The 56,648-nt window shown below is 60.9% G+C and carries 51 protein-coding genes and 1 other RNA gene (2 of these 52 cut by a window edge); 32 read left to right on the top strand and 20 right to left on the bottom strand.

What is annotated here, in order from left to right; all coding sequences use genetic code 11:
- Positions 1-300 carry the 3' portion of a hypothetical protein gene (locus AC0R79_RS10495; RefSeq protein ID WP_007956348.1) on the top strand. It extends 90 nt beyond the left edge of the window, so the window shows 300 of its 390 coding nt (coding positions 91-390); its start codon lies off the left edge, out of view; its stop codon occupies positions 298-300.
- Positions 301-310: 10 nt separating this feature from the next.
- Positions 311-1,210: an alpha/beta fold hydrolase gene (locus AC0R79_RS10490; protein WP_474734327.1), complete on the top strand. Its 900-nt coding sequence runs from the start codon at positions 311-313 to the stop codon at positions 1,208-1,210.
- Here the strand turns inward: AC0R79_RS10490 and AC0R79_RS10485 are convergent.
- Positions 1,179-2,162: a GlxA family transcriptional regulator gene (locus AC0R79_RS10485; RefSeq protein WP_474734326.1), complete on the bottom strand. Its 984-nt coding sequence runs from the start codon at positions 2,160-2,162 to the stop codon at positions 1,179-1,181. The two genes, AC0R79_RS10490 and AC0R79_RS10485, sit on opposite strands and share 32 nt — an antisense overlap.
- A 90-nt stretch (positions 2,163-2,252) precedes the next feature.
- Between AC0R79_RS10485 and inhA the strand changes: the two genes are divergently transcribed.
- The 3 genes from inhA to AC0R79_RS10470 all read left to right on the top strand — a co-directional run bounded on the left by inhA (position 2,253) and on the right by AC0R79_RS10470 (position 5,634).
- Positions 2,253-2,939 carry an isonitrile hydratase gene (inhA, locus tag AC0R79_RS10480; RefSeq protein WP_474734324.1) on the top strand — a complete coding sequence of 229 codons (687 nt, stop codon included), beginning with the start codon at positions 2,253-2,255 and terminating at the stop codon, positions 2,937-2,939.
- A gap of 235 nt (positions 2,940-3,174) precedes the next feature.
- Positions 3,175-3,966 carry a lysostaphin resistance A-like protein gene (locus AC0R79_RS10475; protein ID WP_474734323.1) on the top strand — a complete coding sequence of 264 codons (792 nt, stop codon included), beginning with the start codon at positions 3,175-3,177 and terminating at the stop codon, positions 3,964-3,966.
- 102 nt (positions 3,967-4,068) lie between these two features.
- On the top strand, positions 4,069-5,634 hold the full coding sequence (locus AC0R79_RS10470; RefSeq protein WP_007956336.1) for a methyl-accepting chemotaxis protein: 1,566 nt from the start codon (positions 4,069-4,071) through the stop codon (positions 5,632-5,634).
- Between the two features lie 524 nt (positions 5,635-6,158).
- Here the strand turns inward: AC0R79_RS10470 and AC0R79_RS10465 are convergent.
- The gene (locus tag AC0R79_RS10465; RefSeq protein WP_474734321.1) at positions 6,159-6,518 is read right to left on the bottom strand and encodes a DUF6124 family protein; all 360 of its coding nucleotides are present in this window, start codon (positions 6,516-6,518) and stop codon (positions 6,159-6,161) included.
- Between the two features lie 88 nt (positions 6,519-6,606).
- Positions 6,607-6,972, bottom strand: coding sequence for a DUF6124 family protein (locus AC0R79_RS10460; protein WP_474734320.1), 366 nt, complete (start codon positions 6,970-6,972; stop codon positions 6,607-6,609).
- 1,112 nt (positions 6,973-8,084) lie between these two features.
- On the opposite strand from AC0R79_RS10460, the gene AC0R79_RS10455 reads away from it, so the two are divergent.
- The gene (locus tag AC0R79_RS10455) at positions 8,085-8,555 is read left to right on the top strand and encodes a hypothetical protein (protein ID WP_474734319.1); all 471 of its coding nucleotides are present in this window, start codon (positions 8,085-8,087) and stop codon (positions 8,553-8,555) included.
- Between the two features lie 41 nt (positions 8,556-8,596).
- Here the strand turns inward: AC0R79_RS10455 and AC0R79_RS10450 are convergent, their stop codons facing one another.
- On the bottom strand, positions 8,597-9,274 hold the full coding sequence (locus tag AC0R79_RS10450) for an alpha/beta family hydrolase (RefSeq protein WP_474734318.1): 678 nt from the start codon (positions 9,272-9,274) through the stop codon (positions 8,597-8,599).
- 95 nt (positions 9,275-9,369) lie between these two features.
- Between AC0R79_RS10450 and ccoN (AC0R79_RS10445) the strand changes: the two genes are divergently transcribed.
- The 10 genes from ccoN (AC0R79_RS10445) to AC0R79_RS10400 all read left to right on the top strand — a co-directional run bounded on the left by ccoN (AC0R79_RS10445) (position 9,370) and on the right by AC0R79_RS10400 (position 17,102).
- Positions 9,370-10,794 carry a cytochrome-c oxidase, cbb3-type subunit I gene (ccoN, locus tag AC0R79_RS10445; RefSeq protein ID WP_085609009.1) on the top strand — a complete coding sequence of 475 codons (1,425 nt, stop codon included), beginning with the start codon at positions 9,370-9,372 and terminating at the stop codon, positions 10,792-10,794.
- A gap of 10 nt (positions 10,795-10,804) precedes the next feature.
- Positions 10,805-11,413: a cytochrome-c oxidase, cbb3-type subunit II gene (gene ccoO, locus AC0R79_RS10440; RefSeq protein ID WP_433899328.1), complete on the top strand. Its 609-nt coding sequence runs from the start codon at positions 10,805-10,807 to the stop codon at positions 11,411-11,413.
- Positions 11,414-11,416: 3 nt separating this feature from the next.
- A complete protein-coding gene (locus AC0R79_RS10435) occupies positions 11,417-11,614 on the top strand; it encodes a cbb3-type cytochrome oxidase subunit 3 (RefSeq protein ID WP_102717705.1) in 198 nt (65 codons plus the stop codon).
- Positions 11,611-12,564 carry a cytochrome-c oxidase, cbb3-type subunit III gene (gene ccoP, locus AC0R79_RS10430; protein ID WP_007960353.1) on the top strand — a complete coding sequence of 318 codons (954 nt, stop codon included), beginning with the start codon at positions 11,611-11,613 and terminating at the stop codon, positions 12,562-12,564. The genes AC0R79_RS10435 and ccoP (AC0R79_RS10430) overlap by 4 nt, the downstream gene beginning before the upstream one ends.
- Positions 12,565-13,045: 481 nt before the next feature.
- Entirely contained in the window at positions 13,046-14,488 is a 1,443-nt protein-coding gene (gene ccoN / locus AC0R79_RS10425) for a cytochrome-c oxidase, cbb3-type subunit I (protein WP_007960352.1), read from the top strand.
- Complete coding sequence (gene ccoO / locus AC0R79_RS10420) at positions 14,488-15,096, top strand: cytochrome-c oxidase, cbb3-type subunit II (protein ID WP_007905434.1); 609 nt, start codon at positions 14,488-14,490, stop codon at positions 15,094-15,096. Before ccoN (AC0R79_RS10425) ends, ccoO (AC0R79_RS10420) begins: the two co-directional genes overlap by 1 nt.
- A gap of 5 nt (positions 15,097-15,101) precedes the next feature.
- Positions 15,102-15,287 (top strand): CcoQ/FixQ family Cbb3-type cytochrome c oxidase assembly chaperone, encoded by a 186-nt coding sequence (locus AC0R79_RS10415; RefSeq protein WP_003175465.1) that lies wholly within the window; start codon positions 15,102-15,104, stop codon positions 15,285-15,287.
- Complete coding sequence (gene ccoP / locus AC0R79_RS10410; RefSeq protein ID WP_102717707.1) at positions 15,284-16,267, top strand: cytochrome-c oxidase, cbb3-type subunit III; 984 nt, start codon at positions 15,284-15,286, stop codon at positions 16,265-16,267. Before AC0R79_RS10415 ends, ccoP (AC0R79_RS10410) begins: the two co-directional genes overlap by 4 nt.
- A gap of 172 nt (positions 16,268-16,439) precedes the next feature.
- Positions 16,440-16,694: a type II toxin-antitoxin system Phd/YefM family antitoxin gene (locus AC0R79_RS10405; protein WP_039770179.1), complete on the top strand. Its 255-nt coding sequence runs from the start codon at positions 16,440-16,442 to the stop codon at positions 16,692-16,694.
- Positions 16,695-17,102: a type II toxin-antitoxin system VapC family toxin gene (locus AC0R79_RS10400; protein WP_085609013.1), complete on the top strand. Its 408-nt coding sequence runs from the start codon at positions 16,695-16,697 to the stop codon at positions 17,100-17,102.
- Positions 17,103-17,178: 76 nt separating this feature from the next.
- Here the strand turns inward: AC0R79_RS10400 and AC0R79_RS10395 are convergent, their stop codons facing one another.
- Positions 17,179-18,183 (bottom strand): metallophosphoesterase family protein, encoded by a 1,005-nt coding sequence (locus AC0R79_RS10395; RefSeq protein ID WP_474734315.1) that lies wholly within the window; start codon positions 18,181-18,183, stop codon positions 17,179-17,181.
- Between the two features lie 369 nt (positions 18,184-18,552).
- Here AC0R79_RS10395 and AC0R79_RS10390 point away from each other — a divergent pair, with 369 nt between their 5' ends.
- The 7 genes from AC0R79_RS10390 (at position 18,553) to hemN (ending at position 25,932) form a co-directional block, all read left to right on the top strand.
- Positions 18,553-18,741: a hypothetical protein gene (locus tag AC0R79_RS10390; RefSeq protein ID WP_085609015.1), complete on the top strand. Its 189-nt coding sequence runs from the start codon at positions 18,553-18,555 to the stop codon at positions 18,739-18,741.
- A 264-nt stretch (positions 18,742-19,005) separates the two neighbouring features.
- Positions 19,006-20,421: a cytochrome c oxidase accessory protein CcoG gene (ccoG, locus tag AC0R79_RS10385; RefSeq protein ID WP_007951662.1), complete on the top strand. Its 1,416-nt coding sequence runs from the start codon at positions 19,006-19,008 to the stop codon at positions 20,419-20,421.
- Positions 20,422-20,432: 11 nt separating this feature from the next.
- Entirely contained in the window at positions 20,433-20,972 is a 540-nt protein-coding gene (locus AC0R79_RS10380; RefSeq protein WP_007951661.1) for a FixH family protein, read from the top strand.
- Between the two features lie 133 nt (positions 20,973-21,105).
- On the top strand, positions 21,106-23,556 hold the full coding sequence (locus AC0R79_RS10375; protein WP_474734313.1) for a heavy metal translocating P-type ATPase: 2,451 nt from the start codon (positions 21,106-21,108) through the stop codon (positions 23,554-23,556).
- A 22-nt stretch (positions 23,557-23,578) separates the two neighbouring features.
- Entirely contained in the window at positions 23,579-23,791 is a 213-nt protein-coding gene (ccoS, locus tag AC0R79_RS10370; protein ID WP_007951659.1) for a cbb3-type cytochrome oxidase assembly protein CcoS, read from the top strand.
- On the top strand, positions 23,784-24,467 hold the full coding sequence (locus AC0R79_RS10365) for a sulfite exporter TauE/SafE family protein (protein ID WP_474734311.1): 684 nt from the start codon (positions 23,784-23,786) through the stop codon (positions 24,465-24,467). Before ccoS ends, AC0R79_RS10365 begins: the two co-directional genes overlap by 8 nt.
- An 82-nt stretch (positions 24,468-24,549) precedes the next feature.
- Positions 24,550-25,932 (top strand): oxygen-independent coproporphyrinogen III oxidase, encoded by a 1,383-nt coding sequence (hemN, locus tag AC0R79_RS10360; RefSeq protein ID WP_375746318.1) that lies wholly within the window; start codon positions 24,550-24,552, stop codon positions 25,930-25,932.
- Here the strand turns inward: hemN and AC0R79_RS10355 are convergent.
- Complete coding sequence (locus tag AC0R79_RS10355) at positions 25,929-26,411, bottom strand: hypothetical protein (protein WP_375746316.1); 483 nt, start codon at positions 26,409-26,411, stop codon at positions 25,929-25,931. The genes hemN and AC0R79_RS10355 overlap by 4 nt on opposite strands.
- A 155-nt stretch (positions 26,412-26,566) precedes the next feature.
- Here AC0R79_RS10355 and fnr point away from each other — a divergent pair, with 155 nt between their 5' ends.
- Entirely contained in the window at positions 26,567-27,301 is a 735-nt protein-coding gene (gene fnr / locus AC0R79_RS10350; protein WP_007951654.1) for a fumarate/nitrate reduction transcriptional regulator Fnr, read from the top strand.
- Between the two features lie 78 nt (positions 27,302-27,379).
- Positions 27,380-27,928 (top strand): adenine phosphoribosyltransferase, encoded by a 549-nt coding sequence (locus AC0R79_RS10345; protein ID WP_003223345.1) that lies wholly within the window; start codon positions 27,380-27,382, stop codon positions 27,926-27,928.
- Between the two features lie 147 nt (positions 27,929-28,075).
- Here the strand turns inward: AC0R79_RS10345 and AC0R79_RS10340 are convergent, their stop codons facing one another.
- From AC0R79_RS10340 to dnaX, 5 genes are all read right to left on the bottom strand, one after another.
- A complete protein-coding gene (locus AC0R79_RS10340) occupies positions 28,076-29,224 on the bottom strand; it encodes an acyl-CoA dehydrogenase family protein (RefSeq protein ID WP_375746314.1) in 1,149 nt (382 codons plus the stop codon).
- 71 nt (positions 29,225-29,295) lie between these two features.
- Complete coding sequence (recR, locus tag AC0R79_RS10335; protein ID WP_007951652.1) at positions 29,296-29,898, bottom strand: recombination mediator RecR; 603 nt, start codon at positions 29,896-29,898, stop codon at positions 29,296-29,298.
- Between the two features lie 66 nt (positions 29,899-29,964).
- Positions 29,965-30,999, bottom strand: a complete 1,035-nt coding sequence (locus tag AC0R79_RS10330; RefSeq protein WP_474734309.1) for an NADP-dependent oxidoreductase — start codon at positions 30,997-30,999, stop codon at positions 29,965-29,967.
- Positions 31,000-31,147: 148 nt separating this feature from the next.
- Positions 31,148-31,486: a YbaB/EbfC family nucleoid-associated protein gene (locus tag AC0R79_RS10325; RefSeq protein ID WP_007951650.1), complete on the bottom strand. Its 339-nt coding sequence runs from the start codon at positions 31,484-31,486 to the stop codon at positions 31,148-31,150.
- Between the two features lie 67 nt (positions 31,487-31,553).
- Positions 31,554-33,638 carry a DNA polymerase III subunit gamma/tau gene (gene dnaX, locus AC0R79_RS10320; RefSeq protein ID WP_127797422.1) on the bottom strand — a complete coding sequence of 695 codons (2,085 nt, stop codon included), beginning with the start codon at positions 33,636-33,638 and terminating at the stop codon, positions 31,554-31,556.
- Positions 33,639-33,783: 145 nt separating this feature from the next.
- Here dnaX and AC0R79_RS10315 point away from each other — a divergent pair, with 145 nt between their 5' ends.
- Positions 33,784-34,533 (top strand): substrate-binding periplasmic protein, encoded by a 750-nt coding sequence (locus AC0R79_RS10315; protein ID WP_474734307.1) that lies wholly within the window; start codon positions 33,784-33,786, stop codon positions 34,531-34,533.
- A gap of 9 nt (positions 34,534-34,542) precedes the next feature.
- Here the strand turns inward: AC0R79_RS10315 and AC0R79_RS10310 are convergent, their stop codons facing one another.
- The 7 genes from AC0R79_RS10310 to AC0R79_RS10280 form a co-directional block, all read right to left on the bottom strand.
- Complete coding sequence (locus tag AC0R79_RS10310) at positions 34,543-36,498, bottom strand: hypothetical protein (protein ID WP_474734306.1); 1,956 nt, start codon at positions 36,496-36,498, stop codon at positions 34,543-34,545.
- A 230-nt stretch (positions 36,499-36,728) separates the two neighbouring features.
- An RNA gene (ffs, locus tag AC0R79_RS10305) (signal recognition particle sRNA small type) lies at positions 36,729-36,825 on the bottom strand.
- A gap of 111 nt (positions 36,826-36,936) precedes the next feature.
- Complete coding sequence (locus AC0R79_RS10300; RefSeq protein WP_474734305.1) at positions 36,937-38,103, bottom strand: zinc-binding metallopeptidase family protein; 1,167 nt, start codon at positions 38,101-38,103, stop codon at positions 36,937-36,939.
- 165 nt (positions 38,104-38,268) lie between these two features.
- Complete coding sequence (ligA, locus tag AC0R79_RS10295) at positions 38,269-40,626, bottom strand: NAD-dependent DNA ligase LigA (protein WP_474734304.1); 2,358 nt, start codon at positions 40,624-40,626, stop codon at positions 38,269-38,271.
- Between the two features lie 87 nt (positions 40,627-40,713).
- Entirely contained in the window at positions 40,714-41,580 is an 867-nt protein-coding gene (gene zipA / locus AC0R79_RS10290; protein WP_474734302.1) for a cell division protein ZipA, read from the bottom strand.
- A gap of 258 nt (positions 41,581-41,838) precedes the next feature.
- Entirely contained in the window at positions 41,839-45,327 is a 3,489-nt protein-coding gene (gene smc / locus AC0R79_RS10285; protein WP_375746293.1) for a chromosome segregation protein SMC, read from the bottom strand.
- Positions 45,328-45,329: 2 nt separating this feature from the next.
- Complete coding sequence (locus tag AC0R79_RS10280) at positions 45,330-45,989, bottom strand: GntR family transcriptional regulator (protein WP_007952019.1); 660 nt, start codon at positions 45,987-45,989, stop codon at positions 45,330-45,332.
- A gap of 266 nt (positions 45,990-46,255) precedes the next feature.
- Here AC0R79_RS10280 and xdhA point away from each other — a divergent pair, with 266 nt between their 5' ends.
- The 4 genes from xdhA (at position 46,256) to guaD (ending at position 52,419) form a co-directional block, all read left to right on the top strand.
- Entirely contained in the window at positions 46,256-47,710 is a 1,455-nt protein-coding gene (xdhA, locus tag AC0R79_RS10275) for a xanthine dehydrogenase small subunit (protein ID WP_007952021.1), read from the top strand.
- Positions 47,703-50,102 carry a xanthine dehydrogenase molybdopterin binding subunit gene (gene xdhB / locus AC0R79_RS10270; protein WP_474734300.1) on the top strand — a complete coding sequence of 800 codons (2,400 nt, stop codon included), beginning with the start codon at positions 47,703-47,705 and terminating at the stop codon, positions 50,100-50,102. Before xdhA ends, xdhB begins: the two co-directional genes overlap by 8 nt.
- Positions 50,103-50,243: 141 nt before the next feature.
- Positions 50,244-51,101: a xanthine dehydrogenase accessory protein XdhC gene (gene xdhC / locus AC0R79_RS10265; RefSeq protein WP_258713142.1), complete on the top strand. Its 858-nt coding sequence runs from the start codon at positions 50,244-50,246 to the stop codon at positions 51,099-51,101.
- Between the two features lie 13 nt (positions 51,102-51,114).
- Positions 51,115-52,419, top strand: coding sequence for a guanine deaminase (gene guaD / locus AC0R79_RS10260; RefSeq protein WP_474734298.1), 1,305 nt, complete (start codon positions 51,115-51,117; stop codon positions 52,417-52,419).
- Positions 52,420-52,606: 187 nt separating this feature from the next.
- Here guaD and AC0R79_RS10255 read toward each other — a convergent pair whose 3' ends face one another.
- Entirely contained in the window at positions 52,607-53,371 is a 765-nt protein-coding gene (locus AC0R79_RS10255) for a GntR family transcriptional regulator (protein ID WP_007952027.1), read from the bottom strand.
- 224 nt (positions 53,372-53,595) lie between these two features.
- Between AC0R79_RS10255 and AC0R79_RS10250 the strand changes: the two genes are divergently transcribed.
- Complete coding sequence (locus AC0R79_RS10250) at positions 53,596-54,786, top strand: benzoate/H(+) symporter BenE family transporter (RefSeq protein ID WP_474734296.1); 1,191 nt, start codon at positions 53,596-53,598, stop codon at positions 54,784-54,786.
- A 61-nt stretch (positions 54,787-54,847) separates the two neighbouring features.
- On the opposite strand, the gene AC0R79_RS10245 is transcribed toward AC0R79_RS10250, so the two are convergent.
- Positions 54,848-55,192 carry a YggL family protein gene (locus tag AC0R79_RS10245; protein ID WP_007952029.1) on the bottom strand — a complete coding sequence of 115 codons (345 nt, stop codon included), beginning with the start codon at positions 55,190-55,192 and terminating at the stop codon, positions 54,848-54,850.
- A 234-nt stretch (positions 55,193-55,426) separates the two neighbouring features.
- Between AC0R79_RS10245 and dacB the strand changes: the two genes are divergently transcribed.
- Positions 55,427-56,648, top strand: partial view of a D-alanyl-D-alanine carboxypeptidase/D-alanyl-D-alanine endopeptidase gene (gene dacB, locus AC0R79_RS10240; protein WP_007952030.1) — the 5' portion only. 239 nt of this gene lie beyond the right edge of the window; only the first 1,222 of its 1,461 coding nucleotides appear in the window; its start codon is at positions 55,427-55,429; the stop codon falls past the right edge of the window.

The raw sequence follows: 56,648 nt of genomic DNA, 5'->3' as shown, positions 1-56,648 counted from the left end.
ATCAAATGCTGGGAAATCGGCCGCCAGCGCGCCACCCGTTTCCCCGACCTCGCTCAACGCTGCAGTGCCGACGAATTGCCGGTGCTGGGCTGGAAAGGCGGAGTCAGTCGCAGCCTGAAGAAGAATGAAAAGTACGGATCACTGAAATACCTGGCCCAGTGGCAGGGTTTGCGTGGGGAAGACCTGGATATTGACCTGGGTGCCGAACGGGTCATGACCTGCTCGCGGACGAAAATGGTGGTGACGTTTACGCCGGACCGGAGCAAGTATCTCAATCAGGTGGCGGAAGCTGAAACTTGAGGGATTTCGTATGAACCAAGCCGTGATGCAGTTTTGCAAGACTGAAAGCCTGACCATCGGCTATGAGCATCACGGCCCGGAAAACGGCACGCCGGTCATCCTGCTTCACGGCTTTCCCTACTCCCCCCGCGCCTATGACGAAATCGCCCCGCCACTCGCCGCCAAGGGTTATCGGGTGATCGTGCCGTACCTGCGTGGTTACGGGCCGACCCGCTTCAACAACCCGGACACGCTGCGCTCCGGCCAGCAAGCGGCGCTGGCACAGGATCTGCTGGATCTGATGGATGCGTTGGGTATCGAGCAAGCGACATTGTGCGGTTATGACTGGGGCGGTCGGGCGGCGTGCATTGTGGCAGCGCTGTTTCCCCAGCGCGTGCGTGGGTTGGTGACGGGCGATGGCTACAACCTGCAGGACATTCCAAACTCGGTCCAGCCGCTGGATCCTGCGAGCGAGCATCGCTACTGGTATCAGTACTACTTCCATACGCCCCGTGGCGTTGAAGGGCTGACGCAAAACCGGCGGGCGCTGTGCGAGCTGCTGTGGCAGTTGTGGTCGCCGACCTGGGCGCGGAACGCCGAGCGTTATCCGCTGAGTGCGTCGGCGTTCGACAACCCGGATTTCGTCGAGGTGGTGATTCACTCTTATCGCCATCGCTTCATGTATGCGCCGGGCGATCCTGCGCTGGGCTGGATGGAGCAGGCGCTGGAGAAACAACCGGCGATCAGCGTGCCAACGATTTCGCTGTGCGGTGCGGATGATGGCGTTGGCCCGGCGCCGGCGGACGATGAGGATGCGCAGCACTTCACGGGGCTTTACGAGCGGCGGGTGCTGGCGGGTGTCGGGCATAACATTCCCGAGGAAGCGCCGGGCGAAACGCTCAAGGCATTACTGGATCTGCTCCAGCGCTGACCGAAAACCGCTCCCGATACGCCTGCGGCGTCACACCCATGGCCCGCAGGAAACTGCGTCTTAACGTCTCTTCACTGCCAAATCCGCAATTCGCCGCAACCCGTTTGACCGGCAACCCGGTATCACTCAACAACCGGCGGGCGGTTTCGACGCGGATCAGTTCAATCGCCCGGGCCGGGGTCTGGCCGGTGTCGGCGCGGTAGTGCCGCACGAAGCTGCGCTCGCTCATGCCGGCCTGTTCGGCGAGGGTCGGGATGCCCAGGTCGCAGGTCAGGTGTTCGGCAATCCACGCGTGCAGATCATCGAAGCGGTTGCCCTGTTTTTGCAGTGACAGCGTCACGCTGAATTGCGACTGCCCGCCCGGGCGCTTGAGGAACACCACCAGTTGCCGGGCGACGTCCAGGGCCATGTCGCGCCCCAGGTCGTCTTCGACCATGGCCAGCGCCAGGTCGATGCCGGCGGTGACGCCCGCCGAGGTCCAGACCGGGCCGTCGTTGATGAAGATCGGATTGGGTTCGACCTGCAATTGCGGGTGTTGCTGCGCCAGTTGTTCGCAACGGGTCCAGTGGGTGACGACCCGGCGACCGTCGAGCCAGCCGCTGGCAGCCAGCAGAAATGCGCCGGTGCAGACCGAGGCCACCCGCCGGCAGCCATTGGCGTATTCACGCACCCAACTCACTAACTCAGTGTCTTCGGCAGCGGCATAAACGCCCCATCCGCCGGCAATGATCAGCGTATCGCTAGGCTGCTTCGGCAGCTGTTCGGCCAGCATCGCCAACCCGGCGGAAGAGTTCACCGCCCCGCCACCGCTGGCGATGACCGTTGGCGCATAAGGCGCAGGCAAACCCTGCTGGCGGGCGATGTCGTTGGCCGAGGCGAAGACCTGCAACGGCCCGGTGACATCGAGCAATTGCACATTGGCGAACGCGAGGACGTGGATGGTTTTCGGCATTTTGGCGTAATTCGTGGGCTGATTGGCGTATGCGCCAAAACCTACGCGCCTACAGTGAAGCCGTCTACCCCCTTTTCACGGAGAAGAACCATGGCGTTGCAGATCGGTTTTCTGTTGTTTCCCCAGGTGCAACAACTCGACCTGACCGGCCCGTATGACGTACTGGCCTCGTTGCCGGACGTGCAGGTGCATCTGGTCTGGAAGGATCTGGTGCCGGTCACCGCCAGCACCGGGCTGGTGCTGAAACCGACCACAACGTTCGAGGATTGCCCGGATCTGGACGTAATCTGCGTCCCCGGCGGCGCGGGTGTCGGGCCGTTGATGGAGGATGAGCAGACGCTGGCGTTCATCAGGGCGCAAGCGGCGCAGGCGCGTTACGTGACGTCGGTGTGTACGGGTTCGCTGGTGCTTGGGGCGGCGGGTCTTTTGCAGGGTAAACGGGCGACGACGCACTGGGCTTATCACGATCTGCTGCCGACGTTGGGCGCGATTGCGGTGAAGGATCGGGTGGTGCGTGACGGCAATCTGTTTACCGGGGGTGGCATTACGGCGGGGATCGATTTTGCCCTGACACTGGCGCAAGAACTGGTAGGTGTCGATACGGCGCAACTGGTGCAGTTGCAGCTGGAATATGCGCCTGCGCCACCGTTTGATTCGGGAAGCCCGGAGACGGCGCCGAGTGCGGTTGTTGAAGAAGCCCGCAAGCGTGCAGCGCCTTCGCTGAAGTTGCGCACGGAAATCACCGAGCGTGTGGCGACAAAGCTCAACCTGCGCTGATCCCTCAGCCAAACACAAAGCCATGTGGGAGCGAGCCTGCTCGCGATGAAGGCATGTCAGTTAATTTTTGTGCAACTGACCCACCGCCATCGCGAGCAGGCTCGCTCTCACATGGGTTACTTGCCCTCCTTCACCACGGATTGGCGCTGTCCCTGATTTCCCCTACACCTTCACTTGTCCCCTCGCCCCCACCCGTGTAGAAAGCCTGTCCACAAATCGTGCACAAGGACTTTCCATGACAGCTCTGCCATGGCTCTATCTCGGACTTCTCAGCCTTGGTTACGGATTGGCGCTGAGTTTCGGCCATCTCGGCTGGCTGGCGCTGATCTCCATTGCACTGCTGGTTTTCGCCGGTTACGCCGTGCGCCAGCAAACCGTGCCGGTCGGGCGTTATCTCGGCCATGGCCTGTTTATCGTGCTGGCCCTGGCGCTGGCTCTGCACTGGCTGCCGGGCTTCTACAACGGCCGGGCCATCGAGCCGCAGCGCTTCACCGACAACGCCGTGCCGTTCTCGATGTACCTGAATCTCGACAAACCGTTGATTGGTTTCTGGCTGCTATTGGTCTGCCCATGGATCGTCGCGCGACGCTCATTGCGCCTGACTGTGTACGCCACCGCACTGGCTTTGACGCTGAGCGTGATTCTGGCGTTGGGCGGCGCGGTGTTGCTGGGCATGATCACCTGGGCGCCGAAGTGGCCGGATCAGGCGTGGCTGTGGGTACTGAACAATCTGCTGCTGGTGACACTGGTCGAAGAAGCGCTGTTTCGCGGCTATATACAGGGCGGCCTCAGCCGGCATTTCAAACACCTGCCCTACGGCGAAAACCTCGCGCTGCTGCTGGCGTCCCTGCTGTTCGGTCTGGTGCATGTGGGCGCCGGTTGGCACTGGGTGTTGCTGGCGAGTCTGGCGGGTGTCGGCTATGGTCTGGCCTACCGTTTTGGCGGGCTCGGTGCGGCGATCGCCACGCATTTTGGCCTGAACCTGCTGCACTTCGGTCTGTTCACCTATCCGATGCTCGCGGGTTGAAGCAAGGGCCGTTTTGCGACGCCGTACTTATAAATGAAAAAAAATTTCAATAAATGGCCGACCCCGCCGACAACCTTTCAAAGCCTTGCGGATTGAAAAACCATGCGTAATAACCAGCCCATTACACAACGCGAACGGACTTTCCCGGCTCAGCAACGGTTGATTTCCACAACCGACGCCAAGGGCGTGATCACCTACTGCAACGACGCTTTCGTCGAAATCAGCGGGTTTTCGCGTGAGGAACTGATCCGTGCGCCGCACAACCTGGTTCGTCACCCCGACGTCCCGGCTGCGGTGTTTTCGCACATGTGGGGCACACTGAAACAAGGCTTGCCATGGATGGGCATTGTCAAGAATCGCTGCAAGACCGGTGATCATTACTGGGTGAACGCCTACGTAACGCCGGTGTTCGATGGCAGTCAGGTGGTCGGTTACGAGTCGGTACGGGTCAAGCCGTCCGCCGAACAGATCCGCCGTGCCGAAGCGCTCTACCAACGCATCAACCAGGGCAAGTCGGCGATTCCTCAAACTGACAAATGGCTGCCGGTGCTGCAGGACTGGCTGCCGTTCATTCTGGTCAGCCAGCTGAGCTTCATGATCGGCGCCACCCTGAACTCGCAGTGGGGCTTCGCCCTTGCCGCCGGTCTGTCGGTGCCGCTGGGCCTGTTGGGCCTGCAATGGCAACAACGCGGGCTCAAGCGCCTGCTGCGTCTGGCCGAGCAGACCACGTCCGACCCGTTGATCGCGCAGATGTACACCGACAGCCGCGGCCCTCAGGCCCGTCTGGAGATGTCGATCCTCAGCCAGGAAGCCCGCCTGAAAACCTGCCTGACCCGTCTGCAGGACACCGCCGAGCACCTGACCGATCAGGCCAAACAGTCCGACGCCCTGGCGCACAACAGCTCCAGCGGTCTGGAACGTCAGCGCGTGGAAACCGAACAGGTCGCCACCGCCGTCAACCAGATGGCCGCCACCACGCAAGAAGTGGCGAGCCACGTCCAGCGCACCGCCGACGCCACCCAGGAAGCCAACCGCCTGACCGGCCGCGGCCGCGACATCGCCGGTGAAACCCGCGAAGCCATCCAGCGCCTGTCGGTCGTCGTCGGCGAAACCGGACTGACCGTCACCCAACTGGCCAAGGACAGCGACGAAATCGGCGGCGTGGTCGACGTGATCAAAGGCATCGCCGACCAGACCAACCTGCTGGCGCTCAACGCTGCGATTGAAGCAGCGCGTGCCGGCGAAATGGGTCGTGGTTTTGCGGTGGTTGCCGACGAAGTCCGCCAGCTGGCGCAACGCACCAGCGAATCCACCGGCCAGATCCACGCCCTGATCGCCAAGCTGCAACAGACTGCATCCAGCGCCGTACAAACCATGGAAGCCGGCCACCGCCAGGCGGAAGAAGGTGTCGCACGCGTACTGGAAGCGGATCAGGCCTTGGTAGGCATCAGCGAAGCGGTGGCCAACATCACCGACATGACCACCCAGATCGCCGCCGCGACCGAAGAGCAAAGTGCCGTGGCTGAAGAAATCAGCCGCAACATCAGCAACATCTCGGAACTGGCGGACCAGACCTCGGAACAGGCGCATAACTCGGCGTTGCTGAGTGAAGAGCTGACGAAGACGGCTAATACGCAGTATTCGTTGGTGGAGCGGTTTAACCGCTGATTGTTCTGCAATACAAAAAACCCGGATAGCGAGAGCTTCCGGGTTTTTTATTGCCTGTCTGAAATGAATGTGGCCAGCACCGCCCTCTTCGTGGGCAAGTCCACTCCCACAGGTTTTCGCATTGGCCACGAAATCTTGCAACACCACCACCCATTGTGGGAGCGGGCTTGCCCGCGAAGAGGCCCAGCCTGCTGGCGAAAATCTCATTCAAAAGCGCGGACAGTGCCTACAACTGAATCAGACCCAACTGACTGGCACGCAATGAAGCCCGGCTCTACTTTGTCGTCCAAACCTATTCACACGGGCTAGCCAGCATGAAAACACCTCCTACGCAGAATCCGATGATCAAGACCGATAAGTGTGTGAGAAAGGAAGCCCGGGGTGAACTGACATTCCCTGATGTGCGGCGAGCGGCACGTGATGGGCAGAAAGCATTCGATAAATTTGTGATCACTGGCAGGCTGTGACCTTTCGATATCGATAAAAAAACCGGAAGCCAAACGCTTCCGGTTTTTTTGTGCCGCTTACTCTTTCGGCACGAGGTTATCCAACGCCTGATTCACCGCCAACTCGCCCAACATCACCACTTGCGCAATGCCCAACAGGGTCCTGCGGTTCGGCCCTTCCAGCAGGCCGGCAAAGTCACCGAGCATGACCGTGGCTGACGCGAGGGATTCGCAGGCGTTGGCCAGCAGGGACTCCGTGTCTGTTTGCGGGTTGACCATGAACATGTCGTTTGGGGTGTAAGGCGTGGCCATGATCTGGGCTGCGGGTGTGAGGTAGTAGTCGAGGGCGCGTTCGGCCGCGTCGTGGAGTTTTCTTGAATCGGGAAATTCGTACGGGGACACCGGATCTTCTAACGGTGGAATGACGGTCTGAGACATCAGCTGGAACTCCGAAAAAGAGTCGCTTGAGGATTTTCATAGACGGCTGCCAGGCAGTGAGGGGACAAGCCCCTCACCGAGGCGGCAACTACCGCGAGACGTGATGGTTATCCAGCACACGATTGACCAGCAGCTCACTCAGCATGATGACCTGCTGCAGAATCTGCACCGCCTTGCGCTGCGACGGATCGACGGTGCTGCCGAGATCCCGGGCCATGTCACTGGCCGACGACAGCGTTTCGCACGCTTCGACCAGCAGCGTTTCGTCATCCACCGTTGGGTTGACCAGATAGATCTTGCCCGGCTTGCGCGATGGCTTGGACGTCTTCTGCGCCCCGGGATCGAGGTAATGATTGATCGCCCGCTCGGTGGCCGTTTTTATGTTTTCGGCTTCGAGGGCTGCGTCGTAGGGGATTGAATCGGTTTCTGGTGGGTTTGGTGTGGCTTTGAACATAGATAGAACTCCAATTTGAAAAATAGGAGCCATCACCCTCGCTACCAAACGGCGGGTGGCGGCCATGCGCGGGTTGGTAGACCGGTCAAATCGGGAAACCCGGCGCTCACGGAGGAGCCCCACGCATGCCCACCATACAAAGCCATACCCAAAAAAGAGACGGCATTTAGGGTGTCGCTACAACGACAATTTGAGACGGGCTACCAAACCCCATCACTGTTTTTCAGTGACAGGGAAACGATATAGCCCGCCCCATAGCCGCGTAAGCCGGCGGATTCTGGCGTACGCGTAGGCAACGACGCAAGGTGTTGTAGCCCTTATGGCGTAACGGTTCGTGTACTTTAAACGCGCTTGCAGAATTACGTTTATTCGCCAAAAAGCCGGATGTTTGACTGTTCCTTTGCTGTGCTCTGGCAGACCGCTTTCGTCGGAGCGCCGCCCGGACCAAGCCCGCTCCCACATCGGATCGGATTCACCCTTCAAAAACTGGTCGGCTGTCAGGCCGCCATCGCTGGCAAGCCAGCTCCCACAGGCATTACATGCAGTCTGCAAGAGATTGGTCGGCTGGCAGGCCGCCATCGCCAGCAGGCTGGCGCCCACAGAAAGCGAAAGCAAACGCACCCGCTTCTAACCACTCAAAACGATGAGCGTTAGCTCGAGTACCGCTTTTGATCTTCGGGCGACGTCGGAAGGCTGAGTGGAGGGATTTATCCGGGGGTGGGAGCGCAGCGACCGTTTGGCGCAGCCAAACACATCGAGAGGAGGTGCAGCGAAGCAAACCGTAGGCGATGCCCCCCGGATGAATCCCGGAGCGAAGGAACCCCGAGCCTTAGCGAGCGGGCCGAACGTAGGAGCAAGCCTTTTTTTGCTTACTTTTTTGAGGCGTTTGTCAAAAAAGTGAGTCGCCGTAAGGGCGAAACCCTAAGCAGCCATAACCGCAGCAACGGATATTCACCCCAGTCTCGGCAACTTTATTAGCTAACCAGCACATATAAGGCGGGCTGCCTAGCTGCCAGATCTGACAGTAGACGCACCTCTTCAAAAAGACCTATCAAGTACCCGACGACCTTGTGCCAAGACGTCATTCGCTCGTGATGAAGAGGAACTTCCAGATGAGCAGTAAAACTATTTTTCTTCCAAAAACCAGCGGTGTATCCGTTTCTACAAATGAATTCCTTTGGCAATTTGGAACTAATCCCGAGGTAAAAGCCGAAGGATCATTTTTTTCTCTACGTGTGTTTCCTCCCACAGGAGAGAAGACCTGGTCATTCCACGGCTTTATCGGATTAATAAGTAGTAAAAACTACTTTGCATTCAGCTTTTCATTCCCGTATATCGACGACAGCCCATTCGAGGCAACTTTCACATTGAACGACAAGTTGCATTTGACCCATACGCATTCGAGTTATGCCCCTCCAGGATTCGATGGCTTCACTGTGGTTGATGCAGATGAGGCGACTCTCAAGATCAAACTGGATCCCGCCAAAAATATCGCCACTGGTGATTTCGAGGCCACATTCAAGACAGGAGGATACCGGTTGCATCCAAAATGCCGTTTCAACATGGTCGGAGATCAACCTTGACCCATTTGACAATGCCTGCCCTCGGGCAGGCAGGCTTGAAGCTATCGAAGAAACCCGGCCACCCTCTCCGCCGCCGAAGCCAAATGCTGCTCATGCGTAAACCCGGAGACCTTGAGCGGCTTCAAATCATGATCCCCAGAGGCCAGCCAAAACACCTCAATACTCGGCGATAGATCGTAAGCCCCGACAGCGTCCCGATTGCCAAGCGCATCCCGCTCACCCTGAACAATCAAGGTCCGAGTCTTCAACCCAGCCAGATGCTCAACCCGAGGCTTCTCCGGTTTCCCAACCGCATAAAACGGATAACCAAGGCAAACCAACGCATCAGCGCCAAGCTCATCGGCAAGCAGACTAGCCATCCGCCCCCCCATAGACTTCCCGCCAATCGCCAAAACCCCAGCGACATGAAGTCGCACCAAGCCATAAACCTCACGCCAACATTCCAGCAACTTCGGCGCCGGATTCGGCGGCCGCTTACTGCCATCAACCCGCCGCTGCGCCATATAAGGAAACTCAAACCGCAACACGTTCACACCCAGCCCAGCAAGGCGCCCAGCCACATCCGTCATCCACTCACTGTCCATCGGCGCCCCCGCCCCATGCGCCAGGATGAGCGTCGCCGAAGCCTCCCCAACAGCCGCATCCCAAAGCCACCCGTGATCCCGCACACACTGCGCCCATTGATCCCCGTCAATACTGGCCTTGTGCTGTTTGTCCATGCTTGCCTCGCTTTTAGTCTGCCTATAACTCCAGGCGAAGGATTCGCGGCGTTTTCTGCGCGCGCTCACTTCGGCTGAACCGTGGATGGGGAACCATGAACACTTCTATCAGTACCGCCTACAACTACAAGGTGGTCCGCCAATTCGCCATTATGACGGTGGTGTGGGGCATCGTCGGCATGGGGCTCGGGGTTTTTCTCGCGGCTCAATTGGTCTGGCCCGAACTCAACTTCAACCTGCCGTGGACCAGCTTCGGACGCCTGCGCCCGCTGCACACCAACGCGGTGATCTTCGCGTTCGGCGGCTGTGCCTTGTTCGCCAGTTCGTTCTACTCGGTGCAGCGCACCTGCCAGACGCAATTGTTTGCGCCGAAAATCGCCGCCTTCTGCTTCTGGGGCTGGCAACTGGTGATCCTGCTGGCGGCCATCAGCCTGCCACTGGGTTACACCAGCTCCAAGGAATACGCCGAGCTGGAATGGCCGATCGACATCCTGATCACCATCGTCTGGGTCGCCTACGCCATCGTGTTCTTCGGCACGATCATGCAGCGCAAGACCAAGCACATTTATGTGGGCAACTGGTTCTTCGGCGGGTTCATCATCACCGTGGCGATTCTGCACATCGTCAACAACCTTGAATTGCCGGTGAGCTTCACCAAGTCCTACTCGGTGTACGCCGGTGCAACCGACGCGATGGTGCAATGGTGGTACGGCCACAACGCCGTAGGCTTTTTCCTCACCGCCGGTTTCCTCGGGATGATGTACTACTTCGTGCCGAAACAGGCCGAACGTCCGGTGTATTCGTATCGCCTGTCGATCGTGCACTTCTGGGCGCTGATCACCCTGTACATCTGGGCCGGCCCGCACCACTTGCACTACACCGCGCTGCCGGACTGGGCGCAGTCGCTGGGCATGGTGATGTCGCTGGTACTGCTGGCGCCGAGCTGGGGCGGCATGATCAACGGCATGATGACCCTCTCGGGCGCCTGGCATAAGTTGCGCAGCGACCCGATTCTGCGCTTCCTGGTGGTGTCGCTGGCGTTCTACGGCATGTCGACCTTCGAAGGTCCGATGATGGCGATCAAGACGGTGAACGCCCTCTCCCACTACACCGACTGGACCATTGGCCACGTACACGCCGGCGCCCTCGGCTGGGTGGCGATGATTTCCATCGGCGCGCTGTACCACATGATCCCGAAAATCTTCGGCAAAGAGCAGATGCACAGCATCGGCCTGATCAACGCGCACTTCTGGCTCGCGACCATCGGCACCGTGCTCTACATCGCTTCGATGTGGGTCAACGGCATCGCCCAGGGCCTGATGTGGCGTGCGGTGAACGAGGACGGCACGCTGACCTACTCCTTCGTCGAAACCCTGGTGGCCAGCCACCCAGGCTTCGTCGTGCGGCTGATTGGCGGGGCGATCTTCCTCAGCGGCATGTTCCTGATGGCTTACAACACCTGGCGCACCGTGCGGGCCTCGCAGCCTGCTGACGTAGTTGCTGCCGCGCAGATGGCCTGAGGAGTCCGCCATGAAACACGAAACGATTGAAAAGAACGTCGGCCTGCTGATGCTGCTGATGGTGTTTGCCGTGAGCATCGGCGGCCTGACCCAGATCGTCCCGCTGTTCTTCCAGGACGTGACCAACAAACCGGTGGAAGGCATGAAGCCCTACACCGCGCTGCAACTGGAAGGCCGCGACATCTACATCCGCGAAGGCTGCGTCGGTTGCCACTCGCAGATGATCCGTCCGTTCCGCGCCGAAACCGAACGCTACGGGCACTACTCGGTGGCCGGCGAGAGCGTGTGGGATCACCCGTTCCTGTGGGGCTCCAAGCGTACCGGTCCGGACCTGGCCCGGGTTGGCGCGCGTTACTCGGATGACTGGCACCGTGCGCACTTGTACAACCCGCGCAACGTTGTACCGGAATCGAAAATGCCGGCCTACCCGTGGCTGGTTACGCAACCGGTCGACAGCAGCCACACCGAAACCAAGCTCAAGGTCATGCGCACCCTCGGCGTGCCGTACACCGACGACGACATCAGCGGCGCAGTGGCCAGCCTCAAGGACAAGACCGAAATGGACGCTCTCGTCTCCTACCTGCAAGTGCTTGGCACTGCGATCAAGAGCAAGAGGTGAACCATGGTCATTGAAATGAGCGCGGGGCTGATTCGCGGCCTCGGCACGGTCGTGGTGTTCGTAGCCTTCGTCGGCCTGACCCTGTGGGTGTTCAACCGCAAGCGCACGCCGGAATTCGCCGAAGCGCGCCTGCTGCCGTTTGCCGACGAGCCGCAACCCGACACTACCCAAGCTAATGAAACAAGGAGTACCCGGCCATGACCACCTTCTGGAGTACGTGGATCTGCGTACTGACCATCGGCAGCCTGATCGGCCTGACCTGGCTGCTGGTCGGCACCCGTCGGGGCGAAACCAAGGGCAGCGTCGACCAGACCATGGGCCACAGCTTCGACGGCATCGAGGAGTACGACAACCCGCTGCCGCAGTGGTGGTTCATGCTGTTCGCCGGCACGCTGGTGTTTTCCGTGGGCTATCTGATCCTTTACCCGGGCCTGGGCAACTGGAAAGGCATCCTGCCCGGCTACGAGGACGGCTGGACCGGCGTCCACGAGTGGGAAAAGGAAATGAGCAAGGCTGACGCCAAGTTCGGGCCGATCTTCGCCAAATTCGCCGCCATGCCGGTGGAAGAAGTGGCGAAGGATCCGCAGGCGCTGAAAATGGGTGGCCGTCTGTTCGCCTCCAACTGCTCGGTGTGCCACGGCTCGGACGCCAAGGGCGCGTTCGGTTTCCCTAACCTCGCCGACAAGGACTGGCGTTGGGGCGGCAGCGCAGAAACCATCAAGACCACCATCATGGGTGGCCGGATGGCGGCGATGCCGGCGTGGGGCGAAGCACTGGGCGAGGCCGGAGTGAAAAACGTCGCGGCGTATGTGCGTCACGAACTGGCCGGCCTGCCACTGGCAGCGGACAACAAGGCCGACCTGCAAGCCGGGCAGCAAGCGTTCAGCACCATGTGCGTGGCTTGTCACGGGGCAAACGGCCAGGGCACCGAAGCCATGGGTGCGCCGAACCTGACGCATCCGGCCGGTTTCATCTACGGCACCAGCCTGACCCAGCTCGAGCAGACCATTCGCCATGGCCGTCAAGGTCACATGCCCGCTCAGAACGAGCTGCTGGGCAACGATAAAGTGCAATTGCTGGCCGCTTATGTGTACAGCCTTAGCAATGGATTGAATACAGAAAAACTGATTACTGAGGACAATAAAAAGTAATCATTGCGCACAAGACTGCCGCACGTTTCCAGTGCGGCAGTTTCCAGCCCCTTTGCGACGCATTGTCGCACCCCTTCACCCCCTCTCCTTTCGGTTACCCGGATTCGGGTCTACGCTTGCTCGATGCGGACTGGCCCGTGCCGGTTCCAGGTCGACCCCGAGCGAGGCGTTGAACGAATCGGCTGACTGACATGGCCGCAAAGGCCGGTAGATACCGGCTGTCGTGCCAATTACCGTCCGTCACCCGAACCGAGCGTTCGAACACACCCCGTTACATCCGACCGGGACCCCTCGCTTTTTTCGTCCGCTGCGACATTTTGCCCGAGGGCAATTTTGTCCTTACGCGGCGCATGGAAAGGCCGCAGAATCAGCGTTGGAAAGCATTGACCCAGGTCATGGCGCGTTGCATTGACCCCCTGCTTTCTACATACTTGCGGCCGATTTTAATCCTAATAAAACACCCAAACCGTGGAACCTTAGAATGAGCACAGCAATCAGTCCGACTGCTTATAACTATAAGGTAGTCCGCCAGTTCGCCATCATGACGGTGGTCTGGGGGATCCTTGGCATGGGGCTCGGTGTCTTCATCGCCTCGCAACTGGTCTGGCCGGAGTTGAATTTCGGTCTGCCGTGGACGAGCTTTGGACGCCTGCGCCCGTTGCACACAAACCTGGTGATTTTCGCCTTCGGTGGTTGTGCACTGTTTGCCACTTCCTACTATGTCGTGCAGCGAACCTGCCAGACGCGACTGATTTCCGACAGCCTCGCGGCCTTCACCTTCTGGGGATGGCAAGCGGTTATCGTCGGCGCGATCATTACCTTGCCGCTGGGTTACACCACCACCAAGGAATACGCGGAACTGGAATGGCCCCTCGCCATTCTGCTGGCCATTGTCTGGGTCACCTACGGTCTGGTGTTCTTCGGCACCATCACCAAGCGCAAGACCAAGCACATCTATGTCGGTAACTGGTTCTACGGTGCGTTCATCGTGGTGACCGCGATGCTGCACATCGTCAACCACATGTCGCTGCCGGTCAGCCTGTTCAAGTCCTACTCGGCCTACTCGGGCGCCACCGACGCGATGATCCAGTGGTGGTACGGCCACAACGCCGTGGGCTTCTTCCTGACCACCGGTTTCCTGGGGATGATGTACTACTTCGTGCCGAAACAGGCCGAACGTCCGATCTACTCGTATCGTCTGTCGATCGTGCACTTCTGGGCGCTGATCACCCTGTACATCTGGGCCGGTCCGCACCACCTGCACTACACCGCGCTGCCGGATTGGGCACAATCGCTGGGCATGGCGATGTCGATCATCCTGCTGGCGCCAAGCTGGGGCGGCATGATCAACGGCATGATGACCCTGTCGGGAGCCTGGCATAAGCTGCGCACCGACCCGATCCTGCGCTTCCTGGTGGTATCGCTGGCGTTCTACGGCATGTCGACCTTCGAAGGTCCGATGATGGCGATCAAGACCGTCAACTCGCTCTCGCACTACACCGACTGGACCATCGGCCACGTACACGCCGGCGCGCTCGGCTGGGTAGCGATGATCTCGATCGGCGCGATCTACCACATGATCCCGAAACTGTTCGGCCGTGCGCAGATGCACAGCACCGGCCTGATCAACGCGCACTTCTGGCTCGCAACCATCGGTACCGTTCTGTACATCGCTTCGATGTGGGTCAACGGCATCACCCAGGGCCTGATGTGGCGTGCAATCAACGATGACGGCACCCTCACCTACTCGTTCGTCGAAGCGCTGCAGGCCAGCCACCCTGGTTTCATCGTCCGCGCCCTGGGCGGTGCGTTCTTCGCCAGCGGCATGCTGCTGATGGCTTACAACGTATGGCGCACCGTTCGCGCCTCGAACCCGGCTGAAGCCGAAGCCGCCGCCAAGATTGCCGTAGTTGGAGCTCACTGATGAAGCATGAAGCCGTCGAGAAGAACATTGGCCTGCTGGCTTTCTTCATGGTCATCGCCGTCAGCGTCGGTGGTCTGACCCAAATCGTTCCGCTGTTTTTCCAGGACGTCACCAACAAGCCGGTCGAAGGCATGAAGCCGCGCACCGCCCTTGAACTGGAAGGCCGCGACGTTTACATCGCCAACGGCTGTGTCGGCTGCCACTCGCAGATGATCCGTCCGTTCCGTGCCGAAACCGAACGCTACGGCCACTACTCGGTCGCCGGTGAAAGCGTCTGGGATCACCCGTTCCTGTGGGGTTCCAAGCGTACCGGTCCGGACCTGGCCCGCGTCGGCGGTCGTTACTCCGATGACTGGCAGCGTGCGCACTTGTACAACCCGCGCAACGTCGTCCCCGAGTCGAAAATGCCGGCCTACCCGTTCCTCGTAGAAAACAAGCTCGATGGCAAAGACACGGCCAAGAAAATGGAAGTGTTGCGCACGCTCGGCGTCCCTTACACCGACGAAGACATCGCCGGTGCGAAGGATGCCGTGAAGGGCAAAACCGAAATGGACGCGCTGGTGGCCTATCTGCAAGGCCTGGGCACCATCATCAAAAGCAAACGGTGATCTAGATGGATATCGGGATGATTCGAGGCCTGGGCACCGTTGTCGTGATGGTTGCCTTCATCGGCCTGGCATTGTGGGTGTTCAGCCCCAAGCGCAAGTCAGAGTTTGAAGACGCGACCTTGCTGCCCTTCGCGGATGATCCCGAAGCCATCAAGCACGTCGAGCAAGCTTCTAGGAGTAACAAAGAATGACTACATTCTGGAGTCTGTACGTCACAGTCCTCAGTCTCGGTACGATCTTTTCCCTGACCTGGCTGTTGCTGTCGACCCGCAAGGGCCAGCGCACCGAGCAGACCGACGAGACGGTCGGCCACTCCTTCGACGGGATCGAGGAGTACGACAACCCGCTGCCGAAATGGTGGTTCATGCTGTTCGTGGGCACCATCGTCTTCGCTCTGGGTTATCTGGTGCTGTACCCGGGCCTGGGCAACTGGAAAGGCCTGCTGCCGGGCTACAACTACCTCGATACCGAGAAGCAGACCGCGTTCGCCAACGGCCAGACCGGCTGGACCGGCGTTCACGAGTGGGAAAAGGAAATGGCTCGCTCGGACGCCAAGTTCGGTCCGATCTTCGCCAAGTTCGCCGCCATGCCGATCGAAGAAGTCGCCAAGGATCCGCAAGCCCTGAAGATGGGTGGCCGTCTGTTCGCCTCCAACTGCTCGGTCTGCCACGGTTCCGACGCCAAGGGCGCTTATGGTTTCCCTAACCTGACCGACGCCGACTGGCGCTGGGGCGGCGAGCCGGAAACCATCAAGACCACCATCATGGGCGGTCGTCACGCGGTGATGCCGGCCTGGGCAGAAGTGATCGGCGAGCAAGGCGTGGCCGATGTAGCCGCATTCGTGCTGACCAACCTGGATGGCCGCAAGCTGCCGGAAGGCACCAAGGCAGATCCGGCCAACGGCCAGAAACTGTTCGCCGCCAACTGCGTGGCGTGCCACGGCCCGGCGGGCAAAGGTACGCCAGCCATGGGCGCACCTGACCTGACTCACCCGGCCGCGTTCATCTACGGTTCGAGCTTCGCCCAACTGCAGCAGACCATCCGTTACGGCCGTCAGGGCCAGATGCCTGCCCAGGAACAACTGCAAGGCAACGACAAGGTTCACCTGCTGGCGGCGTACGTTTACAGCCTGTCCCACGGTGAAAAACCAGCGGAAGCCGAGGCCCAGTAAGGCCAACGCTTGAAGCAAAAAAACGGCCCCGCCAATGAGAATTGGCGGGGCCGTTTTGTTTCTGCCCTTTGAATGGCCGACCAGCGGTCAGGCTCGTCAGGACTTCCCGGTTGTGAGACGCCGGACGCAGTAGTAACGTTGCTACATATCTTTTTCAGGAGAGGTCGCAATGATGGCCATCACCACCATTTCCAGCCGCGAATTCAATCAGGACACAAGCAGTGCCAAAAAAGCCGCGCGCAATGGGCCGGTGATCATCACGGATCGTGGCAAGCCCGCCCACGTACTGCTAAGCATTGAGGAGTACGAAAAACTCACCGGCCTCAACGCGAGCATCGTCGATCTGCTGGTCATGCCTGAAGCGGCAGACATCGAGTTCGAAACCGAGCGTGCCGTGATCACTCACCGCCCTGTGGACCTGTCCTGAATGTATTTGCTAGACACCAATGTAATTTCCGAATTGCGCAAACCCCAGGCCGACAAGAACGTTGTCGCCTGGGCCAGAACGATCATTGCCCCTCGCATGTTTATCTCGGCCATTACCTTGAAGGAACTGGAGACCGGCGTCCTACGCATGGAGCGCCGAGACCCGGCTCAGGGAAAGGTTCTGCGCACCTGGCTCAAGCGCCACGTGATGCCGGCCTTCGATGCGCGAATCCTGCCGGTTGATGCGGCTGTTGCCCTGCGCTGCGCGCGCATTCATGTGCCGGATCAGGCGAATGAAAGCGATGCCCTGATCGCGGCAACGGCGCTGGTTCATGGGTTGACAGTGGTCACTCGCAACACCGGTGACTTTGCATCCAGCGGCGTTGACGTCATCAATCCATGGGACTGAGGCATTCGCCTTACCGAATAAAAGCCATGCCCGAAAATGAAACGGCCCCGCCAATGAGAATTGGCGGGGCCGTTGCTTATGGGCGACTGGCCCAGAGGGATTTCACCAGAACCGTGTGCACGAAATGCGGCTTTTGCCAATCATTGTTCTCGATCAGGTTGACATGCAGTAGCTTGCGATCATCCGAAAAGCTAGCTGTCAGGTACGTCTGCTGGGACGTTGCGCCGCTGAGAAACATCGGCACCTTGCCCATCCAGCGCCTGCCACCACCTTGCGTATGGTAATGACCGGCAAAGATGGCGGTGACCTCATACTTCTCGATCATGTCCAGAAAGCGCTGTTGCTGTTGCCAGTCTCCCTGCCAGTCATCCCACTTGTGCATGTTGATGATGATGGCGTAACCCGATACCCGCGCAAGCCTTAAATCCGTTTCAAGCCAGTCCAGAGCGCTGGTGATATTGAAAGTTGTCGGATTCAACGCATGAGCAATCTTCGTAGTGTAGGTGGGCTCATTATTGAGTTGTACCAAATGAACGTCTCCGACATTTTTCGAGTACGCGAGACTGCCCGAATAACGAATATCCAGAAAAGCCCCAGTGACCTCGAGGTCAAAGTTATCCACCTTCCCCTTATGATGTTCGTTGAACTCGACAATGCTACCCGCCGCACAACTATTACTGAAACAGTCATCCACATTATTTTCGTAATCATGATTACCCAAGCCGTACAGGTAATCACCCTTGAAGTATTTTTCCAGGGCCGATTTCATATAGGACCGCTGCCAGCCATGGCCAAAAGCAGTAATGTCACCGTTGATCATCAACGGGATTGCCGCCTGCCCTCCATGGGCGTTTCGAAACGCAGCGATACTGCCCAACTGGCTGTCCACCAGCCACTTGGCACGTTTTTCGAAGTCCGCATCGGATTCCGGCTCTCTACTGTCGGTCTTGTCAGTCCAGGGATATTGCGTGTCGGACGCGAACACCATATGCCGTGGAGCGCCCTCAACGGCATGAGCCAAAGTAACAGAAGAGAATAAACAGACACCCAGCAGAAATTTTACAACTCCATTAAAAGCCATAGCCTCGAAACTCCATTTAACTTGAATAATAACTAGCGACCGAATATCGCCAGACGCAAACATATTCCATCAAATAGTGCTTTTCAAAGCAGATCACGCAGGCAATTAAATAAACTTATTTCAAACACAACAACAGAAACCAGAATTTCTATACTTCAACAAGACCTGTCTAATCTTGACGACTGGAAACCGGCCAAGAAAGAACCGGTTTTCGGCCACGCAGATCAATCTGTGGGGCTAAAAAAACCACATCGCAGCTTCACATCTCGCAACTGAAATTCGATGGGCACATTGGCTGGCAAGCGATAACGTCCTGCTGCAGCCGATGTGCTGACTACCCCACGACTCATCTTGCAAGGAAGCTAAACGATGAAAGAGCAACATCAGAATCAGGATACTGATCAGCCGACTCAAACGGGTGAACAGACGCCACAAAATGATGCGGCCAACGGCGACAGCCTGAGTCGGCAAAAACGCTCCCTAGTGAGCGAAGCCACTGCCGACAGAAAGCGCAGTACCGGCGGGATCGATAGCCTCGGTGGCGGCCGGTTACCTTGACCGACTGATGAAAGCGGCGGCAATGCCTGCACTTCCACAGCATCGCCGTCGCGCTGTCAGCAGCACCTATCGTCTATAGTCAATTGATCTGCATCATGCTTTGTTACATTCGCTACACCATTCATGATTTTTCCCCAACGCGACCAAAGGTCGCACCCGTTCGTCGGCATGACAGGCGTATCATTGCGCCACCGCAACACCCCTTTTTGACCCCGGCCGGCACGTATCGACCGAGGCATTTTTCCACTGCCGTGGGATGCAATGATGAGCAACCAGATTCCGGTACACGACGTCACGCCACCCAGCAAGAACGCGAACAACAGCGTCGACCTTTACGCCTCTCGAGAAAAAATCTACACCCGAGCTTTCACCGGCCTGTTCCGCAATCTGCGGATGATGGGCGGCGCGGCTCTGTTCCTGCTGTATTTCGGTACGGTGTGGCTGAACTGGGGCGGCCATCAGGCGGTGTGGTGGAACCTGCCGGAGCGCAAGTTCTTCATTTTCGGCGCCACGTTCTGGCCGCAGGATTTCATTCTGCTCTCGGGCCTTTTGATCATTGCCGCGTTCGGCCTGTTCTTCATCACCGTGTATGCAGGTCGGGTCTGGTGCGGGTACACCTGCCCGCAAAGCGTGTGGACATGGATTTTCATGTGGTGCGAAAAGGTCACCGAAGGCGACCGCAATCAGCGCATCAAGCTCGACAAGGCGCCGATGAGCGCCAACAAGTTCCTGCGCAAATTCGCCAAGCACGCGCTGTGGCTGCTGATCGGTTTCGTCACCGGCATGACCTTCGTCGGCTACTTCTCGCCAATCCGCGAACTGGTGTTCGAATTCTTCACCGGGCAAGCCGATGGCTGGTCGTATTTCTGGGTCGGTTTCTTCACCCTCGCCACCTACGGCAACGCCGGCTGGCTGCGTGAGCAGGTGTGCATCTACATGTGTCCGTATGCGCGCTTCCAGAGCGTGATGTTCGACAAGGACACGCTGATCGTTTCCTACGACCCGCGTCGCGGCGAAAGCCGTGGCCCGCGCAAGAAAGGCGTCGACTACAAGGCTCAGGGCCTGGGCGACTGCATCGATTGCACAATGTGCGTTCAGGTCTGCCCGACCGGCATCGACATCCGCGACGGCCTGCAGATCGAGTGCATCGGTTGCGCCGCATGCATCGACGCCTGCGACAGCATCATGGACAAGATGGATTACCCACGCGGGCTGATCAGCTACACCACCGAACACAACTTGTCCGGGCAGAAAACCCATAAACTGCGCCCGCGCCTGATCGGCTATGCCGTGGTGCTGCTGGCGATGATCAGTCTGTTGGTCACCGCGTTTTTTATGCGTTCGCTGGTGGGTTTCGACGTCAGCAAGGACCGCGTGCTGTACCGCGAAAACGCCGAAGGCCGGATCGAAAACGTCTACAGCCTGAAAATCATGAACAAGGATCAGCGCGACCACACTTACGTGCTGGAAGCCGCCGGTTTGCCGGATCTGCGCCTGCAAGGCAAGCGCGAGATCAAAGTGCCGGCCGGGGAAATCTTCAGCATGCCGGTCGAGCTGTCGAGCGCGCCTGAGCAATTGCCATCGAGCACCAACGAGGTGAAATTCATCCTCAAGGATGCCGATGACGACAGCGTCCACGTAGAAGCCAAGAGCCGGTTCATCGGCCCACAAAATCGTTGAGAGAACTGAACATGCCCGCAGCAAACGCCGCAAGTCCCTGGTACAAGCACCTTTGGCCATGGATCATCATCGGGATTCTGGCCTGTTCGGTGACCCTGACGTTGTCCATGGTGACCATCGCGGTGAACAACCCGGACAACTTGGTCAACGACAACTACTACGAGGCCGGCAAGGGCATCAACCGTTCGCTGGATCGTGAGCTGCTGGCCCAGACCCTGAAAATGCGCGCGGCCGTGCACCTGGATGACGTGACCGGCGAAGTCGACCTGCGCCTGAGCGGCGACAGCCAGCCGAAAACCCTGGAGCTTAACCTGATCTCGCCGACCCAGCCGGAGAAGGATCGCAAGATCGTCCTGGCCCGCAGCGAGACTGAAACGGGGCGCTACATTGGCCAGTTGAGCGACAAGATCGAAGGCCGGCGTTTTGTTGAGTTGCTGGGCACTCAGGACGATCACGTGTGGCGGATGTTCGAGGAAGAGCTGGTCAGCCATGACAAGGATTTGTTGTTGGGTGATGAGCCGCTGCAAGGCGCCGAAGACCTGAAAAAATAAGCCTTACACTGATCGTTCCCACGCTCTGCGTGGGCACGCAGCCAGGGACGCTCGGCGTCCCAGCCGAAGCGGACGCGGAGCGTCCAGGGAGGCATTCCCACGCGGAGCGTGGGAACGATCATCGGAACGCCTCATGACCATTCCAATCCCCTGCTACCACTGCGCCCTGCCCGTCCCGTCCGGCAGTCGCTTCACCGCCGTCGTGCTCGGGGAATCCCGCGAGTTCTGCTGCCCCGGCTGTCAGGCGGTGGCCGAAGCCATCGTCGCCGGAGGGCTGGAAAGCTATTACCAGCATCGCAGCGAAGCCTCGGCCAACCCCGAAGCGCTGCCAGTGCAATTGGTCGATGAGCTTGAGCTGTACGACCGCGCCGACGTGCAGCAACCTTTCGTGCGCCACGAAGGTGAACTGGCCGAAACCACGCTGTTGATGGAAGGCATCAGTTGCGCCGCGTGCGGCTGGTTGATCGAGAAACACCTGCGCACCCTGCCCGCCGTGGCCGAGGTGCGACTGAACCTGTCCAACCATCGCCTGCATGTGCGCTGGGCTGACACTCAGTTGCCGCTGAGCCAGATCCTCGGCGAACTGCGCCACATCGGCTACGCCGCACACCCGTATCAGGCCGACCGCGCCAGCGAACAACTGGCCAGCGAAAACCGCCTCGCCCTGCGTCAACTCGGGGTCGCCGGGCTGCTGTGGTTTCAGGCGATGATGGCGACCATGGCGACCTGGCCGGAATTCAACATCGACCTCAGCCCGGAGCTGCATACGATTCTGCGTTGGGTCGCGTTGTTCCTCACCACGCCGATTGTGTTCTACAGCTGTGCACCGTTTTTCAAAGGGGCCATGCGCGACCTGCGCACCCGTCACCTGACCATGGACGTTTCGGTGTCGCTGGCGATCGGTGCGGCTTACGTCGCCGGGATCTGGACCTCGATCACCGGGGTCGGCGAGCTGTATTTCGACGCGGTGGGCATGTTCGCGTTGTTCCTGCTTGCCGGACGCTACCTAGAACGCCGCGCCCGGGAGCGTACCGCCGCTGCCACCGCGCAACTGGTCAATCTGTTGCCCGCTTCGTGCCTGCGCCTCGACGACGCCGGCCAGAGTGAACGCATCCTGCTCAGCGAACTGCGCCTCGGTGACCGGGTGCTGGTGCAGCCCGGCTCGGTGCTGCCGGCGGACGGCAAGATCCTCGATGGCCAGTCGAGCATCGACGAATCGGTGCTGACCGGCGAATACCTGCCGCAGCCACGCGCCAAGGGTGATGCCGTCACCGCCGGCACGCTGAACGTGGAAGGGGCGCTGACCGTCGAGGTGCAGGCGCTGGGTCAGGACACACGATTGTCGGCCATCGTCCGCCTGCTGGATCGCGCCCAGGCGGAAAAACCACGACTGGCGGAAATCGCCGACCGCGCCGCGCAATGGTTTTTGTTGCTGTCGCTGATCGCGGCGGCCGCAATCGGTCTGCTGTGGTGGGAACTGGATTCGTCGCGAGCGTTCTGGATCGTCCTTGCGATGCTGGTTGCAACCTGCCCGTGCGCGCTGTCGCTGGCGACGCCGACCGCGCTGACAGCCGCCACCGGCACCCTGCACAAACTCGGTCTGCTGCTAACCCGTGGCCATGTGCTGGAAGGCCTGAACCAGATCGACACGGTGATTTTCGACAAGACCGGCACCCTCACTGAAGGCCGATTGGTGCTGCGCTCGATCCGACCGCTCGGCGCCCTCGACAGCGATCAGTGCCTGAGCCTCGCCGCCGCCCTGGAAAACCGTTCCGAACACCCGATCGCCCGCGCCTTCGGTCGCGCGCCGCTGGCTGCCGAAGATGTCCACAGTACGCCGGGGCTGGGGCTTGAAGGGTTGGTTGGCGAACAGCGCTTGCGCATCGGTCAGGCGGATTTTGTCTGTGATCTCAGCGGCGCACCGGTGCCATCGATGCCGAAGGAGCCGGGGCAATGGCTGCTGCTCGGTGACAATCAGGGGCCGCTGGCCTGGTTCGCCCTCGACGACCGTCTGCGCGACGACGCCCCGGCCCTGCTCGCCGCGTGCAAGGCGCGCGGCTGGCGCACGTTGTTGCTGTCGGGTGACAGTTCGCCGATGGTCGCCAGCGTCGCCGCCGAACTGGGCATCGACGAGGCCCGGGGCGGTCTGCGTCCGGACGACAAGCTGCAAGTGCTGCAACAACTGCATAAGGACGGCCGCAAGGTGTTGATGCTCGGCGACGGGGTCAACGACGTGCCGGTGCTGGCCGCTGCGGACATCAGCGTGGCCATGGGCTCGGCCACCGATCTGGCTAAAACCAGTGCCGACGCGGTGCTGCTGTCCAACCGCCTCGACGCCTTGGTACAAGCCTTCACGCTGGCCCGTCGCACCCGTCGGGTGATCATCGAGAACCTGTTGTGGGCCGCGCTGTACAATGGCCTCATGTTGCCGTTCGCCGCCCTCGGCTGGATCACTCCGGTGTGGGCCGCCGTCGGCATGTCGATCAGTTCCCTGACCGTGGTGCTCAACGCCCTGCGCCTGACTCGCCTGCCGAGCGCGCCGGCCGTCAACCCCACGTCAGAAACCCGCCCGCTGCCGGCCTGAGTCGCGCGGGCATGGAGTACAGATGCCAGCTCTCTACGTGATGATTCCGGCCGCGCTGCTGATCGTGGCCATCGCCGTCTACATCTTCTTCTGGGCGGTGGACAGCGGCCAGTACGACGACCTCGACGGCCCGGCCCACAGCATCCTGTTCGACGACCAGGACCCGAACCACACCGCCGCAGTGGACGAAGCCAACCCGGCCAAACCGGACGACAAGGCGCCACCCCATGCTTGAACTGGCGCCACTGCTGGTGTCTGCGTTGATTCTCGGCCTGCTCGGTGGCGGGCATTGCCTGGGCATGTGCGGCGGCTTGATGGGCGCGCTGACTCTGGCGATTCCCAAGGAACAACGCAGCCGACGTTTTCGATTGCTGCTGGCCTATAACCTCGGGCGGATTCTCAGTTATGCCACGGCGGGATTGCTGATCGGGCTGGCGGGATGGGCTGTTGCCAACAGTCCTGTTGCGCTGTTCATGCGCGTACTCGCGGGGTTGCTGCTGATCGCCATGGGCCTGTATCTGGCAGGCTGGTGGAGCGGCCTGACCCGCATCGAAAGCCTGGGTCGCGGACTGTGGCGTTACATCCAGCCAGTCGCCAATCGCCTGCTGCCGGTGTCGAGCATGCCTCGCGCTTTACTGCTCGGCGCACTGTGGGGCTGGCTGCCGTGCGGACTGGTTTACAGCACGCTGTTGTGGTCGGCCAGTCAGGGCAATGCACTGGACAGCGCGTTGCTGATGCTCGCCTTCGGGCTCGGTACCTGGCCGGTGTTGCTGGCAACCGGCCTCGCGGCCGAACGGGTCACGGCACTGTTGCGCAAACGCAGCGTGCGCATGGCCGGCGGTCTGCTGGTGATCCTGTTCGGCATCTGGACCCTGCCGGGTCCGCACCAGCACTGGCTGATGGGCCACTGATCCCGTTGATGCAAATCAAGATGCCTTTTTGTGCCCTCCCCTAGACTCGGCACACTGCCAGCCTATCCGGGGGAATGCCCGCATGCTCGACGCCATTCGTTGGGACACCGATTTGATCCGCCGCTACGACCTGGCGGGGCCGCGCTACACCTCGTACCCGACGGCCGTGCAATTTCACAGTCAGGTCGGCACCTTCGACCTGTTTCACGCCCTGCGCGACAGCCGCAAGGCTCTGCGCCCGTTGTCGCTGTACGTGCACGTGCCGTTCTGCGCGAACATCTGCTACTACTGCGCCTGCAACAAGGTCATCACCAAGGATCGCGGCCGCGCGTTGCCGTATCTGCAACGGCTCGAGCAGGAAATCCAGCTGATCGCCTGCCACCTCGACCCGGCGCAGAAAGTCGAGCAACTGCACTTCGGCGGCGGCACGCCGACCTTTCTTAGCCACGATGAACTGCGCCAGTTGATGGCGCACCTGCGCAAGCATTTCAATCTGCTGGACGATGACTCCGGCGATTACGGCATCGAGATCGACCCGCGCGAAGCCGACTGGTCGACCATGGGCCTGCTGCGCGAATTGGGCTTCAACCGAGTCAGCATCGGCCTGCAGGATCTCGATCCGGCGGTACAACGGGCGGTCAATCGCCTGCAAAGCCTGGAAGAAACCCGTGCGGTGATCGACGCGGCACGCACCCTGCAATTTCGCTCGATCAACATCGACCTGATCTACGGCCTGCCCAAGCAGACTCCGGACAACTTCGCCCGCACCGTCGAGGAAGTTATCAGCCTGCAACCGGACCGGCTGTCGGTGTTCAACTACGCGCACCTGCCGGAACGCTTCATGCCGCAGCGGCGGATCAACGGCAACGAACTGCCGAGCCCGGCGCAGAAGCTGGAAATGCTCCAGCGGACCATCGAACAACTGACCGCCGCCGGCTATCGCTACATCGGCATGGACCATTTCGCCCTGCCCGACGATGAACTGGCGATTGCCCAGGAAGAATCGACCCTGCAACGCAATTTCCAGGGCTATACCACCCACGGTCACTGTGACCTGATCGGCCTAGGCGTGTCGGCCATCAGCCAGATCGGCGACCTGTACTGCCAGAACAGCAGCGATCTCAATCACTACCAGAACACCCTCGCTGGCGCGCAACTGGCCACCAGCCGTGGCCTGGTGTGCAACGCCGACGACCGCTTGCGCCGCGCGGTGATCCAGCAACTGATCTGCAATTTCAGCCTGGAGTTCGCCGAGATCGAGCGCGGCTTCAACATCGATTTTCAGGGTTACTTCGGCGCGCTCTGGCCGCAATTGCAGGGCATGGCGCAGGACGGGCTGATCGAACTGGATCGCGAGCGGATCACCGTGCTACCGGCCGGGCGCCTGCTGGTGCGTTCGGTGTGCATGGTGTTCGACGCGTATCTGGAACAGCAGAACCGCCAGCGTTTTTCGCGGGTGATTTAGCTCTTCATCAGCAGCGAGTTGGTGTTCAAATTCTGGTCAGCGGTCAGGCCCGATTGGTCGATGACCTTGGCCAGAGACAGGTTGGCGGTGATCAGACCGTTGTTGAGGGCGGAGATGGCGCCTTTGAGGGCAGCGATCTTGGCGAATCGCTCTTCGTTGGAAAGGGTCTTGTTGGCCATCAGCGCGTTGATCTGGGCGTTCTTCTCGGCGATCTGCTGGCGAAGCTTGCGAATCATCTTCAGCAATTGCTGGACGTTTTCCGGCAGCCCGCTTTCTTCGATATCGCGGTTTTTCCCGCCGGAACCGGCGGATTTAGCAATGGCGGCACCGGACAGCGACACTTTGACGCCCTCGACCAAGGTCGGGCTTCCCAACGATGCCGCGTCTGTGCCGGACTCATCGTCAACGGAGGTTTCAGCACTTTCCAGCAACGACGCAACGCCACTGTTACCGGGGGTCAGCGTACCAATAGCAGTCATCGAAGCGGTTCCTTGCATGCCGTCAGATACCTGTTTATCGGCCGTCATCCCTGCGGCTTTATGCCGTGGGGGCAATCTCGCCACAGACTGGCCTGAATGTCCTCCGCTGGGTTACCCTTACGCCTTATGTGTGTTTTCCCACAAGGATTTAAGAAATGTCCGAGCCAGTTAAACTGCGCGCTCACAACCAGGCTAATTGCAAGGATTGCAGCCTGGCCCCTCTCTGCCTGCCACTTTCACTGAATCTGGAAGACATGGATGCGCTGGACGAAATCGTTAAACGTGGCCGCCCGTTGAAAAAGGGTGAGTTCCTGTTCCGCCAGGGCGACACCTTCGATTCCGTTTATGCAGTACGCTCCGGCGCCCTCAAGACCTTCAGCCTGAGCGACACCGGCGAAGAACAACTGACCGGCTTCCACCTGCCGAGCGAACTGGTCGGGCTGTCCGGCATGGACACCGAGAAACATCCGGTTTCCGCGCAGGCGCTGGAAACCACTTCGGTCTGCGAGATTCCGTTCGAACGCCTCGACGAACTGGCCCTGCAATTGCCGCAGCTGCGCCGTCAGTTGATGCGCGTGATGAGCCGCGAAATCCGCGACGACCAGCAAATGATGTTGCTGCTGTCGAAGAAAACCGCCGACGAGCGCATCGCCACCTTCCTGGTCAACCTGTCGGCGCGTTTCCGCGCTCGCGGGTTCTCGGCCAACCAGTTCCGCCTGAGCATGTCGCGCAATGAAATCGGCAACTATCTGGGGCTGGCGGTTGAAACCGTGTCCCGGGTCTTCACCCGCTTCCAGCAGAACGAATTGATCGCCGCCGAAGGCAAGGAAATCCATATCCTCGACCCGATCCAGCTCTGCGCCCTGGCCGGCGGCTCGCTCGAAGTCTGATCTCGACCCGCGGCCGAGCGTATCGTTTCAGCCGCGGGTATACTGCGCCGTTTGCAGCCCTGCCAGGACACCTCGACGATGGTCTTCGACTCCTTCGACATCAAATCCCTGATCCGCCCCGTGATCGACTTCCCGAAACCGGGCGTGATCTTTCGCGACATCACCCCGCTGTTCCAGTCGCCCAAGGCCCTGCGCCTGGTGATGGACAGCTTCGCCCACCGCTATGTGGAAGCCGACTTCACCCACATCGGTGCGATGGATGCGCGTGGCTTTCTGATTGGTTCGGTGCTGGCCTATCAACTGAACAAGCCGCTGGTGCTGTTCCGCAAGCAAGGCAAACTGCCGGCGGACGTGCTGGCTGAAGGTTACGCGACCGAGTACGGCGAAGCGTTCCTCGAAGTGCACGCCGACAGCCTGTGTGAAGGCGATTCGGTGGTGATGTTCGATGACCTGATCGCCACCGGCGGCACGCTGATCGCAGCGGCCAACCTGATCCGCCGCATGGGCGCCCGCGTTCATGAAGCGGCAGCGATCATCGATCTGCCGGAGCTGGGTGGTTCGCAGCGTCTTGAGGACATGGGGATTCCGACGTTCTGCCTGACGCAGTTTGCGTTGACTGATAAATAAAACCCCGCGCCTGATCGTTCCCACGCTCTGCGTGGGAATGCAGCCCGGGACGCTCCGCGTCCCTTCCAAAGCCGAACGCGGAGCGTCCGTTGAGGCATTCCCACGCAGAGCGTGGGAACGATCAGTCCTCCGTGTGGAGACGATCAGTCAGAGTCCCATCTGCTTGCTGATGATCTCGTTCATCACTTCCCGCGTACCGCCGCCAATCGACAGGATGCGGTTATCCCGATACAGCCGCTCCACCAGGCTTTCGCGCATATAACCCAACCCGCCAAGAATCTGCACCGCCTCGTTGGTGATGCGGTCCGAAGTGTCCGTGGCAAAGTTCTTGGCCATGGAAATCTCCTTGATCACGCTCTGCCCCGCCGCCATTTTCGCCGCCTGCCGGTAGGTGAACTCCCGCGAGACTTCCAGCGCCGTGGCCATTTCCGCGAGGCGATGCTTGATCACCTGGAACTTGCCGATGGGTTTGCCGAACGCTTCACGCTCCTTCGCCCACTTCAGGCTCTCTTCCAGCGCCAGTTGCGCGGTCATGTTGGCCATCAGCGCCAATGCCAGACGTTCGCTCTGGAAGTTGCCCATGATGCAGGCAAAACCCATGTTTTCAGCGCCGATCAGATTTCCCACAGGCACACGGCAATCGTCGAAGAACAACTCAGCCGTGTCCGACGCCCACCAGCCCATTTTCTTCAGCTGGCGGCCGACGGTGAAACCCGGCGTGCCCCTCTCGATCAGCAGCAGACTGATACCGCCAAAACCGGGCGCACCGGTACGCACCGCTACGGTGTAGTAGTCGGCGCGTACGCCACTGGTGATAAAGGTTTTGCTGCCGCTGACCCGGTAATGATCGCCATCGCGTACGGCGCGGGTCTGCAGGTTGGCGACGTCGGAACCGCCGCCCGGTTCGGTGACGGCCAGGGCGCTGATTTTCTCGCCGCTGAGCACTTGGGGCACGACGCGGTCACGGACTTCAGGCCGGGCCCATTTGACGATCGGCGGCAAACCGATATCCAGCGAACCGAGCCCGGCCACCAGCCCGCCGGAGCCGCAACGCATCAGTTCTTCGCTGGCGGCGATCTTGGCGAACAGATCACCTTCGTGACTGCCGCCGAGCGCTTCGGGGTAACCGATGCCGAGGATGCCGGCCGCACCGGCCTTGAGGTACAGCTCACAGGGGAAGTTTTCGGCTTCTTCCCACGCATCGATGTCCGGCAGGATCTCGCGTTCGACGAAACGTCTGACGCTGTCGCGGACCAATTGGTGGCTGGGGTCGAAGTATTCCTGGAAGGCGGGCATCGGCGAACTCCATGGAAGGGTTCGCCGAACTTAACCGAGCGCTTGCTTGGTTTTCAACAGGATTGTGTGGCTCAGAGGGAAATCGGCTTGCGCCCGGCAAACGAGTGAGCCAGCGTGCCGCCGTCCACCAGTTCCAGTTCGCCACCCAACGGTACGCCGTGGGCGATGCGCGAGGCGATCAGGCCTTTGTTCTGCAGCAACTGAGCGATGTAGTGCGCCGTCGCTTCGCCTTCCACGGTCGGGTTGGTGGCGAGGATGACTTCGGTGAAGGTGCCCGCCTCTTCGATCCGCGCCATCAGTTGTGGAATGCCGATGGCTTCCGGGCCCAGGCCGTCCAGCGGCGAGAGATGCCCCTTGAGCACGAAATAGCGACCACGGAAGCCGGTCTGCTCGACCGCGTAGACGTCCATCGGCCCTTCCACCACGCACAGCAGCGTGTCGTCGCGGCGGGTGTCGGCGCATTGCGGGCACAGATCGTCTTCGGTCAGCGTGCGGCACTGGCGGCAGTGTCCGACCCCTTCCATGGCCTGGCTCAAGGCCTGAGCCAGGCGCGTACCGCCGCTGCGGTCACGTTCGAGCAACTGCAACGCCATACGCTGGGCAGTTTTCTGACCCACGCCCGGCAAAGTTCGCAGGGCGTCGATCAGTTGGCGAATCAAAGGGCTGAAGCTCATGGGGAAAAAGTCCGACAAAACAACGAGACGCGGTTTATACCCGCGCCTCCGGCCAGCGTCAAATCCTCAGTCCTGGGCGACCTTCACCACCAGTTTGCCGAAGTTGCGCCCCTCCAGCAGCCCGATAAACGCCTCAGGCGCCTGCTCCAGGCCCTCGACCACGTCCTCGCGGAATTTCACCTTGCCGTCGCGCACCCACGGCACCATGGCGCTGATGAATTCCGGCTGACGGTCACCGTAGTCGTCAAACACGATGAAGCCCTGAATCCGTACGCGCTTGGTCAGCAAGGTGCGTTGCAGTGCAGGCAGGCGATCCGGGCCTTTCGGCGCTTCCGAGGCGTTGTAGCCGGCGATCAGGCCGCACAGCGGGATCCGCGCCTTGGGATTGAGCAGCGGCACAACCGCATCGAAGACATGGCCACCGACGTTTTCATAATAGATGTCGATGCCATTGGGACAGGCCTTGGCCAGTTGCTCGGCGAAGTCCGGTGCCTTGTGATCGATACAGGCGTCGAAGCCCAGTTCCTCGACCACGTATTTGCACTTCTCGGCACCGCCAGCCACGCCGACGGCGCGCAGGCCTTTGATCTTGGCGACCTGGCCGACCACCGAACCCACTGCGCCGGAAGCGGCGGCGACCACCAGAGTCTCCGCTTCTTTCGGCTGACCGATGTCCATCAGCCCCATGTAGGCGGTCATGCCGGGCATGCCCAGCACGCCGAGGGCCATCGACGGGCTCGGCAGGCCGGACGGGATCGGGATGATGTTGCGGCCATCGCTGATGCTGTGGCTTTGCCAGCCAGTGGCACCGACGACCAGATCGCCGGGGTGGAATTTCGGATGACGCGACTGTTCGACCCGGCTGACAGCGCCGCCGGTCATCACCTCGCCGATTTGTACCGGCGCTGCGTAGGACGGCGCGTCACTCATGCGCCCGCGCATGTAGGGATCGAGCGACAGGTACAGGGTCTTGAGCAATACCTGGCCATCTTCAAGGTCCGGCAGCGCCTCGCGCTCCAGACGGAAGTTCTCGGGCGTCGGCGCACCTACCGGCCGCGAGGCCAGCACGAAGCGTTGATTGAGGGTCAGAGAGTCGGACATGTCAGCGTCTCCTTTGAATGATGAATTCGGCGGTATAGGGAGCAGACCGTTGCAGCTATTGCGCGTTCGATGTTTCGTCAGCCGGAAACAAAAATGCCAGGCGCGATGCCTGGCATTTTTTGTAGCTCATCCAACCCGCAAAGGCGAATCAGAACGGCAGTTTCATACCGGCCGGCAGGTTCATGCCAGCGGTCATGCTGCCCATCTTGGCCTGGCTGTTGGCTTCGATCTGACGCACGGCGGCGTTGACGGCTGCAGCCACCAGATCCTCGACCACTTCGCGGTCGTCTTCGTCCAGGCCCGGCAGTACGCTCGGGTCGATGCTGACTTTTTTCACGTCATGACGACCGGTCATCACCACGGTGACCAGATCGCCACCGGCTTTGCCGGTGACTTCGGCGTTGGCCAGTTCTTCCTGCATCTTGGCCATTTTTTCCTGCATCTGCTGCGCCTGCTTCATCAGGCCGGCCATGCCACCTTTCATCATGGGAATCACCTCAAAAGTACTTGGATCAAAACAGCGCCCGGCCAGACAGGCCGGACGCCCTCAGTTATTAGCCCTGACTGACCAGGGCGTCGACAGGTTCAATAGTATCGTGTCGCACGACCGCACCGAACTGCTGCACCATCTGCTGGATGAACGGATCGCCGTGGATCGATTCCTCCGCCTCGCGCTGACGGTTGGCACGGCGCCGGGACGCGGCCTGCGCCGGGGTTTCCTGCTCCGGCTTGATCAACTCGATAGTCAGGGTCAGCGTGCGCCCGTGGAACTGGTTCAGCGCATCGTTCAGACGACGCTGCTGGGTGGCGTTGAACAAGGCGCTGTGGGCCGGGTCCAGGTGCATCAGCCAGTTGTCGCCATCGACCGCGATCAGCGTGCAGTTGGCGGCGATGCTGCCGGTCATGCCGGAGATCGGCAGTTGCGGGAACAGCTCCAGCCATTGCAGGGCCAGACCGGTGGCCGGTGCGGCGGCAGGTTCCGGCTCGGGCTCCGGGGCCGGTTCTGCGGCGTGCTCGCTGGCCAGATCGTCAAGGTAACTGTAGGCCGAATCCATGTCCGGCTCGATGTAGTCCTCGTCGAGCGGCGGCTCGTCGTCCATGTCCATGCCTGGCGTGGCGGCATCGACGTCGGCTACTGACGGCTCGGGAATCGGCGCGGCGGCCCACTCCGGGGCGTCCGGCACGACGCTGTCCGGGGTCGGCAGCGGCATTGGCGGCAGGTCCGGCTGTTCGGCGGTGGTTTCCAGCACCGGCTCGACGGCTGGCTGCTGCACAGGCGCCGGTTCTACCGGGTCGTTCCACGGCAGGTCGACGACTTCTTCGACAGCGACCGGTTCGGGCTCTGGCTCAGGAACGGGTTCAGGCGCAATCACCGGGGCAACCGGTGCAGGCTCGGGAGCCGGCGCAGGCGCAACCACCGGCGCCGGCGCGGGCGCAACAGCCGCAGCAACTACCGGCGCAGGTTTAGGCGCGGCAGCCACTGAGTTTGCGGAATCAACTGTGGCCTGGCTGATCCCCACTGGCTTTAGCGGTTGCCTCGGGGCGTCCGCCGTGTCTGCCGGCCGGAAGGCCAGCATCCGCAGCAGCACCATTTCGAAACCGCCTCGCGGGTCCGGCGCCAGCGGCAAGTCGCGGCGACCGATCAGGCCCATCTGGTAATAGAACTGCACGTCTTCGGCCGGCAAGGCCTGGGCCAGTGCCAACACCCGGTCACGGTCGCCGTGGCCGTTGTCGACACCTTCCGGCAAGGCCTGGGCGATGGCGACGCGGTGCAGCACGTTGAGAATTTCCGAGAGCACGCCGTTCCAGTCCGGGCCCTGTTCAGCCAGATGACGCACGGCTTCGAGCAACGCCTTGGCGTCGCCTTCGATCAGCGCGTGCAGCACGTCGTAGACCTGGCCGTGATCCAGCGTACCGAGCATCGCCCGCACATCGGCGGCCAACACCTTGCCTTCACCGAAGGCAATGGCCTGGTCGGTCAGGCTCATGGCGTCACGCATCGAACCGTCGGCCGCGCGGCCGAGCAGCCACAGCGCGTCGTCTTCGAACGGGACGTTTTCGGCGCCCAGAACGTGGGTCAAATGCTCGACCACTCGCTCAGGGGTCATGTTCTTCAGGGAGAACTGCAGGCATCGCGACAAAATCGTTGCCGGAAGTTTCTGCGGGTCGGTGGTCGCCAGGATGAACTTGACGTAGGGCGGCGGCTCTTCGAGGGTTTTCAGCAGCGCATTGAAGGAATGGCTGGAGAGCATGTGCACTTCGTCGATCAGGTAGACCTTGAAGCGCCCGCGGCTCGGGGCGTACTGCACGTTGTCGAGCAGCTCGCGGGTGTCCTCGACCTTGGTCCGGCTCGCGGCGTCGATCTCGATCAGGTCGACGAAACGGCCTTCATCGATCTCGCGGCACACCGAACACTCGCCGCACGGGCTTGAAGTGATACCTGTTTCACAGTTCAGGCATTTGGCGATGATCCGCGCAATCGTGGTCTTGCCGACGCCCCGCGTACCGGTGAAGAGGTAGGCGTGGTGCAGGCGCTGGCTGTCCAAGGCATTGATCAGAGCCTTGAGCACATGGGTCTGGCCGACCATTTCGCGGAACGAGCGCGGACGCCATTTACGTGCAAGAACCTGATAACTCATCGAAAACCGTCGCGGCAAAGGAAGCAGAAGCGGCTAATGCTAGCGGAGCAAGGCCAAAATTGCATCCGGTGTGCTCGTCTATTCTGGCTAAGCTGCATGAGCGAGGGCTTTTGTCGGCTCGGGATCGGGAATTACCGGAGCGTTTATGCGGTGGGCCGTGGGGGCATTACTGGGATTGAGCCTGAGCGCGATGGCGTCGCAACCGCCGCTGCGCTTCGTGGTTGCCGACAGCTGGGCGATGCCGATGGTGCAGATCGAACGCGGCCGCCCGACCCAGGGCATCCTCTACGACATGATGCTCAGCCTGGCGACCCAGGTTGGCGTGCCGGCGCAATTTCACGTCCTGCCCCGCGCCCGGGTGCAGAACGCCATGGAACACGGCGAAGTCGACGTGCGCTGCTATGCCGCACAATCGTGGCTGCCGAACCTGTCCGGCGATTACATCTGGAGCATTCCGCTGTTCTTCCAGCGCGACCTGCTGATCAGCCGTCAGGACCAACCGCCCAACGCCGATCCGGCCCACCTGCCCCGCCAGTCGATCGGCACCGTGCTCGGCTACAGCTACCCTACGCTGCAACCGATATTCGACGCCGACCGACTCTGGCGCGAAGACGCGCGCAATCAGGAACAGGTGCTCGACAAACTCTTGGCCGGCCGCTACCGCTACGCCGTCAGCAACCAATGGACCCTGGACTGGTTCAACCAGCGCTTGCTGCCGGCGCAGCAACTGCAAGCGGTGGCCGTGTTGCAGGAGCAGAAGGTCGGCTGCTATGTGCGCAACGATCCGAATGTGCCGGTGCAGCGGATATTGAGGACGTTGCTGCGAATGAAAATGTCGGGGGAGATTGATGACATTATCCGGTTGTATACCGGTGGGTCGGGCGGCGAGCCGTAAGCCAGACCCTCAATGCCCGGCCGTATCGCGAAACTGCTGATACTCGTGATACTCGACCCACGCCACCACATCGTACGGCACGTATAGCTTCAGCCTGGCGCGGGAGATGGCGATGTACACGGCGCAGATCCGCTGATCAAACGCGTAGGCATCCTTGAATTTCTCGTTGGTCAGCAACCCCGGCGTCAGCAGGACTTTGTCGAACTCCATGCCCCCCGCCTCTTCCGCGAGCATCAGCAGGCAGCCGTTGCCGGCGTTGTCGATCATTCGGTTCAGGCGTGTCAGGTCGGCAATCATGAAGCCGTTTTCCAGCTTGTCCTTGACCCGCAGAAACGACTCGTCGAACTGATTGGCGTCGCACACAGCTTGCCAGTCAGGCAGGTCGCTGAAATACGGATGCACGCCGTTTTCGCTGAATTCAGAACGGTAGAAGTCAGGTTTGAACAGTTCGATGGCGGTAGCCATGAAATGCTTGAGCTCATCCTGAGTTCGCTTGTCCGGGAATCTGAACTTGCAGTTGGAATCGTGCAGGTGGATGGCCCAGATCATGCTGTCCCACGGCGATGCCGTCAGCACCACGCAACCCTCGGACGGTACGAAACCTTCCGGGTATTCCTTGATGACGACGTCAGCATCACTGGCGCCTTCAAACGGAATCTTGCCCTTCTGCGAATGCCGGGCGATCAGCGGATTGACCAGCCGTTCGACGTTGCGGCCCGAGCGCACGGAATAGCTGATATCGCTCTGGCGAACCTCACGGTGCCGTTTGACCGGCACGCCGCTGGCCTGCTGGTACTCGTCGCCGAGGGTGATGAGCACCTGACGACCGCGCTCGATGATCTGCAACAGCGAGCCGGGAATGTCCTGGCTCTCGTCGATCAGCACGTGCGTGTAGCGCGCCGGCACCACGCAACCGGCGATGCAGGCCCGCTTGATCATCAGCAGCGCTTCGAACCCGGTCTGGCTGCCCCACGCCGGGTTGAGTTCGAGGTAGCCCCACACCCGGCTCGAATACTCCAGCAACACCTGAGCGTCGACGCTGGAGAGCGGCTGGTTGAAATGCGGCAGATGCTTCGCCGAAAACGTGTGATCGCGGAAGCGGCAGTATCGTTCGATCACTTTGAGGCAGAGTTCAAGGGTCGCCTGCCCGTCGTGGTGGCGAAAACCGAAGATATTCAGTTCCTGCGCCAGCGCCTGCCGGGTCGGGATTCGCCCTCCCTCCGCCTGAGGCCTGCGCCCGAGCATCAGCGACTGCGCAAACGCCAGGAAGGTCTTGCCAGCCTTCTTCTCGCTCGGCCCCACCATGCGCTGGCGAAGGACTTCCAGCTTGGCCGGGGTGCGCGCCAGCAACAGGGTCTTTTCCGGGCGCAGATGCTCCAGCAACGCGACCAGCAGATGGCTTTTACCGATCCCCGCATAGCCTTGAACATGCAGGTCTTCGTCCAGGTTGGCGCGGAAGGTCCTGACCAGTTTGTCCTGCGCCGGGCTCAACCAGCGCTCGCGGTAACGGGGCGTCACTATCGGCTGGCTGAACGGGTCATGGCTGCGATGGCGCCGGACTTTGTATTCGAAATCCCACTGGCCGTCGGGCAACAAGTAGTCGCGTGCCGATATTTCTTCAGCCAGCAGAAAACGCAGGTTCAGAGGGTTCAGGACCTTCAGGCCGAAATACAGTTTGCGCGGGTCGAACAATCGCTGCGCTTCCGACAGCAGGCCCGCGGTCGTTGCCTGACGAGTATCGACAGCCCACGCCAATAGCTTGGCCAGAATTTTCTCTGCCGCCACGGCGCCGAGATCCTGCTCTTTCGTCTGCACCAGATTCTGGATGACCAGCACAGCCGCCAACTCCGGATCGGTCAGGCTTTCGAGCACTTTGGCCCCACCCGCCTGCAACAGGTTCGCGCAGGTTTCATCCGTGACGGGCAAGAACACAGGGCTGGATAGATCGGAATGTTCCGGGAGCATAAAACCTCGCGGCCAGGGCGCAGACCCTAAGGTCGATCCCGGCCAGACTCTTCATTTATTTCGGTGGCTGCGAGTATGCGCGATTGAAGAGCAAATGATTACCCCGTGTCGACGCACTCGAGAGCAGGAGGTTTGGGTACGAACCGACAAATCGCAGGCATAAAAAAACCGCAGTGGGCGAAACCCATGCAGTTCAGTGTTGATTCGTTCGATGTTCGTTAAGGTGGTAACCCTACCAGCCACACCCCGGCACACAATGTTCCCGCTGTGGCTGCTGCCTTCCGGCTCTGACCAGGTTCACGGGTAATCGTTGCGGGGGGACCGATAGGGTCACCATAACGACACTCGCCTGTCGGCGAGCCGCGCCATTGTACCTATCTGAGACGAAGTTACAACCGCTGGTTGCAGATTAAAAATATGAAGGGCTTCAAGCACTTGCTATTGCGCCTGAAGCACCTCGTCCGCGCGGCCGCCCTCTTGCTGGATCACCAGATGAATGAAGTGCAGCTTGGCGATCGCCGCCGGCGGTAGCACGAACGGATAGAAATCCGGCTGGCCCATGCTGCGCGACAGCTCGTTGAGCATGCCGGCCAGTTCGATCCACGCGTTGACGAACGACAGAAACGCCGCGCCGCCGGGATGCTCGGGGTCGTACAGCGTGCTCGACGGAAACGGCTGGTAATCCAGGTCCATCTCCCGGGCACTCATGCCGAAACCCAGCGCCGTATCCACCGCGTCCATCATGTGCAGGTAATGCGCCCAGGTTTCCGCCCAGTCTTCCCACGGGTGCATGGTGGCGTAGGCGCTGACGTAGTGCTGCGACCAGTCCGCCGGCGCGCCCTGTTGATAATGTCGCTCCAGCGCCTCGGCATAACTGGCGCGTTCATCGCCGAACAGGTTGCGGAATGAACCGAGCCACGGGCCGTTGTCGATCAGGCGGTCCCAGTAGTAGTGCCCGACCTCATGGCGAAAATGCCCTAGCAGCGTGCGATAGGGTTCATGCATCTGCGCCCGGACCTGTTCACGGTGGGCGTCATCGGCTTCTTCGATGTCGAGAGTGATCAGGCCGTTGGCGTGGCCGGTCATCGGCGCGTTGCCTTGCAGATCGACGCCGATGAAATCGAAGGCCAGGCCGGTGGCTTCGTCGACGGTTTTCGGGACGACCGGCAGGCCGAGGCTGATCAGTTGCGCCACCAGCCGCCGCTTGGCGATTTCCACCTTGCGCCAGCGTTCGGGGTTTTCCGGGACGGACAGATCGGGAATGGTGCGATTCAGAGCGCAGGCCGCGCACAGGGTGTCGTGATCGTTGGCGGGCAGCAGCCAGTTGCAGGCCGCCGGGGTGTCGAGATTGGCGCAGCGCCGGAACAGCCCGGCCTCGGGGTCGACGTCCAGCGTCCAGGTGCCCTCTTGCGGCCCCGGTTGCAGCGAGGTCAGGCGACTGTGTTCCGGTTGATAACCCAGCGCCGCGGTGCAGGCCAGGCACTGACTGTTGCGAAAGAACAGCGACTGGCCGCAACGGCACGGCCAGATTTTGCTGTTGCGCGAGGATTCGCCCATGAACGGCGCGACGATGCGGGAACTGAGCTGCTCGAAAAAGCGGTACATGGCGATCTCTCCCTTGGGCTTGCCAAGACTAGATCATTCCTGCACGCAGATCGTTCCCACGCTCTGCGTGGGAATGCATACCGTGACGCTCTGCGTCACAGCGGACGCGGAGCGTCCGGGGCGGCATTCCCACGCGGAGCGTGGGAACGATCACCTGTCGATCAGTCAGGCGCTGATACCGTGTCCTTTCAGGAACGCGATAAACGCCTCTTCATCCATCACTTTCACGCCCAGTTCGTTGGCCTTGGTCAGTTTCGACCCGGCGCCCGGCCCGGCGACTACGCAATGGGTCTTGGCCGACACGGAGCCGGCGACCTTGGCGCCGAGGCTTTCCAGGTGCTCCTTGGCGACATCGCGGCTCATCAGCTCGACCTTGCCGGTCAGCACCCAGGTTTCGCCAGCCAGCGGCAGGCCTTCGACGACTTTCTTTTCGCTCTGCCAGTGCATGCCGAAATCGCGCAGTTGCTTCTCGGCGTCTTCAGCCAGTTGACGATGCTCGGGCAAGGCGAAAAACTCGCGAACCGAATTGGCCTGTTTCTCCGGCAACGCCTGGCGCATGTCCAGCCAGTCCGCGTTCATCACCCCTTCCAGCGATTCGAACTTGTCCGCCAGCTTCTGCGCCCCGCCCGGTCCGACCGAAGGAATGTGCAGTTTGTCGAGGAAACCGCCCAGCGTGGTGCTCGCAGCAAACTCGGCGCCCAGCTCGCCCTGATCCTGAATCTGCAAACCGTGACCCAGCAGCTCGGTGATCACCTGCTGGTTGTGCGCATCTTCGAAGAAGCTGTGAATCTCGTGCGCCACTTCCAGGCCGATGTCCGGCAAGTACGTCAGCACCTGCGGCAAGGCTTGCTGAACACGCTCCAGCGACCCGAGCGAACGTGCCAGAACCTTGGCTGTCTCCTCGCCGACATCCGGAATGCCCAGCGCATAGATGAAGCGCGCCAGACCCGGCTTCTTGCTGTCCTCGATGGCGGCCAGCAACTTGTTGCTCGAAACCTCGGCAAAGCCTTCGAGATCGACGATGTCCTCGAACTTCAGCGCGTAAAGATCAGCCGGCGAGCTGACCAGACCTTCGTCCACCAGTTGCTCGACGCTCTTGTCACCGAGGCCTTCGATGTCCATCGCGCGACGGGAGACGAAGTGAATGATCGCCTGCTTGAGCTGCGCACCGCAGGCCAGTCGGCCGACGCAGCGATACACCGCGCCCTCGCTGATGGTTTCCTTGCCCTTGCTGCGTTTGACCAGTTGCGTGCGTTCGACGTGGGAGCCGCAGACCGGGCAGCTCTCCGGAATCTGCACCGGCCGCGCGTCTTCCGGGCGACGCTCCATGACCACTTGCACCACTTGCGGAATCACATCACCGGCGCGGCGAATGATCACCGTGTCGCCGATCATCAGACCCAGTCGTGCGACTTCATCCATGTTGTGCAGCGTGGCGTTGGCCACGGTGACGCCGGCGACCTTGACCGGTTTCAGCCGTGCCACAGGCGTGACGGCGCCGGTGCGGCCGACCTGGAATTCCACGTCGAGCAGTTCGGTGAGTTCTTCCATGGCCGGGAATTTGTGGGCGATGGCCCAGCGCGGTTCGCGGGCGCGGAAGCCCAGTTCGCGCTGGTCGGCGATGCTGTTGACCTTGAACACCACACCGTCGATTTCATAGGCCAGCGAGTTACGGCGCTCGCCGATATCGCGGTAGTAATCCAGGCATTCGCCGATGCCCTTGGCCAGTTTCAATTCGTGGCTGATCGGCATGCCCCAGGCTTGCAGTTGCTTGAGGTTGCCGATGTGGGTGTCGGAAATATCGTGAGAGACCTGGCCGATGCCGTAGCAGCAGAACTCCAGCGGACGGTTGGCGGTGATCTTCGAATCCAGCTGACGCAGGCTGCCGGCGGCAGCGTTACGCGGGTTGGCGAAGGTCTTGCCGCCGACTTCCAGTTGCGAGGCGTTGAGACGTTCGAAACCGGCCTTGGACATGAACACTTCGCCGCGCACTTCCAGCGTCGCCGGCCAGCCTTCGCCATGCAGCTTCAGCGGGATGTTGCGCACCGTGCGCACGTTGACGCTGATGTCTTCGCCAGTGGTGCCGTCGCCGCGCGTGGCGCCGCGCACCAGCACGCCGTCCTGATACAACAGACTGACCGCCAGACCATCGAGTTTCGGCTCGCAGCTGTATTCCACCGCCGCCCCACCGCCGAACAGATCACCGGCCGGCAGGTCCAGACCTTCGGTCACCCGGCGGTCGAACTCGCGCATGTCGGTTTCTTCGAAGGCGTTGCCGAGGCTGAGCATCGGCACTTCGTGACGCACCTGAGTGAACGCGGTCAGCGCCACGCTGCCGACGCGCTGGGTCGGCGAGTCGCTGGTGATCAGTTCCGGGTTGGCCGCTTCCAGCGCCTTGAGCTCGTGGAACAACCGGTCGTACTCGGCATCCGGAATGCTCGGCTCATCGAGAACGTGGTAACGGTAGTTGTGCTGATCGAGTTCAGCGCGCAGCTCTAGAATGCGGTCTTTGGCGGCAGTCATGGGTGTTCTCTCATAAAGCAAAAGAGCAGCCGAGGCTGCTCAATCTATTTTGCCGATTGCCCCTTTATAGCGAGGCAACCTTTTCAATCAACGCTTCTGGGTCAGGGCGCGACGTTCAAATTCGACGATGCGCTGACGGTAGTGCTCGATGGTCTGCGCGGTCAGGACGCTGCGCTGGTCATCTTTCAATTCGCCGTTCAGTTCCTGGGACAGCTTGCGAGCTGCCGCCACCATCACATCGAAGGCCTGCTTCGGATGACGCGGGCCTGGCAGGCCGAGGAAGAAGCTCACCGCCGGGGTGCTGAAATGGTCGATGTCGTCCAGATCGAAGATGCCCGGTTTGACCGCGTTGGCCATGGAGAACAGTACTTCGCCGTTGCCAGCCATGCTTTCGTGACGGTGGAAGATATCCATCTCGCCGAAACGCAGACCGCTTTCCAGAATGTTCTGCAGCAGTGCCGGGCCCTTGAAGCCAGCCGGATCGCGGCAGATCACGCTGATCACCAGTACTTCTTCGGCTTGCGGCTGATCCTTGTCGGCCACTGCCGGCGACGACTTGGCGGCAGGCTCGACGAAATCATCGTCGCGGCTGCTGAAGCTCGGGCCGCCGTCCAGATCCAGATCGAGGTTCAGGTCGCCCTGGGCCGGACCGTTGCTGCCACGCTTGCCGCGCTTGGAAGCGGATTCGCGAGGCTCGCGGGCTTCGCGGGCCGGCATGCTCACCGATGGCAGATCGTGTTCGTCCAGCTGCGGCTCTTTATGGTTGTCCAGCACGCGGGCCGGGCCCAACAGCTCAGCGCTGGTGTCCTCGTCCGGCAGGTTGGACAGACTTCGGTCAAGACGGAATTTCAGTTTTCCCTTGCCGCCGCGCATACGGCGCCAGCCATCGAAAAGAATACCGGCTATCACAATGATGCCGATGACGATCAGCCACTCGCGCAGACCGATTTCCATGTAATCCCGTGCCTCTATAAAAAATGCTGAAAAATAAGGGGTTTACACTGTGCAAACCGCTTTAAAACGTGGCGCCAACTCTATGTTCTGACAGGCGTTTTGCCCACGTATACGAAAAATTGACATTAAACTAGCACGACCAAAGACAACTTTACACCGTCTGTCTCATTGGCTTGCGCGATTATGTCGATTGGCCAGCAAGTCGAAGCCGGTAAATATGTCCTACAGACTACAAATACCTTTTCCGACAGCGCCGGCTCAGGCATCCACCATCGCCATTGCCTCCTCGACATCCACGGCTACCAGTCGCGAACAACCCGGCTCGTGCATCGTCACACCCATCAACTGGTCAGCCATTTCCATGGCGATCTTGTTGTGGGTGATATAGATGAACTGCACGGTCTGCGACATCTCTTTGACCAATCGTGCGTAGCGTCCAACGTTAGCGTCATCCAGTGGTGCGTCAACCTCATCGAGCATGCAGAACGGCGCCGGATTCAACTTGAAGATCGCAAAAACCAGTGCCAGTGCCGTCAGGGCTTTCTCGCCGCCGGAGAGCAAATGGATGGTGCTGTTCTTCTTCCCGGGCGGCTGCGCCATGATCGTCACCCCTGTATCGAGTAGATCTTCGCCCGTCAGTTCCAAATACGCGCGTCCGCCACCGAAAACTTTCGGGAAAAGCGCCTGTAAACCGCCATTGATCTGATCAAAGGTATCTTTGAAACGGTTACGGGTTTCCTTGTCGATCTTGCGGATGACGTTTTCCAGAGTTTCGAGGGCTTCGACCAGATCGGCGTCCTGGGCATCCAGATAACGTTTACGCTCGGATTGTTGCGTGTATTCATCGATCGCCGCGAGGTTGATCGCGCCCAGGCGTTGAATCCGCGCGGCGATGCGTTCAAGTTCTTCTTCGGCAGCCTTCTCGCTGGCCTCGGCGGTCAGGGTGTTGAGCACGCCGTGCAGATCGTAGCCGTCTTCCAGCAGTTGATCCTGCAGGGCCTTGCGGCGCACGGTCAGGGCCTGCCATTCCATGCGTTGCTGTTCGAGCTGGCCACGGATCAACTGCGATTGCTGTTCGGCCTGGGTCCGGCGTTTTTCCGCGTCACGCAGTTCGCGGTCGGCGTCTTCGAGGGCGATCTGGGCGGTCTTGAGTTCGTCGTCGACGCTCATGCGCTTGTCGAGCAACTCTTCGAGTTTCAGACGCAGCTCTTCCAGCGGCGCCTCGCCCTCCTCCAGATTCAGGCTGAGCTGTTCACGCTTTTCGGTGAGGCGCTCGGCCTGCATTTCCAGACGTTCAAGGGCCTGACGCGTCGAATCATGTTGTGCACGCAGCGAACCCAGACGCACGGCCAATTGATGGGCGTGATCCTTGTGCTGACGGGCTTCCTGACGCACGCGATCCAGCCGTTCGCGCAGGCTGTCGCGCTGGGCCAGCAGCAATTCGCGCTGCTCGGTGTCGAGGGCCATGGCGTCGAGGGCGTCCTGCAACTGGATCCGCGCTTCGCCGATGTTTTCGTGTTCCAGTTCGCGCTGCTCGGCGAGCTCGACCAGTTCTTCGTCGAGGCGGGTGCGACGCAGATTCAACTGCTCAGCCTTGGCTTTGCCGGCGGACAGCTGAGCTTTCAACTCGCCTTGCTGACGAGCTTCGTCTTGCAGCAAGCGACGTAGATGTTCACGGCCGTTTTCCTGCTGACGCTGTTGCGCGCGCAGGGTTTGCAAACGGGCTTCCATGGCCTCGACCGTGGCTTCGCGCTCTTCGCGCTCCGCATGCAACGATTCGATTTCCTGCCCGCGCGCAAGCATGCCGCTTTCGGCTTCGCTGGCGCGGCGCACCCGCAGGAAATGCCGACCGACCCAGTAACCGTCGCGGCTGATCAGACTCTGCCCGGCAGCCAGTTGGCCGCGCAGGGCCAGCGCCTGCTCAAGGCTGTCGACCGGTTTGACCTGAGCGAGCCAAGGCGACAAATCCACCTGCGCCTCGACCTTGTCCAGCAGGCTGCCAGCCACGCGCACGCCGTCATTGCCGGGGCTGAGCAAACGCAGATCGCCCTGGGCGAAACCGGACAGATCGAAGCCGCCGAAATCATCCACCAGCACCGCTTGCAGGTCGGCGCCGAGCACGGTTTCCACCGCCAGCTCCCAACCGGCCTCGACCTTCAGGCCTTCGGCCAGACGCGGACGCTCGGTGAGGTTGTGCTCTTTCAGCCATTCAGCGGTGCCTGTGCCCGGATCGAGCGCGGCCTGCTGCAAGGCTTCCAGCGATGCGAGTCGACCATTGAGGCGCTGCAAATCGCCCTGCGCCTGTTGCTGCGCGGTCAATGCTTGCTGCAATTCCTGGCGCAGTTGCTCGAGCTTTTCGACCTGGGCTTCTTCGCTGGTCTGCAAATCTTCAAGGGTCGCTTCGGACTCGGCGAGCTGTTCGCTGAGCTCCATGATCGCCGCGTCTTCCGGATCGGCCGACAGCAGCGCCCGTTCTTCGCCCAGACGCTTTTGCCGATCGGCCAGACGCTCCATGCTGGTTTCCAGCTGCTGGATGCGCGACTGCTGCACTTCGGCCTGACGACGGGGTTCGGCGGCGGTCAGGTTGAAGGCGTCCCACTGCTCCTGCCAGCCGTGCATGACGGTTTCGGAATCTTCCAGCGCAGCAGCGGCTTCTTCGGCGGCGGCGTTGGTGATTTCCTGCTCGGGCGTCAGTTGATCGAGTTCTTCGCCGAGAGTCAGCAGTAAGGTGCGGTCGTGACCCAGGTGCGATTCGGTTTCGAGGCGTGCGCGTTCGGCTTCTTTCAGATCGTCCTGCAATTGGCGCAGACGCTGCTGGCCGTGCTGGATGCTCTGCTCGACCCGGGCGATGTCTCCGCCGACCGAATAGAAGCGCCCCTGCACCAGGTTGAAGCGCTCGGACAGGTCATGGTGACCGTCGCGCAGGCGTTCAATGGCCGCGTCGGCGTTGCGTTGCTCGGCGACCAACGCTTCGAAGCTGATTTCCTGGTTGCCGATGATCGATTCGCGCTGGCCGACCTGATCGTTCAGATCCTGCCAGCGCAGGGCCGACAGCTGCGCCTTGAGCTGGCGTTCTTCGGCTTTGTATTCCTGATACTTCTTGGCAGCCTCGGCCTGACGGTGCAGGCGTTCGAGCTGGCGCTCGAGCTCTTCGCGCAGGTCGGTCAGACGGGCAAGGTTTTCGTGGGTGCGGCGGATGCGGTTTTCAGTCTCGCGCCGACGCTCCTTGTACTTGGAAATGCCAGCGGCTTCTTCGATGAAGTTACGCAGGTCTTCGGGCTTGGACTCGATCAGCTTGGAGATCATCCCCTGCTCGATGATCGAGTAACTACGCGGGCCGAGGCCGGTGCCGAGGAAGATGTCGGTGATGTCACGACGACGGCATTTGGCGCCGTTGAGGTAATAAGTCGTCTGGCTGTCGCGGGTCACTTTGCGGCGAATCGAGATTTCCGCATACGCCGCCCACTCGCCCAGCAGCGTGCCGTCGGAGTTGTCGAACACCAGTTCGATGCTCGCCTGGCTCACCGGTTTACGGCTGGTCGAGCCGTTGAAGATGACGTCGGTCATCGACTCGCCGCGCAGGTTCTTGGCCGAGCTTTCGCCCATCACCCAGCGTACGGCGTCGATGATGTTCGACTTGCCGCAACCGTTCGGCCCGACGACTGCCGCCATGTTGCTGGGGAAGTTCACCGTGGTCGGATCGACGAAGGATTTGAACCCCGCCAGCTTGATGCACTTGAGCCGCAAGGTCAGGCAACCGTCAGGGCGGACACCACCAGATCGCAGCTGCGCTGGGCGTAAGCCGTCAGCACGATGCGGATCTGCGGCAGGTCACGGGCGAGGACGGCGGCCAGCAAGCGTTCGAACAGTTCGAGGAACTCGCTCATCTCGGCCTTGCGCTGCTCCAGTGCAAGGAAGTACGCGCGGCTCATGGCCGGTTGCAGGTTTTCCACCGTTTCTTGCAGGTACGGGTTGTTGGCGAACGGGTACGCGGCGCGCATCACGTTGAAGCTGTCGTCAACGAAGGTGCGGATGTCCTGACGCTCGTAGCTGGCGGTCAGGCGCTGCTGGATCTGCACGAACGGCGCCATGTCGGACTGGACTTGCCAGCCATTGGCCACCGCGTTGCCGAGCAGGATGTACAACTCGCTCATCAGCGTGCACAGGCTCTGCACCTTGTGCGCCGTAAGCTCGGTGACGTGGGCTCCGCGGCGCGGCAGGATCGCGATCAGGTGACGGCGCTCGAGGATCAGCAAGGCTTCGCGGACCGAGCCGCGGCTGACGTTCAGCGCCAGCGTGACCTTCTGTTCCTGGATACGCTCTCCCGGCTTCATTTCGCCGCGAATGATCCGTTCGGCGAGGTGGTGAGCGATTTGCTCGGCGAGGCTGTCCGGCGCCTTGAACGTCATGGTTGTCCTTCAAACTCTTCGATCTGCACAAGCGGCGCAGTGTAGCGCAATGCGCGGTCATGGCGGAGTGCCCGCACAGCGGTTTTTGGCACGAATCCCGCAAAAAAGCGCTTGATCCAATGAGGGTCAATACTGAAGAGACACGTGGTTGAGCGACAAAACGGTTTTTCCTGACCTTTAAGTCAGAAAACCATTGACCGAAAAGTCAGACCTGCTAAATTCGGCTCAAGTCGCTCAACAACAATAATGAGTCTGCGAGGCCTTCCGTGATCCAGTTTTTACTTAACCAGGAACTCCGTAGCGAGCACGCCCTGGACCCGAACCTGACTGTGCTCAACTACCTGCGCGAACACGTGGGCAAATCCGGCACCAAAGAAGGCTGCGCCAGCGGTGACTGCGGCGCCTGTACGGTGGTGGTCGGCGAGTTGCAGACGGATGACGATGGCCGCGAGCACATTCGCTATCGCAGCCTCAACTCGTGCCTGACGTTCGTATCGTCCCTGCACGGCAAGCAATTGATCAGCGTCGAAGACCTCAAGCACAAGGGCGAACTGCACAGCGTGCAGAAAGCCATGGTCGAGTGCCACGGTTCGCAGTGCGGTTTCTGCACCCCCGGTTTCGTGATGTCGCTGTTCGCCCTGCAAAAGAACAGCGATGCACCGGATCATGCCAAGGCCCACGAAGCGCTGGCCGGCAACCTCTGCCGCTGCACCGGTTACCGGCCGATTCTGGCCGCTGCCGAACAATCCTGCTGCGGCAAGCAACCGGACCAGTTCGACGCCCGCGAAGCGGAAACCATCTCCCGCCTCAAAGCCATTGCCCCGACATCGATCGGCGAACTCAACAGCGGCGACAAACGCTGCCTGGTGCCGCTGACCGTCGCCGATCTGGCCGATCTCTACGACGCTTATCCACAGGCTCGCCTGCTGGCCGGCGGCACTGATCTGGCGCTGGAAGTCACTCAGTTCCACCGCACGCTGCCGGTGATGATCTACGTCGGCAACGTCGCCGAAATGAAGCGCATCGAGCACTTCGAAGATCGCATTGAAATCGGCGCCGCCACCGCCCTCTCCGACTGCTACGAAGCGCTGAACGCCGAGTACCCGGACTTCGGCGAACTGCTGCACCGCTTCGCCTCCCTGCAAATTCGCAACCAGGGCACCCTCGGCGGCAACATCGGCAACGCCTCGCCGATCGGTGACTCGCCACCGCTGCTGATCGCCCTCGGCGCGCAGATCGTGCTGTGCAAGGGCGAGACCCGCCGCACGCTGGCCCTCGAGGATTACTTCATCGATTACCGGGTCACCGCGCGTCAGGAAAGCGAGTTCATCGAGAAAATCATCGTGCCTCGCGCCACGGCCGAGCAGCGCTTCCGCGCCTACAAAGTCTCCAAGCGTCTGGACGATGACATTTCTGCCGTCTGCGCCGCGTTCAATCTGCGTGTCGAGAACGGCGTGATCACCGACGCCCGCGTCGCCTTCGGCGGAATGGCCGCGATCCCGAAACGCGCCGCTCACTGTGAAGCCGTGCTGCTCGGTCAGCCGTTCAACAATGCCGTCGTCGAACGTGCCTGCACCGCGCTGGGCGAGGATTTCACCCCGCTCTCGGACTTCCGCGCCAGCAAGGAATACCGCCTGCTCAGCGCGCAGAACCTGCTGCGCAAATACTTCATCGAACTGCAAACACCGCACATCGAGACTCGGGTGACCGCTTATGTCTAACCATCACGGCGTAGAGAAAACTCAAGCTGAACTGGCTGAATTGTTCGCCAAAGACCTGACCTCTGGCGTCGGCCGCAGCGTCAAACACGACAGCGCCGCCAAGCATGTGTCCGGTGAAGCGCAGTACATCGATGACCGCCTGGAATTCCCCAACCAGTTGCACGTTTACGCACGGCTGTCGGATCGCGCCCACGCGAAAATCATCAGCATCGACACAAAGCCCTGCTATGCCTTCGAAGGCGTGCGCATCGCCATCACCCACGAAGACGTGCCGGGCCTGAAAGACATCGGTCCGCTGCTACCGGGCGATCCGCTGCTGGCCATCGATGACGTGCAGTTCGTCGGTCAACCGGTGCTGGCCGTGGCCGCGAAAGACCTGGAAACCGCACGCAAGGCCGCCATGGCCGCGATCATCGAATACGAAGATCTGGAGCCGGTGCTGGACGTGGTCGAAGCCCTGCGCAAGCGCCATTTCGTGCTCGACAGCCACACCCATCAGCGCGGCGATTCGACCACCGCACTGGCCACGGCCGAACATCGCATTCAGGGCACGCTGCACATCGGCGGCCAGGAACACTTCTATCTGGAGACGCAGATCTCCTCGGTGATGCCGACCGAAGACGGCGGCATGATCGTCTACTGCTCGACCCAGAACCCCACCGAAGTGCAGAAACTGGTGGCCGAAGTTCTCGACGTTTCGATGAACAAAATCGTGGTCGACATGCGCCGCATGGGCGGTGGTTTCGGCGGGAAGGAAACCCAGGCTGCGAGCCCGGCCTGCCTGTGTGCGGTGATCGCGCACCTCACCGGCCAACCGACCAAGATGCGTCTGCCACGGGTCGAAGACATGCTGATGACCGGCAAGCGTCACCCGTTCTACGTCGAGTACGACGTCGGCTTCGACAGCACAGGGCGCCTGCACGGCATCGCGATGGATCTGGCCGGTAACTGCGGCTGCTCGCCTGACCTGTCGGCCTCGATCGTTGACCGGGCGATGTTCCACTCGGACAACTCGTACTACCTCGGCGATGCGACCATCAACGGTCACCGCTGCAAGACCAACACAGCGTCGAACACTGCGTACCGTGGTTTCGGCGGCCCGCAAGGGATGGTCGCGATCGAAGAAGTGATGGACGCCATCGCCCGTCACCTCAACCTCGATCCACTGGCCGTGCGCAAGGCCAACTACTACGGCAAGACCGAGCGCAACGTCACCCATTACTACCAGACCGTCGAGCACAACATGCTCGAAGAGATGACCGCCGAACTGGAAGAAAGCAGCCAGTACGCCGAGCGCCGCGAAGCGATCCGTCGCTACAACGCCAACAGCCCGATCCTGAAAAAAGGCCTCGCGCTGACCCCGGTAAAATTCGGCATTTCCTTCACTGCCAGCTTCCTCAACCAGGCCGGTGCCTTGGTGCACGTCTACACCGACGGCAGCATCCACCTGAACCACGGCGGCACGGAAATGGGCCAGGGTCTGAACACCAAAGTCGCGCAGGTCGTGGCCGAAGTGTTCCAGGTGGAAATGGACCGCGTGCAGATCACCGCGACCAACACCGACAAGGTGCCGAACACCTCGCCGACCGCGGCCTCCAGCGGCGCCGACCTGAACGGTAAAGCCGCGCAGAACGCTGCCGAGATCATCAAGCAGCGACTGGTCGAATTCGCCGCGCGGCACTACAAGGTCAGCGAAGAGGACGTGGAATTCCACAACGGTCATGTGCGGGTTCGTGACCACATCCTGACCTTCGAAGCGCTGATCCAGCTGGCGTATTTCAATCAGGTGTCGCTGTCGAGCACCGGGTTCTACAAGACGCCGAAAATCTACTACGACCGCAGCCAGGCCCGTGGTCGGCCGTTCTACTACTTCGCCTTCGGCGCGGCGTGCTGCGAAGTGATCGTCGACACCTTGACCGGCGAGTACAAGATGCTCCGTACCGATATCCTCCACGACGTCGGCGCCTCGCTGAACCCGGCCATCGACATCGGCCAGGTCGAGGGCGGTTTCGTTCAGGGCATGGGCTGGCTGACCATGGAAGAACTGGTGTGGAACAACAAGGGCAAGCTGATGACCAACGGCCCGGCCAGCTACAAGATCCCGGCCGTGGCGGACATGCCGCTGGATCTGCGGGTGAGGCTGGTGGAAAACCGCAAGAACCCGGAAGACACCGTGTTCCACTCCAAGGCTGTGGGTGAGCCGCCGTTCATGCTCGGCATCGCCGCGTGGTGTGCGATCAAGGATGCGGTGGCCAGCCTCGGCGACTACAAGCATCAGCCGAAGATCGACGCGCCGGCGACCCCGGAGCGGGTGTTGTGGGGTTGCGAGCAGATGCGTCAGCTCAAGGCGGTGAAAACCGTAGAAGCTGAAACCGAGCTGGCTCCGCTCTGATGATCGTTCCCACGCTCTGCGTGGGAATGCAGCCCGCGACGCTCTGCGTCGCATCCTGAACAGCGGACGCGGAGCGTCCAGTGATGCATTCCCACGCGACGGTTCGACGCCTCGACGTGGGAACGATCTGAGAGGTGAGATATGTACAACTGGATCGACGCCCTCGCCGACCTGCAGAACCAGGGCGAACCTTGTGTTCTGGTGACGATCATCGAAGAGCTCGGCTCGACGCCGCGCAATGCCGGCTCGAAGATGGTCGTCAGCGCCCGCCAGACCTTCGACACCATCGGTGGCGGGCACCTGGAATACAAAGCCATGCAGATCGCCCGCGAGATGCTCGCCAGCGGCAAGCAGGACACTCATCTGGAGCGCTTCAGCCTCGGCGCCAGCCTTGGCCAGTGCTGCGGCGGCGCCACAGTGCTGCTGTTCGAACCGATGGGCCAGGTGCAGGCGCAGATCGCCGTGTTCGGCGCCGGTCATGTCGGCCGCGCGCTGGTGCCGCTGCTCGCCAGCCTGCCCTGCCGGGTGCGCTGGATCGATTCCCGGGAAGAGGAATTTCCCGAACAGATTCCCCACGGCGTGCGCAAAATCGTCGCCGAGGAGCCTGTGGATGAAATCGACGACCTGCCCGCCGGCAGTTACTGCATCGTCATGACCCACAACCATCAGCTGGATCTGGAACTCACCGCCGCGATCCTCAAGCGCAACGACTTCACCTGGTTCGGCCTGATCGGCTCGAAAACCAAACGGGCCAAGTTCGAACACCGTTTGCGTGATCGTGGTTTCGACGCCAGTGTCGTGCAACGCATGCGCTGCCCGATGGGCATCGGCGAAGTCAAAGGCAAGTTGCCTGTGGAAATCGCCATCTCCATCGCCGGCGAAATCATCGCCACCTATAACGCCAATTTCGGCCAGCACACCGCCAGTGCCGAACCGATTGCCAAACTGCTGCCGGTTTCGCGCCGCAGTCAGGCCGCCTCACTCAAAGCCTCAAACTGATTAGAGAACCCTCATGCCTCTGACTCGCAAAGCCTACCGCGCCGCCATCCTGCACAGCATCGCCGACCCTGCCGAGGTCGGCATCGAAGCCTCCTACGAGTATTTCGAGGACGGCCTGCTGGTGGTCGATGACGGCAAGATCAGCGCCCTCGGCCACGCCAGCGAACTGCTGCCGACCCTGCCGGCGGACATCGAGATCACGCATCACAAGGATGCGCTGATCACCCCGGGCTTCATCGACACCCACATTCACTTGCCGCAGACCGGCATGGTCGGCGCCTACGGCGAGCAACTGCTGGACTGGCTGAACACCTACACCTTCCCGTGCGAAAGCCAGTTCGCCGACAAGGCCCACGCCGATGAAGTGGCGGACATTTTCATCAAGGAACTGCTGCGCAACGGCACCACCACCGCGCTGGTGTTCGGCAGCGTGCACCCGCAATCGGTGAACTCGTTCTTCGAAGCGGCCGAGAAGCTGGATCTGCGAATGATCGCCGGCAAGGTGATGATGGACCGCAACGCACCGGACTACCTGACCGACACCCCGGAATCGAGCTACGTCGACAGCAAGGCGCTGATCGAGCGCTGGCACGGCAAGGGTCGTCTGCACTATGCGGTCACCCCGCGTTTCGCCCCGACCAGCACCCCGGAACAGCTGACCCTCGCTGGGCAGCTGCTCAGTGAATACCCGGATCTGTACATGCAGACCCACATCAGCGAAAACCTCAAGGAAGTCGAGTGGGTCAAGGAGCTGTTCCCGGAGCGCAAGGGTTATCTGGACGTCTACGACCACTATCAATTGCTCGGCGAGCGTTCGGTGTTCGCCCATGGCGTGCACCTGTGCGACGACGAATGCGCGCGCCTGGCGCAGACCGGTTCGGCGGTCGCGTTCTGCCCGACCTCGAACTTCTTCCTCGGCAGCGGCCTGTTCAACCTGCCGATGGCCGAGAAGCACAAACTGAACGTCGGCCTCGGGACTGACGTCGGCGGCGGCACCAGTTTCTCGCTGCTGCAAACCCTGAACGAAGCCTACAAAGTGATGCAGTTGCAAGGTGCGCGCCTGAGCCCGTTCAAGTCGCTGTACCTCGCCACCCTCGGCGGCGCGCGGGCGCTGCGTCTGGAAGACAGGATCGGCAACCTGCAACCGGGCTCCGACGCCGACTTCCTGGTGCTGGACTACAACGCCACGCCGCTGCTGAGCTACCGCTTGAAGCAGGCCAACAACATCGCCGAAACGCTGTTCGTGCTGATGACCCTGGGCGATGACCGCACTGTGGCTCAGACCTATGCAGCAGGTACGCTGGTACACCAGCGCTAACTGATTGCTCGATCGTTCCCACGCTCTGCGTGGGAATGCCTCTGGGGACGCTCCGCGTCCAGTGACGCAGAGCGTCACGGGCTGCATTCCCACGCGGAGCGTGGGAACGATCATCACGATCAGACGGACAAAAAAAATCCCCCGGTACTTTGCAGTCCGGGGGATTTTTATTGCCTGTCGATTCGCCTCAGAGCTTGACCGCCGGCCGCCCCGGCTTCTTGGTCTGCAACAGGTGCGAGAACACTGCATGCAGATCGTCCGAAGCACTTTCCTCGTCGAGGTTGAGCTTGCTGTCGATGTGATCCATGTGATGCATCATCAGGTCCACCGCCAGCTCGCCGTTGCGCGCTTCGATGGCGTCGATCAACTGGGTGTGCTCGTCGTAGGAACAGTGCGAGCGGTTGCCGCTTTCATATTGGGCGATGATCAGCGACGTCTGCGAAACCAGGCTGCGCTGGAAGCTGATCAATGGCGCGTTCTTCGCCGCTTCCGCCAGTTTCAGGTGGAATTCGCCGGAGAGACGGATGCCGGCACCGCGATCGCCGCGGGAGAAGCTGTCGCGTTCGTCGTTGACCATCTGGCGCAGTTCGGCGATCTGCTCGGCGGTGGCGTGCTGCACCGCCAGCTCGGTGATCGCGCGCTCCACCAGACGTCGGGCGAGGAACACCTGACGCGCTTCTTCAACACTCGGGCTGGCGACGACCGCGCCACGGTTCGGCCGCAACAGCACCACGCCTTCATGGGCCAGACGCGAGAGCGCGCGGCGAATGATGGTGCGGCTGACCCCGAAAATTTCCCCCAGCGCTTCTTCGCTCAACTTTGTGCCGGGCGCCAGACGCTGTTCGAGGATGGCCTCGAAGATATGCGCATAGACAATATCGTCCTGGGTTCCGCTGCGGCCGGCTTTGCCTGCTCGCGGTTGTTTCTTGAGGGGTTGCAACTGTTCGTTCATGGGCACTCGAGTCGGGAAGAACGGCGGCGAATTGACCGTGACTGTAATACGGCACAGTGGGTCGCTGGCAAGTATCGCGTAAAAAACAGCGCGATTGTACACAATGGAAGGTGGCAACACGACTGTACGGCTGTTTGCGGCTTTGGCTGTATTGCAACGCTCCGTTACGTTTGAGTTTAGGCTTAAACCCGAAATCCGTGGCTTGAACAAGGAACGCCGCTGTCATGAACGAAATTACCCACACCCGACTGCGCCCGCTGGCGGACACATCGCCCTCCGCCATCGTCGCCGGGTTCATCGCGATGATGACCGGCTACACCAGCTCGCTGGTGCTGATGTTCCAGGCAGGGCAAGCGGCGGGCCTGACCAGCGGGCAGATTTCGTCGTGGATCTGGGCGATCTCCATCGGCATGGCAGTGTGTTCGATCGGTCTGTCCCTGCGGTATCGCACGCCAATCACCATCGCTTGGTCTACACCCGGCGCAGCGCTGTTGATCACCAGCCTTGGCGGCGTTACCTACGGCGAGGCCATCGGCGCCTACATCACCTGCGCGGTGCTGGTGACGATTTGCGGCCTGACCGGCAGCTTCGAACGGCTGGTGAAAAAGATCCCGGCCTCCCTCGCCGCCGCGCTGCTGGCGGGGATTCTGTTCAAGATCGGCAGCGAAATTTTCGTCGCCGCGCAACACCGCACCGGCCTGGTGCTGGGCATGTTCTTCACTTATCTCATCGTCAAACGCCTGTCGCCACGCTATGCGGTGCTCGCTGCGCTGCTGATCGGCACCGCGCTGTCGGGTCTCATGGGGCTGCTGGATTTCAGCGGTTTTCATCTGGAAGTGGCGACACCGGTCTGGACCACGCCGCACTTTTCCCTGGCCGCGACCATCAGCATCGGCATTCCGCTGTTTGTGGTAGCGATGACCTCGCAAAACATGCCCGGCATCGCCGTGCTACGCGCCGACGGCTACAACGTCCCGGCCTCGCCGCTGATTACCACCACCGGCATCGCGTCGCTGCTGCTGGCGCCGTTTGGTTCCCACGGCATAAACCTGGCAGCCATCAGCGCGGCGATCTGCACCGGGCCGCATGCCCATGAAGATCGCAACAAACGCTACACCGCTGCGGTGTGGTGCGGGATTTTCTACGGGATTGCCGGGGTGTTCGGCGCCACCCTGGCGGCACTGTTTGCCGCGCTGCCGAAGGAGCTGGTGCTGTCGATTGCTGCTTTGGCGCTGTTCGGCTCGATCATCAACGGCTTGAGCATCGCCATGACCGAGGTGAAGGAACGGGAAGCGGCGCTGATCACCTTCATGGTCACGGCGTCGGGGCTGACGCTGTTTTCCATCGGTTCGGCGTTCTGGGGGATTGTCGCGGGGGTGTTGACCTTGCTGATTCTCAACTGGCGCAAGGCCTGAGGCCTGGTTAAAAAGCAGGCATAAAAAAACGGCGACCCTCAGGTCGCCGTTTTTTTCAGTATCACTTGGCCGCGTTGATCGGCTTTTCCGGATACCAAACGTCCAGCAGCGGGCTGATTTCAGTAGAAGTCAGCTCGGAGCGGGTTTTCAGCCAGGCTTCAACAGCAGCGCGCTGCTCTTCGGAGACCGAACCACGCTTCTGCAGGCAAACCAGACCGAAGTCGTCGCCGCCGACATAGCCCAGACCGTTGGCTTCCATGGCTTCTTTGATGAATGCTTCGAGGAAAGCGTCAATGGCTTCTTCGGACAGGTCTTCTTTGAAGCCCAGGTTCAGTTCGAAACCCAGCTCTTGAAATTCATCGACGCACAGTTTTTTGCGCAGACGCTGGGAACGGTTAGTCGCCATTGGAACAATCCTCTTAAGTAATAACGGCCGGCACTTTACCAGTTTAAGCCGGCGATTGCCCGACTCTCTGGGACGTGCGTGCGACCGCCTGTAAAAAAATAACGAATTGGCGCCCTTGCGAAAGGCACAAGCTGTTACACCTTGGGGCATAATGCCGACACTTTCATGACCACTGAGGGCCTTTTCATCCATGTCCTCGTCTTTTTTCCCCTCGGCTGTAGGGTTTTATTTCATATGATCAAATCGTTGCGTCCTCTGCTTCTGGCCGGTCTTCTTCTGCCGCTGGCCCTGCCCGTCTCCGCTGCCACCATCAACACCGCCCTGACCCCCAACGTCGAAAAAGCCCTCAAGGCCAGCAAGCTGCAGCCCACTGCCCTGTCGCTGGTGATGGTGCCGCTGGACGGCCCGGGCACGCCGACCGTGTACAACGCCGACGTGTCGGTCAACCCGGCCTCGACCATGAAGCTGGTCACCACGTACGCGGCGCTGGAAATGCTCGGCCCCAACCATCAGTGGAAAACCGAGTTCTACACCGACGGCGACCTGAACGGCGGGATCCTCAACGGCAACCTCTACCTCAAGGGTGGCGGCGATCCGAAGCTGAACATGGAAAAACTCTGGCTGCTGATGCGCGACCTGCGTGCCAACGGCGTGACCCAGGTCACCGGTGATCTGGTGCTCGACCGCAGCTTCTTCGTGCAGCCGCAACTGCCGGAATTCAACGATGACGGCAACGACGAGAACAAGCCGTTCCTGGTCAAGCCGGATTCGCTGCTGGTCAACCTCAAGGCCCTGCGCTTCGTGGCCCGCAACGACAATGGCCGGGTGTTGATCTCGGTCGAACCGCCGATTGCCAGCATCAACATCGAAAACACCGTCAAAGCGCTCAACTCCAAACAATGCACCGGCGGCGTGCGCTACAACCCGGTGCCGCAGGCCGATGGCAGCGTGACCGTGACCGTGGCCGGCCAGTTGGGCGAAGGCTGCAGCTCGCAGACTTACCTGTCGCTGCTCGACCACGCGACCTACACCGCCGGCGCCGTGCGGGCGATCTGGAAAGAACTGGGCGGCAGCATCCAGGGCAAGGATCGTCTGGCCCCGACGCCGAGCAGCGCCAAAGTGCTGGCCCGCGCGTTCTCGCCGGATCTGGCGGAAATCATCCGCGACATCAACAAGTACAGTAACAACACCATGGCTCAGCAGCTGTTCCTGAGCCTGGGCCAGAAATTCCGCAACGACGCCGACGGCGATGACGCCAAGGCCGCGCAACGCGTGGTCCGTCAGTGGCTGGCGAAGAAGGGCATCACCGCGCCGCACCTGGTGATGGAGAACGGCTCCGGTCTGTCGCGTTCCGAGCGAGTCAGCGCCCGTGAAATGGCCAGCATGCTGCAAGCGGCCTGGCACAGCCCTTACGCCGCCGAATACATCAGCTCGCTGCCGATTGCCGGGACCGACG

This window comes from Pseudomonas sp. HD57-3, assembly GCF_056113135.1.
This window is presented reverse-complemented; position numbering and strand designations above follow the sequence as displayed.

What these genes read in the sequence shown, in the direction of transcription:
- AC0R79_RS10490 (WP_474734327.1), top strand. Translation starts at nt 311, where the DNA reads ATGAACCAAGCCGTGATGCAGTTTTGCAAGACTGAAAGCCTGACCATC.
- AC0R79_RS10485 (WP_474734326.1), bottom strand. Translation starts at nt 2,162, where the DNA reads ATGCCGAAAACCATCCACGTCCTCGCGTTCGCCAATGTGCAATTGCTC.
- inhA (WP_474734324.1), top strand. Translation starts at nt 2,253, where the DNA reads ATGGCGTTGCAGATCGGTTTTCTGTTGTTTCCCCAGGTGCAACAACTC.
- AC0R79_RS10475 (WP_474734323.1), top strand. Translation starts at nt 3,175, where the DNA reads ATGACAGCTCTGCCATGGCTCTATCTCGGACTTCTCAGCCTTGGTTAC.
- AC0R79_RS10470 (WP_007956336.1), top strand. Translation starts at nt 4,069, where the DNA reads ATGCGTAATAACCAGCCCATTACACAACGCGAACGGACTTTCCCGGCT.
- AC0R79_RS10465 (WP_474734321.1), bottom strand. Translation starts at nt 6,518, where the DNA reads ATGTCTCAGACCGTCATTCCACCGTTAGAAGATCCGGTGTCCCCGTAC.
- AC0R79_RS10460 (WP_474734320.1), bottom strand. Translation starts at nt 6,972, where the DNA reads ATGTTCAAAGCCACACCAAACCCACCAGAAACCGATTCAATCCCCTAC.
- AC0R79_RS10455 (WP_474734319.1), top strand. Translation starts at nt 8,085, where the DNA reads ATGAGCAGTAAAACTATTTTTCTTCCAAAAACCAGCGGTGTATCCGTT.
- AC0R79_RS10450 (WP_474734318.1), bottom strand. Translation starts at nt 9,274, where the DNA reads ATGGACAAACAGCACAAGGCCAGTATTGACGGGGATCAATGGGCGCAG.
- ccoN (WP_085609009.1), top strand. Translation starts at nt 9,370, where the DNA reads ATGAACACTTCTATCAGTACCGCCTACAACTACAAGGTGGTCCGCCAA.
- ccoO (WP_433899328.1), top strand. Translation starts at nt 10,805, where the DNA reads ATGAAACACGAAACGATTGAAAAGAACGTCGGCCTGCTGATGCTGCTG.
- AC0R79_RS10435 (WP_102717705.1), top strand. Translation starts at nt 11,417, where the DNA reads ATGGTCATTGAAATGAGCGCGGGGCTGATTCGCGGCCTCGGCACGGTC.
- ccoP (WP_007960353.1), top strand. Translation starts at nt 11,611, where the DNA reads ATGACCACCTTCTGGAGTACGTGGATCTGCGTACTGACCATCGGCAGC.
- ccoN (WP_007960352.1), top strand. Translation starts at nt 13,046, where the DNA reads ATGAGCACAGCAATCAGTCCGACTGCTTATAACTATAAGGTAGTCCGC.
- ccoO (WP_007905434.1), top strand. Translation starts at nt 14,488, where the DNA reads ATGAAGCATGAAGCCGTCGAGAAGAACATTGGCCTGCTGGCTTTCTTC.
- AC0R79_RS10415 (WP_003175465.1), top strand. Translation starts at nt 15,102, where the DNA reads ATGGATATCGGGATGATTCGAGGCCTGGGCACCGTTGTCGTGATGGTT.
- ccoP (WP_102717707.1), top strand. Translation starts at nt 15,284, where the DNA reads ATGACTACATTCTGGAGTCTGTACGTCACAGTCCTCAGTCTCGGTACG.
- AC0R79_RS10405 (WP_039770179.1), top strand. Translation starts at nt 16,440, where the DNA reads ATGGCCATCACCACCATTTCCAGCCGCGAATTCAATCAGGACACAAGC.
- AC0R79_RS10400 (WP_085609013.1), top strand. Translation starts at nt 16,695, where the DNA reads ATGTATTTGCTAGACACCAATGTAATTTCCGAATTGCGCAAACCCCAG.
- AC0R79_RS10395 (WP_474734315.1), bottom strand. Translation starts at nt 18,183, where the DNA reads ATGGCTTTTAATGGAGTTGTAAAATTTCTGCTGGGTGTCTGTTTATTC.
- AC0R79_RS10390 (WP_085609015.1), top strand. Translation starts at nt 18,553, where the DNA reads ATGAAAGAGCAACATCAGAATCAGGATACTGATCAGCCGACTCAAACG.
- ccoG (WP_007951662.1), top strand. Translation starts at nt 19,006, where the DNA reads ATGAGCAACCAGATTCCGGTACACGACGTCACGCCACCCAGCAAGAAC.
- AC0R79_RS10380 (WP_007951661.1), top strand. Translation starts at nt 20,433, where the DNA reads ATGCCCGCAGCAAACGCCGCAAGTCCCTGGTACAAGCACCTTTGGCCA.
- AC0R79_RS10375 (WP_474734313.1), top strand. Translation starts at nt 21,106, where the DNA reads ATGACCATTCCAATCCCCTGCTACCACTGCGCCCTGCCCGTCCCGTCC.
- ccoS (WP_007951659.1), top strand. Translation starts at nt 23,579, where the DNA reads ATGCCAGCTCTCTACGTGATGATTCCGGCCGCGCTGCTGATCGTGGCC.
- AC0R79_RS10365 (WP_474734311.1), top strand. Translation starts at nt 23,784, where the DNA reads ATGCTTGAACTGGCGCCACTGCTGGTGTCTGCGTTGATTCTCGGCCTG.
- hemN (WP_375746318.1), top strand. Translation starts at nt 24,550, where the DNA reads ATGCTCGACGCCATTCGTTGGGACACCGATTTGATCCGCCGCTACGAC.
- AC0R79_RS10355 (WP_375746316.1), bottom strand. Translation starts at nt 26,411, where the DNA reads ATGACTGCTATTGGTACGCTGACCCCCGGTAACAGTGGCGTTGCGTCG.
- fnr (WP_007951654.1), top strand. Translation starts at nt 26,567, where the DNA reads ATGTCCGAGCCAGTTAAACTGCGCGCTCACAACCAGGCTAATTGCAAG.
- AC0R79_RS10345 (WP_003223345.1), top strand. Translation starts at nt 27,380, where the DNA reads ATGGTCTTCGACTCCTTCGACATCAAATCCCTGATCCGCCCCGTGATC.
- AC0R79_RS10340 (WP_375746314.1), bottom strand. Translation starts at nt 29,224, where the DNA reads ATGCCCGCCTTCCAGGAATACTTCGACCCCAGCCACCAATTGGTCCGC.
- recR (WP_007951652.1), bottom strand. Translation starts at nt 29,898, where the DNA reads ATGAGCTTCAGCCCTTTGATTCGCCAACTGATCGACGCCCTGCGAACT.
- AC0R79_RS10330 (WP_474734309.1), bottom strand. Translation starts at nt 30,999, where the DNA reads ATGTCCGACTCTCTGACCCTCAATCAACGCTTCGTGCTGGCCTCGCGG.
- AC0R79_RS10325 (WP_007951650.1), bottom strand. Translation starts at nt 31,486, where the DNA reads ATGATGAAAGGTGGCATGGCCGGCCTGATGAAGCAGGCGCAGCAGATG.
- dnaX (WP_127797422.1), bottom strand. Translation starts at nt 33,638, where the DNA reads ATGAGTTATCAGGTTCTTGCACGTAAATGGCGTCCGCGCTCGTTCCGC.
- AC0R79_RS10315 (WP_474734307.1), top strand. Translation starts at nt 33,784, where the DNA reads ATGCGGTGGGCCGTGGGGGCATTACTGGGATTGAGCCTGAGCGCGATG.
- AC0R79_RS10310 (WP_474734306.1), bottom strand. Translation starts at nt 36,498, where the DNA reads ATGCTCCCGGAACATTCCGATCTATCCAGCCCTGTGTTCTTGCCCGTC.
- AC0R79_RS10300 (WP_474734305.1), bottom strand. Translation starts at nt 38,103, where the DNA reads ATGTACCGCTTTTTCGAGCAGCTCAGTTCCCGCATCGTCGCGCCGTTC.
- ligA (WP_474734304.1), bottom strand. Translation starts at nt 40,626, where the DNA reads ATGACTGCCGCCAAAGACCGCATTCTAGAGCTGCGCGCTGAACTCGAT.
- zipA (WP_474734302.1), bottom strand. Translation starts at nt 41,580, where the DNA reads ATGGAAATCGGTCTGCGCGAGTGGCTGATCGTCATCGGCATCATTGTG.
- AC0R79_RS10280 (WP_007952019.1), bottom strand. Translation starts at nt 45,989, where the DNA reads ATGACGTTCAAGGCGCCGGACAGCCTCGCCGAGCAAATCGCTCACCAC.
- xdhB (WP_474734300.1), top strand. Translation starts at nt 47,703, where the DNA reads ATGTCTAACCATCACGGCGTAGAGAAAACTCAAGCTGAACTGGCTGAA.
- xdhC (WP_258713142.1), top strand. Translation starts at nt 50,244, where the DNA reads ATGTACAACTGGATCGACGCCCTCGCCGACCTGCAGAACCAGGGCGAA.
- guaD (WP_474734298.1), top strand. Translation starts at nt 51,115, where the DNA reads ATGCCTCTGACTCGCAAAGCCTACCGCGCCGCCATCCTGCACAGCATC.
- AC0R79_RS10255 (WP_007952027.1), bottom strand. Translation starts at nt 53,371, where the DNA reads ATGAACGAACAGTTGCAACCCCTCAAGAAACAACCGCGAGCAGGCAAA.
- AC0R79_RS10250 (WP_474734296.1), top strand. Translation starts at nt 53,596, where the DNA reads ATGAACGAAATTACCCACACCCGACTGCGCCCGCTGGCGGACACATCG.
- AC0R79_RS10245 (WP_007952029.1), bottom strand. Translation starts at nt 55,192, where the DNA reads ATGGCGACTAACCGTTCCCAGCGTCTGCGCAAAAAACTGTGCGTCGAT.